The 57,671-nt window shown below is 46.7% G+C and carries 53 protein-coding genes and 3 pseudogenes (2 of these 56 cut by a window edge); 31 read left to right on the plus strand and 25 right to left on the minus strand.

Annotated elements, in window-relative coordinates:
- Positions 1-111, minus strand: the beginning of a protein-coding gene (locus C2745_RS00940) for a hypothetical protein (protein WP_251368341.1). Its footprint begins 423 nt before the window's first position; the window shows 111 of its 534 coding nt (coding positions 1-111); it begins with the start codon at positions 109-111; its stop codon lies beyond the left edge, outside the window.
- Positions 112-135: 24 nt separating this feature from the next.
- Between C2745_RS00940 and secA the strand changes: the two genes are divergently transcribed.
- The 6 genes from secA (at position 136) to C2745_RS00970 (ending at position 8,283) form a co-directional block, all read left to right on the plus strand.
- On the plus strand, positions 136-2,901 hold the full coding sequence (gene secA / locus C2745_RS00945; RefSeq protein WP_215384488.1) for a preprotein translocase subunit SecA: 2,766 nt from the start codon (positions 136-138) through the stop codon (positions 2,899-2,901).
- Positions 2,902-3,068: 167 nt separating this feature from the next.
- Entirely contained in the window at positions 3,069-3,527 is a 459-nt protein-coding gene (locus tag C2745_RS00950) for a (2Fe-2S)-binding protein (protein WP_215384489.1), read from the plus strand.
- A gap of 14 nt (positions 3,528-3,541) precedes the next feature.
- Positions 3,542-5,665: a molybdopterin cofactor-binding domain-containing protein gene (locus tag C2745_RS00955; RefSeq protein WP_215384490.1), complete on the plus strand. Its 2,124-nt coding sequence runs from the start codon at positions 3,542-3,544 to the stop codon at positions 5,663-5,665.
- An 81-nt stretch (positions 5,666-5,746) separates the two neighbouring features.
- Positions 5,747-6,982 carry a bifunctional glutamate N-acetyltransferase/amino-acid acetyltransferase ArgJ gene (gene argJ / locus C2745_RS00960; protein WP_215384491.1) on the plus strand — a complete coding sequence of 412 codons (1,236 nt, stop codon included), beginning with the start codon at positions 5,747-5,749 and terminating at the stop codon, positions 6,980-6,982.
- 14 nt (positions 6,983-6,996) lie between these two features.
- Entirely contained in the window at positions 6,997-7,854 is an 858-nt protein-coding gene (locus C2745_RS00965; RefSeq protein WP_215384492.1) for an ATP-binding protein, read from the plus strand.
- A 12-nt stretch (positions 7,855-7,866) separates the two neighbouring features.
- Positions 7,867-8,283, plus strand: a complete 417-nt coding sequence (locus C2745_RS00970) for an NUDIX domain-containing protein (protein WP_215384493.1) — start codon at positions 7,867-7,869, stop codon at positions 8,281-8,283.
- Here C2745_RS00970 and zapD read toward each other — a convergent pair.
- Genes zapD through C2745_RS01000 form a run of 6 tightly spaced genes read right to left on the minus strand, consistent with a single transcriptional unit; the run spans position 8,280 to position 13,587 of the window.
- Positions 8,280-8,990 (minus strand): cell division protein ZapD, encoded by a 711-nt coding sequence (zapD, locus tag C2745_RS00975; RefSeq protein WP_251368342.1) that lies wholly within the window; start codon positions 8,988-8,990, stop codon positions 8,280-8,282. The genes C2745_RS00970 and zapD overlap by 4 nt on opposite strands.
- A 53-nt stretch (positions 8,991-9,043) precedes the next feature.
- Entirely contained in the window at positions 9,044-9,667 is a 624-nt protein-coding gene (gene coaE / locus C2745_RS00980) for a dephospho-CoA kinase (RefSeq protein ID WP_371743000.1), read from the minus strand.
- Positions 9,668-9,684: 17 nt separating this feature from the next.
- Positions 9,685-10,185 (minus strand): A24 family peptidase, encoded by a 501-nt coding sequence (locus C2745_RS00985; protein WP_215384496.1) that lies wholly within the window; start codon positions 10,183-10,185, stop codon positions 9,685-9,687.
- Positions 10,185-11,225, minus strand: coding sequence for a type II secretion system F family protein (locus tag C2745_RS00990; RefSeq protein WP_251368343.1), 1,041 nt, complete (start codon positions 11,223-11,225; stop codon positions 10,185-10,187). The genes C2745_RS00985 and C2745_RS00990 overlap by 1 nt, the downstream gene beginning before the upstream one ends.
- Positions 11,222-12,301: a GspE/PulE family protein gene (locus C2745_RS00995; RefSeq protein WP_215384498.1), complete on the minus strand. Its 1,080-nt coding sequence runs from the start codon at positions 12,299-12,301 to the stop codon at positions 11,222-11,224. The genes C2745_RS00990 and C2745_RS00995 overlap by 4 nt, the downstream gene beginning before the upstream one ends.
- On the minus strand, positions 12,298-13,587 hold the full coding sequence (locus C2745_RS01000) for an HlyC/CorC family transporter (protein ID WP_215384499.1): 1,290 nt from the start codon (positions 13,585-13,587) through the stop codon (positions 12,298-12,300). The genes C2745_RS00995 and C2745_RS01000 overlap by 4 nt, the downstream gene beginning before the upstream one ends.
- 119 nt (positions 13,588-13,706) lie before the next feature.
- Between C2745_RS01000 and C2745_RS01005 the strand changes: the two genes are divergently transcribed.
- Positions 13,707-14,219 (plus strand): methylated-DNA--[protein]-cysteine S-methyltransferase, encoded by a 513-nt coding sequence (locus C2745_RS01005; RefSeq protein ID WP_215384500.1) that lies wholly within the window; start codon positions 13,707-13,709, stop codon positions 14,217-14,219.
- Between the two features lie 9 nt (positions 14,220-14,228).
- Here C2745_RS01005 and C2745_RS01010 read toward each other — a convergent pair whose 3' ends face one another.
- A complete protein-coding gene (locus C2745_RS01010; protein WP_215384501.1) occupies positions 14,229-15,191 on the minus strand; it encodes a squalene/phytoene synthase family protein in 963 nt (320 codons plus the stop codon).
- A 107-nt stretch (positions 15,192-15,298) separates the two neighbouring features.
- Between C2745_RS01010 and C2745_RS01015 the strand changes: the two genes are divergently transcribed.
- Together C2745_RS01015 and C2745_RS01020 are read left to right on the plus strand one after the other, a co-directional pair.
- Positions 15,299-16,714 (plus strand): sodium:solute symporter family protein, encoded by a 1,416-nt coding sequence (locus C2745_RS01015; RefSeq protein ID WP_215384502.1) that lies wholly within the window; start codon positions 15,299-15,301, stop codon positions 16,712-16,714.
- A gap of 100 nt (positions 16,715-16,814) precedes the next feature.
- Entirely contained in the window at positions 16,815-17,834 is a 1,020-nt protein-coding gene (locus C2745_RS01020) for a 2-dehydropantoate 2-reductase (RefSeq protein ID WP_215384503.1), read from the plus strand.
- Positions 17,835-17,910: 76 nt separating this feature from the next.
- Here the strand turns inward: C2745_RS01020 and C2745_RS01025 are convergent, their stop codons facing one another.
- On the minus strand, positions 17,911-18,678 hold the full coding sequence (locus C2745_RS01025) for a fumarylacetoacetate hydrolase family protein (protein WP_215384504.1): 768 nt from the start codon (positions 18,676-18,678) through the stop codon (positions 17,911-17,913).
- Positions 18,679-18,734: 56 nt separating this feature from the next.
- Between C2745_RS01025 and C2745_RS01030 the strand changes: the two genes are divergently transcribed.
- On the plus strand, positions 18,735-19,670 hold the full coding sequence (locus tag C2745_RS01030) for a reductase (protein ID WP_215384505.1): 936 nt from the start codon (positions 18,735-18,737) through the stop codon (positions 19,668-19,670).
- Here C2745_RS01030 and C2745_RS01035 read toward each other — a convergent pair.
- Complete coding sequence (locus tag C2745_RS01035) at positions 19,667-20,671, minus strand: polyprenyl synthetase family protein (protein WP_215384506.1); 1,005 nt, start codon at positions 20,669-20,671, stop codon at positions 19,667-19,669. The genes C2745_RS01030 and C2745_RS01035 overlap by 4 nt on opposite strands.
- Positions 20,672-20,746: 75 nt before the next feature.
- On the opposite strand from C2745_RS01035, the gene rplU reads away from it, so the two are divergent.
- From rplU to proB, 4 genes and pseudogenes are all read left to right on the plus strand, one after another.
- Positions 20,747-21,058 carry a 50S ribosomal protein L21 gene (gene rplU, locus C2745_RS01040; RefSeq protein ID WP_011902040.1) on the plus strand — a complete coding sequence of 104 codons (312 nt, stop codon included), beginning with the start codon at positions 20,747-20,749 and terminating at the stop codon, positions 21,056-21,058.
- Between the two features lie 20 nt (positions 21,059-21,078).
- Complete coding sequence (gene rpmA, locus C2745_RS01045; protein WP_011902041.1) at positions 21,079-21,339, plus strand: 50S ribosomal protein L27; 261 nt, start codon at positions 21,079-21,081, stop codon at positions 21,337-21,339.
- A gap of 87 nt (positions 21,340-21,426) precedes the next feature.
- On the plus strand, positions 21,427-22,515 hold the full coding sequence (obgE, locus tag C2745_RS01050; RefSeq protein WP_215384507.1) for a GTPase ObgE: 1,089 nt from the start codon (positions 21,427-21,429) through the stop codon (positions 22,513-22,515).
- Positions 22,516-22,542: 27 nt separating this feature from the next.
- Positions 22,543-23,322 (plus strand): annotated as a pseudogene (gene proB / locus C2745_RS01055) (glutamate 5-kinase); the annotation flags it as partial.
- A 34-nt stretch (positions 23,323-23,356) separates the two neighbouring features.
- On the opposite strand, the gene C2745_RS01060 reads toward proB, so the two are convergent.
- Together C2745_RS01060 and C2745_RS01065 are read right to left on the minus strand one after the other, a co-directional pair.
- Positions 23,357-23,920 (minus strand): CNP1-like family protein, encoded by a 564-nt coding sequence (locus tag C2745_RS01060; protein ID WP_215384509.1) that lies wholly within the window; start codon positions 23,918-23,920, stop codon positions 23,357-23,359.
- Positions 23,913-24,515, minus strand: a complete 603-nt coding sequence (locus C2745_RS01065; RefSeq protein WP_128113052.1) for an RNA pyrophosphohydrolase — start codon at positions 24,513-24,515, stop codon at positions 23,913-23,915. The genes C2745_RS01060 and C2745_RS01065 overlap by 8 nt, the downstream gene beginning before the upstream one ends.
- Before the next feature lie 48 nt (positions 24,516-24,563).
- Between C2745_RS01065 and C2745_RS01070 the strand changes: the two genes are divergently transcribed.
- Complete coding sequence (locus C2745_RS01070; RefSeq protein ID WP_215384510.1) at positions 24,564-26,306, plus strand: proline--tRNA ligase; 1,743 nt, start codon at positions 24,564-24,566, stop codon at positions 26,304-26,306.
- On the opposite strand, the gene ffh is transcribed toward C2745_RS01070, so the two are convergent.
- Positions 26,307-27,689: a signal recognition particle protein gene (ffh, locus tag C2745_RS01075; protein WP_215384511.1), complete on the minus strand. Its 1,383-nt coding sequence runs from the start codon at positions 27,687-27,689 to the stop codon at positions 26,307-26,309. It lies immediately after the preceding gene.
- A gap of 20 nt (positions 27,690-27,709) precedes the next feature.
- Here ffh and C2745_RS01080 point away from each other — a divergent pair, with 20 nt between their 5' ends.
- From C2745_RS01080 to C2745_RS01100, 5 genes and pseudogenes are all read left to right on the plus strand, one after another.
- Positions 27,710-28,558: an inner membrane protein YpjD gene (locus C2745_RS01080; RefSeq protein WP_215384512.1), complete on the plus strand. Its 849-nt coding sequence runs from the start codon at positions 27,710-27,712 to the stop codon at positions 28,556-28,558.
- Positions 28,559-28,561: 3 nt separating this feature from the next.
- Positions 28,562-29,380: a 1,6-anhydro-N-acetylmuramyl-L-alanine amidase AmpD gene (gene ampD / locus C2745_RS01085; RefSeq protein ID WP_251368344.1), complete on the plus strand. Its 819-nt coding sequence runs from the start codon at positions 28,562-28,564 to the stop codon at positions 29,378-29,380.
- A 274-nt stretch (positions 29,381-29,654) separates the two neighbouring features.
- The gene (locus tag C2745_RS01090) at positions 29,655-32,636 is read left to right on the plus strand and encodes a ribonucleoside-diphosphate reductase subunit alpha (protein WP_215384513.1); all 2,982 of its coding nucleotides are present in this window, start codon (positions 29,655-29,657) and stop codon (positions 32,634-32,636) included.
- A gap of 44 nt (positions 32,637-32,680) precedes the next feature.
- Complete coding sequence (locus C2745_RS01095) at positions 32,681-33,865, plus strand: ribonucleotide-diphosphate reductase subunit beta (protein WP_215384514.1); 1,185 nt, start codon at positions 32,681-32,683, stop codon at positions 33,863-33,865.
- 332 nt (positions 33,866-34,197) lie between these two features.
- Positions 34,198-34,637 (plus strand): annotated as a pseudogene (locus tag C2745_RS01100) (histone H1-like repetitive region-containing protein).
- A gap of 86 nt (positions 34,638-34,723) precedes the next feature.
- Here the strand turns inward: C2745_RS01100 and C2745_RS01105 are convergent.
- The 7 genes and pseudogenes from C2745_RS01105 to C2745_RS01130 all read right to left on the minus strand — a co-directional run bounded on the left by C2745_RS01105 (position 34,724) and on the right by C2745_RS01130 (position 40,436).
- Positions 34,724-35,683: a carbohydrate kinase family protein gene (locus tag C2745_RS01105; RefSeq protein ID WP_215384515.1), complete on the minus strand. Its 960-nt coding sequence runs from the start codon at positions 35,681-35,683 to the stop codon at positions 34,724-34,726.
- A 63-nt stretch (positions 35,684-35,746) separates the two neighbouring features.
- Positions 35,747-36,265 carry a DUF3426 domain-containing protein gene (locus tag C2745_RS09650; protein ID WP_251368414.1) on the minus strand — a complete coding sequence of 173 codons (519 nt, stop codon included), beginning with the start codon at positions 36,263-36,265 and terminating at the stop codon, positions 35,747-35,749.
- A gap of 81 nt (positions 36,266-36,346) precedes the next feature.
- Positions 36,347-37,267: pseudogene (gene prmA, locus C2745_RS09655) on the minus strand (50S ribosomal protein L11 methyltransferase); the annotation flags it as partial.
- A 16-nt stretch (positions 37,268-37,283) separates the two neighbouring features.
- Entirely contained in the window at positions 37,284-38,648 is a 1,365-nt protein-coding gene (gene accC, locus C2745_RS01115; RefSeq protein WP_215384517.1) for an acetyl-CoA carboxylase biotin carboxylase subunit, read from the minus strand.
- 47 nt (positions 38,649-38,695) lie between these two features.
- Complete coding sequence (gene accB / locus C2745_RS01120) at positions 38,696-39,163, minus strand: acetyl-CoA carboxylase biotin carboxyl carrier protein (RefSeq protein ID WP_215384518.1); 468 nt, start codon at positions 39,161-39,163, stop codon at positions 38,696-38,698.
- Between the two features lie 36 nt (positions 39,164-39,199).
- The gene (gene aroQ, locus C2745_RS01125) at positions 39,200-39,649 is read right to left on the minus strand and encodes a type II 3-dehydroquinate dehydratase (RefSeq protein ID WP_215384519.1); all 450 of its coding nucleotides are present in this window, start codon (positions 39,647-39,649) and stop codon (positions 39,200-39,202) included.
- A gap of 259 nt (positions 39,650-39,908) precedes the next feature.
- Positions 39,909-40,436, minus strand: a complete 528-nt coding sequence (locus tag C2745_RS01130) for a TlpA disulfide reductase family protein (protein WP_215384520.1) — start codon at positions 40,434-40,436, stop codon at positions 39,909-39,911.
- 26 nt (positions 40,437-40,462) lie between these two features.
- Here C2745_RS01130 and mpl point away from each other — a divergent pair, with 26 nt between their 5' ends.
- Genes mpl through mtgA form a run of 6 tightly spaced genes read left to right on the plus strand, consistent with a single transcriptional unit; the run spans position 40,463 to position 47,275 of the window.
- On the plus strand, positions 40,463-41,860 hold the full coding sequence (gene mpl / locus C2745_RS01135; RefSeq protein WP_215384521.1) for a UDP-N-acetylmuramate:L-alanyl-gamma-D-glutamyl-meso-diaminopimelate ligase: 1,398 nt from the start codon (positions 40,463-40,465) through the stop codon (positions 41,858-41,860).
- Between the two features lie 48 nt (positions 41,861-41,908).
- A complete protein-coding gene (fabG, locus tag C2745_RS01140) occupies positions 41,909-42,643 on the plus strand; it encodes a 3-oxoacyl-ACP reductase FabG (protein WP_215384522.1) in 735 nt (244 codons plus the stop codon).
- A gap of 2 nt (positions 42,644-42,645) precedes the next feature.
- On the plus strand, positions 42,646-44,703 hold the full coding sequence (locus tag C2745_RS01145; protein ID WP_215384523.1) for a ribonuclease catalytic domain-containing protein: 2,058 nt from the start codon (positions 42,646-42,648) through the stop codon (positions 44,701-44,703).
- Complete coding sequence (locus tag C2745_RS01150; protein ID WP_215384524.1) at positions 44,687-45,574, plus strand: cell envelope integrity protein TolA; 888 nt, start codon at positions 44,687-44,689, stop codon at positions 45,572-45,574. The genes C2745_RS01145 and C2745_RS01150 overlap by 17 nt, the downstream gene beginning before the upstream one ends.
- 27 nt (positions 45,575-45,601) lie before the next feature.
- Entirely contained in the window at positions 45,602-46,507 is a 906-nt protein-coding gene (gene aroE / locus C2745_RS01155; protein ID WP_215384525.1) for a shikimate dehydrogenase, read from the plus strand.
- Positions 46,508-46,516: 9 nt separating this feature from the next.
- Positions 46,517-47,275: a monofunctional biosynthetic peptidoglycan transglycosylase gene (gene mtgA / locus C2745_RS01160; RefSeq protein WP_215384526.1), complete on the plus strand. Its 759-nt coding sequence runs from the start codon at positions 46,517-46,519 to the stop codon at positions 47,273-47,275.
- A 20-nt stretch (positions 47,276-47,295) separates the two neighbouring features.
- Here mtgA and pyrF read toward each other — a convergent pair whose 3' ends face one another.
- Positions 47,296-48,141, minus strand: coding sequence for an orotidine-5'-phosphate decarboxylase (gene pyrF, locus C2745_RS01165; protein WP_215384527.1), 846 nt, complete (start codon positions 48,139-48,141; stop codon positions 47,296-47,298).
- Positions 48,142-48,214: 73 nt separating this feature from the next.
- Here pyrF and corA point away from each other — a divergent pair, with 73 nt between their 5' ends.
- Positions 48,215-49,180: a magnesium/cobalt transporter CorA gene (gene corA, locus C2745_RS01170; protein ID WP_215384528.1), complete on the plus strand. Its 966-nt coding sequence runs from the start codon at positions 48,215-48,217 to the stop codon at positions 49,178-49,180.
- A 15-nt stretch (positions 49,181-49,195) separates the two neighbouring features.
- Here corA and C2745_RS01175 read toward each other — a convergent pair whose 3' ends face one another.
- From C2745_RS01175 to thiL, 3 genes are read right to left on the minus strand one after another with little or no spacing between them, the layout of a single operon-like run.
- Positions 49,196-49,690 carry a CinA family protein gene (locus C2745_RS01175; RefSeq protein ID WP_215384529.1) on the minus strand — a complete coding sequence of 165 codons (495 nt, stop codon included), beginning with the start codon at positions 49,688-49,690 and terminating at the stop codon, positions 49,196-49,198.
- Positions 49,691-49,703: 13 nt separating this feature from the next.
- Positions 49,704-50,258 carry a phosphatidylglycerophosphatase A gene (locus tag C2745_RS01180; protein WP_215384530.1) on the minus strand — a complete coding sequence of 185 codons (555 nt, stop codon included), beginning with the start codon at positions 50,256-50,258 and terminating at the stop codon, positions 49,704-49,706.
- Complete coding sequence (gene thiL, locus C2745_RS01185; protein WP_215384531.1) at positions 50,255-51,283, minus strand: thiamine-phosphate kinase; 1,029 nt, start codon at positions 51,281-51,283, stop codon at positions 50,255-50,257. Before thiL ends, C2745_RS01180 begins: the two co-directional genes overlap by 4 nt.
- A gap of 80 nt (positions 51,284-51,363) precedes the next feature.
- Between thiL and C2745_RS01190 the strand changes: the two genes are divergently transcribed.
- Both C2745_RS01190 and C2745_RS01195 read left to right on the plus strand, forming a co-directional pair.
- On the plus strand, positions 51,364-53,685 hold the full coding sequence (locus C2745_RS01190) for an NADP-dependent malic enzyme (RefSeq protein ID WP_215384532.1): 2,322 nt from the start codon (positions 51,364-51,366) through the stop codon (positions 53,683-53,685).
- Positions 53,686-53,813: 128 nt separating this feature from the next.
- Positions 53,814-54,434, plus strand: coding sequence for a barstar family protein (locus C2745_RS01195; RefSeq protein WP_215384533.1), 621 nt, complete (start codon positions 53,814-53,816; stop codon positions 54,432-54,434).
- A 33-nt stretch (positions 54,435-54,467) separates the two neighbouring features.
- Here the strand turns inward: C2745_RS01195 and C2745_RS01200 are convergent, their stop codons facing one another.
- A complete protein-coding gene (locus tag C2745_RS01200; RefSeq protein WP_215384534.1) occupies positions 54,468-55,229 on the minus strand; it encodes a 16S rRNA (uracil(1498)-N(3))-methyltransferase in 762 nt (253 codons plus the stop codon).
- Between the two features lie 44 nt (positions 55,230-55,273).
- Between C2745_RS01200 and tkt the strand changes: the two genes are divergently transcribed.
- On the plus strand, positions 55,274-57,268 hold the full coding sequence (gene tkt / locus C2745_RS01205; protein WP_215385551.1) for a transketolase: 1,995 nt from the start codon (positions 55,274-55,276) through the stop codon (positions 57,266-57,268).
- 34 nt (positions 57,269-57,302) lie between these two features.
- A protein-coding gene (gene gap, locus C2745_RS01210; RefSeq protein WP_215384535.1) for a type I glyceraldehyde-3-phosphate dehydrogenase crosses the window boundary here: on the plus strand, positions 57,303-57,671 show its 5' end (the start). The gene runs 660 nt beyond the window's last position; only the first 369 of its 1,029 coding nucleotides appear in the window; its start codon is at positions 57,303-57,305; its stop codon lies off the right edge, out of view.

Consider the following 57,671-nt stretch of genomic DNA (forward strand, 5'->3'; position numbering starts at 1 on the left):
CCCTAGACCTTCAGATTCCCGCAGGTAATCTAGCCATTCATGGGCTGCATGCTTGCGGGTGGGTTTAGGGCTAAAGTTCATAAAAAATGGGGTTGCGGGTGATAAACTCAAGGACTTAATTTTCTTCAATATCCCATGGTAATCGGTCTTCTTAAAACCCTGGTCGGCAGTCGTAACGACCGCCTCTTAAAACAGTATCGCAAAGTCGTTGCCAAGGTTGGCGCTTTTGAGGCTAGCCTGCAATCTTTGGATGACGCTGCGCTTGCAGCCAAAACGGCTGAATTTAAGTCCCGTTTGGCTGCTGGAGAGTCTTTAGACGACATCACTGCTGAAGCATTTGCAGTAGTTCGTGAGGCCAGCACTCGCGTCATGAAGATGCGTCACTTTGATGCACAGATATTGGGTGGCTTAGCTTTACATCAAGGCAAGATTGCTGAAATGGGCACCGGCGAAGGTAAGACCTTAACGGCTACTCTTCCTGTTTACCTCAACGCATTAACCGGCAAAGGTGTGCATGTTGTAACGGTAAACGATTACTTGGCACAGCGTGATGCTGAGTGGATGTCGAAGTTATATAACTTCCTGGGTATGAAGGTTGGCATCAATTTATCCCAGATGGATCATGCAACCAAACAAGAAGCGTATGCTGCCGATATTACTTACGGCACGAATAACGAATTTGGTTTTGATTATCTGCGTGACAATATGGTCCAAGATTTGGGTCAACGTGTTCAGCGCGGATTAGCTTACGCAATCGTGGACGAAGTCGACTCGATTTTGATTGATGAGGCGCGTACGCCATTGATCATTTCTGGTCAGGCCGAAGATCACACTGATCTCTATATCAAAATTAATGCGTTGCCTGCTCACTTAGATCGCCAAATTGGCGAAGAAAAAGCAGATGGCACAGGCGTTGAGAAGCCTGGAGATTACTGGGTTGATGAGAAATCACAGCAAGTCTATTTAACTGAGCAAGGGCATGACAAAGCTGAAGCCGTACTGGTTCAGTTGGGTGCTTTAAATGACGGTGCTTCTTTGTATGCCCCGCAAAACATTACCTTAATGCATCATGTGTACGCAGCATTGCGCGCACACACTTTGTATAACCGTGATCAGCACTATGTTGTTCAAAATAATGAAGTAATTATTGTTGATGAGTTCACTGGTCGTTTGATGCAGGGGCGTCGTTGGTCTGATGGCCTGCACCAAGCAGTAGAAGCTAAAGAAGGTGTTCCGATTCAGAATGAGAATCAAACCTTAGCTACCATCACTTTCCAGAACTACTTCCGTATGTACGGCAAGTTGTCAGGCATGACGGGAACTGCAGATACTGAAGCCTACGAATTCAAGGAAATTTATAACCTTGAAACTGTAGTGATTCCTCCCAATAGAATCAGTCAGCGCAAAGATCGTCAGGATCAGATTTTTAAATCTTCGCGCGAGCGTTACGATGCGGTTATTAAAGATATTGAAGATTGTTATCAACGCGGTCAACCAGTGTTGGTTGGTACAACCTCGATTGAAAACTCTGAATTAATTGCTGGCTTACTTGATAAGCGTAAGCTGCCACACCAAGTGCTAAACGCTAAACAGCATGCACGTGAAGCCGAAATTATTGCGCAAGCAGGCCGTCCAAAAATGATTACGATCGCCACGAATATGGCTGGCCGCGGAACTGATATTGTGCTCGGCGGTAACGTTGGCAAACAGTCTTCTTTGATTGAAGCTGACGATTCACTTTCTTCTGCAGAAAAAGCAAGCAAGATTAAGAATCTCCAAGACGAGTGGCAAAGTATTCATGATGAAGTCTTAGCTGCAGGTGGTTTACACATCATCGGTACTGAGCGCCATGAGAGTCGTCGTATTGATAACCAGTTACGAGGCCGATCTGGTCGCCAGGGTGATCCAGGATCTTCCCGTTTTTATCTTTCTTTAGATGATTCGCTTTTGCGCATTTTTGCGGGTGACCGTTTGCGCGCTGTGATGGAGCGCCTAAAGATGCCAGATGGCGAGCCAATCGAAGCTGGCATGGTGACCCGCTCTATTGAATCTGCGCAGCGTAAGGTTGAAGGTCGTAACTTTGATATTCGCAAGCAATTGCTGGAATATGACGACGTCGCAAATGATCAACGTAAAGAAACTTATCGCTTAAGAAACGAAGTTCTTGAGAGTAAAGATATTGGCGATCTGATTGCGAACTTGCGTGAAGATGTTTTGCGTTCCGTGTGCGATTTTTATGTGCCTAGTGAATCCATGGAAGAGCAGTGGGATTTAGCTGGTCTTGAAAATGTCCTGGCGAGCGAATGGGGTCTTACTGTAGATCTGAGAAATTGGGTTGAGGCGGCAGATACCGTTGAAGACACTGAGATTGTGGATCGAGTTCTCCAGGCAGCAAAAGATGCTTATGACGCCAAAGTTGATTTATGTGGTCGTGAGTCATTTGCAGGTTTTGAGCGCTCTGTTTTGCTATATAGCTTAGATAGCCATTGGCGCGAACATTTGGCAGCTTTGGATCATTTGCGCCAAGGTATTCATTTGCGTGGTTATGCCCAGAAAGATCCTAAGCAGGAATACCGTCGTGAGGCTTTCGAGCTTTATGGTGAGTTGCTAGGCATTATTAAAAACGATGTTGTAAAAAACATCATGACCGTACAAATCAGAAGTGCTAGTGAATTAGATCAAGCATCTGAATCCATGAACGATGATTTGGCAAAGCTTTCTGATGTTCAGTATCAACATGCTGATCCTGAGCAAGAGGTTGCCGGTTCAACAGGTGATCGTGGTGCTGCGATTGACATTCAGCCAGCACCGGTTCGAACTGGTCCTAAGGTTGGACGTAATGATCCATGCACCTGTGGAAGCGGCAAGAAGTATAAGAACTGCTGCGGCGCATTGGCTTAAAACCTAACTTACCAATTATTTTTAATGGCTCGGATTTATCCGGGCCATTTTTCTTGGTGAAATCCCTAATCTTTTAATTCGGCGAGCATTTGTCTTATCTGTCATTATTTGTAAATGATCAAATAAGCTGCATTTCTTTTCGTTATTAAATTCACTAAGGGGGCGTCATGGCCGTATCTTTTACTCTCAATGGCAAAGCGGTTAATTTTGAAGGGGATCCAGAAACCCCAATTCTTTGGGTACTGCGAGACCATTTAGATGTCACCAGTCCAAAGTACGGCTGTGGCGCTGGATTATGTGGCGCCTGTACTGTGCACCTTGAGGGTGCTGCAATTCGCTCCTGCTCAACTCCAGTTTCAGCTGCCGCTGGTAAGAAAGTGACCAGCCTAGAGGGTTTATCGGCCAAGGTCGGCAAAGCGCTACAAGACGCTTGGATTGAATTTGATGTCCCTCAATGCGGTTACTGCCAGACTGGTCAGATGATGTCTGCAGCAGATTTGTTAGCAAAGAAAAAACAGCCAAGTAGTGATGACATTAAAAATGCTATGAGCGGCAATATTTGTCGCTGCGGCACTTATTCCCGTATTGAAAAAGCAGTAAAACGCGCTGCCGATAAATTGGCTTAAGAGGGGCATTAAATATGAAAAATCAATCTATAAAAAATTTAGGCCGTCGTCAATTTATTCAGCAAGGGACTGCTTTAACTGGTGCTCTAGTTATTGGCATGCATATTCCTATAGCAAGCGAGGCTGCTGTCGGTGATGCTGGTAAGCCTGCTTTAGCAAATGCTTGGATCCAAATTGCACCGAATAATAAAATTACTTTAATATGCGCTCGTTCAGAGATGGGGCAGGACGTTTACACCTCATTACCAGCATTACTTGCTGAGGAATTAAATTTACCTTTATCCATGATTCAGGTTGAGATTGCAGGAGTTGCACCGGTTTATATCAATGCCATGTTAGGTGGACAAATTACGGGCGGCTCAACATCGGTACGTGAAGCATTTGATAAATTAAGAACCGCTGGCGCCGCAACTCGTGCGGTGCTCGTTCAGGCTGCTGCGCAGCGTTGGAACGTAGCAGTCGCTGACTGCAAGGCGATGAATGGCAAGGTTATCCACTCTAGTGGTAAGTCAGCAACGTATGGTGAGTTGGCTGCTGATGCTGCTAAGTTACCACTGCCAGAAAAGCCAGCATTGAAATCGCCGGCTAACTTTATGGTGATTGGCAAAGAAACAATGCGCCGTTTGGATACTCCTGCCAAGGTGGCTGGCAAGGCGGTATATGGGATTGATGTAAAGATCCCGGGAATGGCAATTGCATCTTTGGCGCAGTGCCCTGTAATTGGTGGCACGCCAACCTCGTTCGATCCTTCGGTGGCGATGAAGGTTTCTGGCGTCATCAAGGTGGTGCAAATTTCCGATGGCGTTGCGGTGTTGGCAAAAGACTTTTATGCCGCGCGCAAGGGTAGGGATGCGCTAAAAATTACTTGGAATGAAGGCCCTAACGCAGGTTTAAATAACGCGGTAGTTCGCAAAGCGCTTGAAGCAGGCTTATCTAAAAAAGGCGCCGTTGTTAAAACGTCTGGAGATGTGAATGCAGTTGTTGCCGGCGGTAAAAGTATTAGCGCAGATTATTTCTTGCCATATTTAGCGCATTCCACTATGGAGCCGGTCAACTGCTCTGCAGATGTATCTAATGGTAAATGCAGAATCATTGGACCTATTCAGTTTCAGCAGGGCGGTCAAGCTGTTGCTGCCGCAGCTGCGGGTGTGAAGCCTGAAGACGTCACAATTGAAACCACTTTCTTAGGTGGCGGGTTTGGTCGCAAGCTTGAGCTGGATTTTATTCGTCAGGCTGCAGAAATTTCTAAGGCAGCGGGTATGCCAGTCAAGATGCTCTGGACTAAAGAAGACGACATCACACATGATTTCTATCGTCCAATGAGCATTCATCGTATGGAGGGTGTGATTGGTGCTAATGGCCAGCTTGCAACAATGAAGGCGAAGATGGTTTCGCAATCAGTGACAGCACGCGCTTTCCCAGGTTTTGTGAAGGATGGTTTTGATCCTTTTATGGTCGAGGGCTCTGGTAACTTAACCTACGACATTCCTAACATAGAAATGACTAATGTCATTGAGGGTGCAGGTATTCGAGTTGGGTATTGGCGTTCGGTGAGTAATGCGTTAAATGCCTTTGCAGTCGAGAGTTTTATAGATGAAGCTGCAAAAGCTGCAGGCAAGGATCCTGTTGCTTATCGTATGGCAGCATTAGCTAAACATCCTAGAGCAAAGGCAGTGCTTGAGGCTGCTGTGAAGAAGTCTGGTTATACCGCTGGCAGTAAACGTTTTGGTGTCGCCCAGATGGAATGTTATGACACTTATTCAGCATGTATTTTGGAGTTAGATAGTGCTGCACCAGAAACCAAGGTGAAGAAGATTACGTTTGTGTCGGACTGTGGAATCGCAGTTCACCCAGATCAGGCACGCGCACAACTAATGGGTGGTGTTATTTATGGGTTAAGTGCTGCCTTGAACAACGCTATTACTATTGAAAATGGTCGTGTGCAGCAGAACAACTTTAATAATTATCCAAGTTTGCGTCAAAACCAGGTTCCAGTGATTGAAGTGCATTTGATCCCAAGCCAAGAAAAGCCCGGAGGTTTGGGTGAGGTTGGTGTGCCATTGGTGGCGCCAGCTTTGGTTAATGCAATTGCTGCTGCTACTGGTAAGCGCATTAGGGAATTGCCTGTAAAAGCCTGAAGGTAGCATTCTGAGAATCAAACAAAGCGCGCCAGATTCTGGCGCGCTTTGTTTTTGGGTCTCATCTACAATTGTCAGACTATGACTGTTAACCTACCCCTCCCCCTAAAAGCCGACCTCAAGCCAGTTAAAGGTTTCGAGATGGGTATCGCCGAAGCTGGAATTAAGAAGGCTAACCGCAAAGATTTGTTGGTGATGACGCTTGCTCCCGGATCTCAGGTCGCTGGCGTCTTTACTTTGAACCGCTTTTGCGCGGCTCCAGTGCAGGTCTGTCGTGAGCATTTGGCTCAAGAAGGGTGCAAGGGTGAGATCCGAGCCTTGGTGGTGAATACCGGCAATGCCAATGCAGGAACTGGTGAGCAGGGAATGAAGCATGCCCTGGAAACTTGCGCTGCGCTAGCAAAAGACCTCAAGATTAATCCAGAGCAGATCTTGCCATTTTCTACGGGCGTCATTCTGGAGCCCTTGCCAATTGAAAAGATTATTAGTGCGCTGCCAAAAGCGGTGAGCAATTTGGGTGAAGACAACTGGTTTGATGCTGCAGAAGCCATCATGACTACTGATACTCAACCCAAAGCCACTTCAGCGACCGTTCAAACACCAGAAGGTTTAGTGACTATTACTGGTATTTGTAAAGGTGCCGGAATGATTCATCCCAATATGGCAACCATGCTGGGATTTATTGCCACTGATGCAGGATTTGCGTCAGGGCTATTGGGTGAGCTCACACGCGAAATTGCAGACCTTTCTTTTAATGCCATCACTATTGATGGGGATACATCAACGAACGACTCGTTCATCATCATGGCCACAGGGAAGTCAGCCGTAAAAATCCAATCTGTCAATGATGCCAGTTACAAAATTGTGCGTGATGCTTTAGTTGCTTTGGCCAGAAAACTCGCGCAAATGATTGTGCGTGATGGTGAAGGTGCAACTAAGTTCATGACGATTGAAGTGGTAGGCGGCAAGACTTCTGAGGAGTGTCGCTTGGTTGCTAAGGCGGTTGCGCACTCCCCGTTAGTGAAAACAGCCTTCTTTGCCAGCGATCCTAATCTAGGCCGAATCCTTGCTGCTATTGGCTATGCGGGCATTGCAGATCTAGATGTCAATCGTGTTCAGATGTGGCTCGGAGATGTTTGGGTTGCTAAAGATGGTGGGCGTAATCCGAGCTATCAAGAGGCGGATGGCCAGAGAGTAATGCAGGCCCCAGAAATTACTATCAAGATTGATTTAGGACGTGGTAATGCGAGTCAGACGATGTGGACTTGTGATCTTTCCCATGATTACGTTTCTATTAATGCTGACTATCGCTCTTAAAAGGCCCGCAGATCATGAATGAAAAACTAGAGCAGCTTTTAAGTCATCTTGAGACGTTTTTACCTAAGCCATTAACCGATGAGCAGTGGGAGTCTTCTACTGCATTTAGATGGCGTCGTCGCGATAGTATTTTTGGTAGCATTGGATTCTTGCAGCCAGTAAAGCATGTATCCGACATTACCTTTGAAGATTTGCAAAATATTGACCGTCAGCGAGATGCGATTCGCGACAACACAAAAAACTTTATTCAAAAGAAGCCCGCCAATAATATTTTGTTGACTGGTGCTAGGGGCACTGGAAAATCCTCTTTGATTAAAGCGAGTTTGCATGAATTCGCTAGCCAGGGATTGCGTTTGGTTGAGGTTGAAAAAGAGCATTTAGCCGATTTGGCTGATATCACCGATCTTTTGGCCGAGCGGCCAGAGCGCTTCATTGTATTTTGTGATGACCTTTCCTTTGAAGACGGGGAGTCTGGCTATAAATCAATGAAATCTGCCTTAGATGGCTCTGTTTCGGCTCAGGTCGACAATATTTTGATTTATGCCACTTCCAATAGGCGCCATTTATTGCCTGAGTATATGAAGGACAACGAGGGCTATGTTCATAGTGATGATGGAGAAATTCATCCTGGTGAAGTAGTTGAGGAAAAAATTTCCTTATCTGAGCGTTTTGGATTGTGGCTATCTTTTTATCCGCCCAAGCAAGATGAATATCTTGCCATCGTTGCACATTGGCTTACGCATTTTGGTTTGACTGCGGCGCAAATTGAAGCTGCTCGTTCAGAAGCTTTGGTTTGGGCTTTAGAGCGTGGCTCACGTTCAGGCCGCGTTGCTTGGCAATTTGCAAAACACTGGGCTGGCTCACAAGCTTGATGATGTTTCTTTATGAGTGAAATCAATCGACCCATTACTGTCGTTGCCGCAGGAATATTGATTGATTCTGAAGGGCGCTATCTTTTGGGTCAAAGGCCTGAAGGTAAACCATACGCCGGCTATTGGGAGGTTCCTGGCGGCAAAGTAGAAAAAGGGGAAACCGTTTTTCAAGCGCTCCAACGTGAACTTCAAGAAGAGCTTGGAATTGATATTCGCTCTAGCGAGGAATTAACCGTCCTTGAGCATGATTATCCACATGCATATGTACGACTTTATGTCAGCATTATTAGAGAGTGGACTGGTACCCCAAGGGGTTGTGAGGGACAGGCGCTTTCTTGGGAACTCATCACATCAGATTCGCCTAGCGTAGAACCTTTGTTACCGGCTGCTTGGCCAATGCTGGAGTGCCTTAGAAGGTCTATAGCTTAAAGCTGGCAAAGCGTTAGCTTGAATGGCACATCGGCATTCACAAGCTGCGCTTTTTTATCACGGTCGGACTTTAAGAAGCGTACTGAGAGCAGGTATTTATTGGCGCTGATCTCGGAAAATAACGTGTCGTCTTCAACAGCAATACGCATCAGTTGATACACCTTGCCCGATGGAGCTTGCTGAAAAGATCCATTGTGAGCTACAACATCTTTCGCTTCACCGGATTGACGTAAGAGTCTTAAAAATAATTGGCAAGCTTCATGCCATGGCAAAAGTGGCTTAACGTAGTTTTCTAAAAGATCTCGACGTTCACTTGACGGACTATTTTTCCATGCGTGATAACTTGGAAGATCAATTGGGCTTGTGCCACCAGGAATATTTAAACGTGTACGAATTCCATTAAGCCATTCACTTTCGGTGATAGCAGAATTTGGTCTTCCAGCAGAGTGATTGATGCTGCTTGCAACACTATCAATTTCACTGAGAATCTGGGACAGTGCTTCTTGATCTACTTTTTGTGATGACTTAAGGCCATTCAAAGCGTACTTCTGACGCTCAAATTCTTTTAGCAGTAAGGATTTGATATCGCCACGTGCACCAATGTCACCAAGATCAAACAAAATAGCAATCGCATTGTGATGAAGCTCTGGATCATCTGAGCGTGTGAAGTGATTGAAACGGGCGAACAAATACTCCAGCCGAAGCATGCTTCGAACTAATTCGTTGAAGGGGTATTCGTAAACAATCACAAGCCCATATTCTATGACGAACTGAGTTTGTTTTTCTGAATCTGTAGGATTTTTTGGTGCAGGTCTTGGACTTCGACCTCTAGGGTTGCAAGACTGCCCTGATTTTCAATGACAACATCTGCTTGAGAAAGGCGTTCTTCTCGGCTGGCTTGGGCCTGGAGGATCTGTTCCACCTCTTCCCTGGGTAAATTGCTGCGGCGCATTACGCGTTCAATTTGGGTTTCTTTAGGGCAATCAACCACCACCAGGTAGTCAACGATTCCCCTCCAGCTATTGGACTCAATTAAGAGTGGCACCACAAAAACCAAGTAGGGTGCACCAGCTTGGGCTAGTTTGTTGGCTTCCCTAATCGTTTCTTGTCGAATTAAGGGGTGGGTAATTTGTTCAAGGGCTTGGCGGGACTCTGGATTGGCAAAAACCAGCGTGCGCATTTTGCTTCTGTTTAAAGCTCCGGTAGAGTCAATGAATTCAGGGCCAAACCGTTCCAAAATCGCGGGTATTGCAGCCCCTCCCGGGGAAGTGACTTGGTGGGCTATTAAGTCGGTATCGATAATGCCTGCGCCGAATTTACCCAATAGGTCGCTGACAGCAGTTTTTCCTGAGCCAATTCCACCCGTTAATCCAACGAGGAGAATCCGCTCCTTCAAGGCGCTTAAATCGGATTGCTGAGTAATAGGTTCTGGAGAATCTGTGGCCATAACAACTCCATGATGCCAGCAAATGCAAGGAATGGCCCAAAAGGAAATGCTCTTTGATAGCCTTGTTTATTCCAACAAAGCCAAATAAAGCCACCCACCAGGCCAGCTATTGACGCTATGAATAAGACGCCCGGTAGCGTCAGCCATCCAAACCAGGCGCCCAGAGCTCCCAATAGTTTGGCGTCCCCCATTCCAATGCCATCTCGATTTTTGGAGAGTCGGTATAGATAATTAATCAGCCAAAGAAAGGTGTAGCCAAGGATGGCGCCAAGAGCCGCGCTTTGTAAGTTTGCAAATGGATGACCAGCAAGCGCATTGAAGCAGAGTCCGCAAATTGCCAGGGGGATAGTAATGACATCTGGCAATCTAAAGGATCGCAGATCAATATAGGCCAGGTACACCAAGACTGCGATGAGTAAAGCGCGGACCAGATCTGGTGTGACTAAGTTACTCATTAAACAATTTGACCTAAATTAAAAATGGGAAGGTACAGGATGACTACTAGACTACCAATAATAATTCCCACAAAAATAATTAGGAATGGTTCTAGACTTTGACTGAGTGTATTTAAGCGATTGCTTAATTGCGATCCCAGGGTTTGAGCGCGTTGCCCTAGCATTTGGGTAAGAGATCCGCTTTCCGAGGCAATGTGCAGTAGCTGCAAGGTTTCAATGTCAAACAATAAGTGCTTGGGATCAGCCCGTTTTAGAGCATCACCCAAAGGCCAGCCTTGCGTGAGCTGTTTAAATACCTCAGCGCTTAAATCATGGCTAAGCCAGTGGTTAGAAGATTGGGCCGTCACGCGCAACGCATCGGGCAATGGCAGCCCTGATCGCAGCAAGTGTCCGAGTGTCCGGCACCAGTAGGTCAAAGTGGCTAGTCGCAATAGCTGCCCCACAATCGGTATACAAAAGCTGAGTTGATCACACCTCTTTTGTAAGCGAGGACTTTTTAACCATGCCATGCTAAAGAGCGCAACAAGTCCAATGAGGGAAATCCCAATTTCTATATAGAAATTTTCGATCCATGAGGAGGTTTGAATCAGCGCCTGTGTTGGCGCCGGCAGTTCTGCTTGAAAGTGCGCAAAAACATCTTTAAATACAGGGACTACCCACACCATCATGACAATAATGAGAAGAAATGAGCTCATTAAGGTAATGATGGGGTAACTCAATGCCTGTTGTAACTTTCGGCGCAATTCAATTTGTGCTTCGAGCTGTTGGGAAATGGTCGTCAGGGCCAGGGGAATGTCACCTGTACGCTCACTGACGCGAATGAGATTGATAAATTCTGCAGAGAACTGCTCCTGTCTTAGTTGCAGACTATGTGAAAGGCTATTACCTTTTTTGAGTTGTGAGTGCACATCCATTAGGCAGGCGCGCCAATGTTTTGGAGCGCAAGAATGCATGAGTTCAATGGCATTCAGAAGAGCCAAGCCTGCTGAGAGTAGAGATAAGAGTTGCTGAGCGAAATGCAGTTGATCTTGCTTGTTCATTGCCATGTTCCTAATTCAGCCTCTAGACTCTCTTGGCTAATGAGGCCCTGACTAACATATTCCATGCCTGCATCGCGCATAAATAGATGAGCGGAGTCAGGGTTCAGTATTTGCGACTTATTGAATACTTCATGAACTCCTACTCGGCCTACCTTGCCATGCCCTTTGCATGCAAGGCATGCTGGATTTATGGGTGTCAGGATGCCGTGACATCGTGTACATGTTCTGCGTACCAATCGTTGAGAGCTTGCGCAAAGCAGGCATGATTCAATCGTCTCATAATCAATCCCCAAACTCTTGAGGCGAGCAAGAGCGCCATGTGCATTACGGGTGTGTAAGGTGCTTAAAACAAGGTGGCCTGTTTGTGCTGCTTGAGTGGCAAGCTGCGCAGTTGCGGCATCACGAATTTCTCCAATCATGATCACATCAGGATCTTGCCTTAAGAGGGCGCGAATGATCACCGGGAAGTCTAGTCCTGCGCGAGGGTGGTAGGCCACCTGGTTGACGCCAGGTAAACGAATCTCAATAGGATCTTCTATGGAGCACAGATTGCGATGGCTTTGATTTAATGCGCTCAAACAGCAATACAGCGTCCGGGTTTTTCCGCTTCCCGTGGGGCCAGTAACGAGAATGAGGCCATTTGTCTGTTGTAGTGCGCTTTGGAAGATTTCTAGTTGTGTTGGCAGTAGCCCAATTTGATCTAGCGCCAAATCTTCAGCTTGGCTTGGCAAGATTCGAATAACTGCTTTTTCTCCGTGAAGCGTCGGAATAATTGAGACTCTGCAGTCGATATTCGGTCTAGTGAAATCATGGCCAATATAAAGGCGACCATCTTGCGGAAGACGTTTCTCTGCAATATCTAAGCGCGCAAGAATTTTGATACGGGTGATTAATCGCTCATGCAGATCTATAGGGTAATGCGCTTGGACTTGAAGTTCGCCATCCACTCGGATACGAACTAATGTTTCTTGAGTTCTTGCCTCAATATGAATATCACTCGCTCCAGAGTTAAGTGCATTAACTGCGATTTCAAACCAGGTGCGAACGATAAGTGAGTCATCTTGGGATTGACTCAATCTTGCTCTGCGGTGAGATTAGGTCGATAGAGTTTGATGGTCTTTACGCCTTGTTCATCAAACTGCACAATTTCCATAACGATGCCAGCAATTCGAACGCTGACGTCATGATCTGGAATCGCCTCCAGCTTTTCAAGAATGAGACCATTCAGAGTGCGAGGTCCATCTAGGGGTAAGTTCAAATTGAGTAAGCGATTGAGATCCCGCAAAGATGCTCCACCGCTAGCAAGATAGGTGCCATCTGCCAGCCAGTGTGGGTCGGTAGATAAATTGGAGAAGGATGTGGTGAACTCACCAATGAGCTCTTCCACAATATCCTCGAAAGTCACCAGCCCAAGCACTTCCCCATACTCATTTACGACCAGGCTTAAGCGCTGCTGGTTATCTTGGAAGAATTGCATCTGCTGCAGAACAGGTGTGCCGCTGGGAATGAAGTACGGCTCATTTAGCAAGGACTTAAAGTCTTCATGCTTTAAATCTGTATCACCAAGTAATGACAAAGCCTTCTTAACCGACAAAATCCCCACAATGCGCTCAGAATCGCCATCGCATACCGGCAATTTATTGTGGTAACAGGTTTCTAGTTGTTGGACTACTTCATCGATCGGTCTAGAAAGATCTAAGACTTCAATCTTTGACCTGGGAGTCATCACATCATCAACGGTAATATTTTCCAGGTTAAATAGGTTGAGCAAAATATTACGGTGATGATTGGAGACAAATCGATTTGATTCAAGCACCAAGCTTCGTAACTCCTCTTGACTCATTGCCCTGCTGTCCGAGGAGGACTGAAGGCCAGAGATTTTCATAAGCCCAGAAACAAAGCTATTGATAAACCACAACAAAGGCTTGAGCAAAAATGTCAGAGGCAAGATCAGCCAACCAACACGAGAGGCAATCTTTTCAGGAAAAGCTGCACCAATGACTTTCGGTGTGATTTCGCTAAAGATGATGATCAGAAGGGCTACAACTAATGTAGCAATTGACAGAACCAGGCCGCTATCGCCAAAGATATGTAAAGCAATGCCCGTTACTAAGATAGGCAATACAGTATTAATCAGATTATTTGAAATCAGCAGAACTGACAAAAGCGAGTCAATTCTTTTCAGCAATCTTTCGGCCAATCCTGCGCCTGCATTACCGCCCTTAGCCATTGCGCGTAGGCGATGGCGATTTGATGAAAGCATGCTTGTTTCAGCCATGGAAAAAAAGCCAGAAAGTGCGAGCAAAAAGATGACTAGGGCAACCTGAGCAATAAAGGGCCAATCATCAAAAAAAGTGTCCATCGGGGCTGCCTGCAAAAAGTAAGGATGAATCAATATAGCAAAGTGGCATTTCACTAGCTATAGCTGGGGTAGAAATAGGCGTCATCACAACTGTTTATTTGTGTGAGAATTACACATCTATGGCAGCTTCCCTAAAATCCCTTTCTGTTGATGGCGCTCAATACTGTGTGATTGAAGCCCCTTTTGGGCGCTTAGGAATATTGACTGAGATGGTGGATGCCAGTTTGATGTTATCCAAAATTGATTATTTACCGACCTCAACCGCATTGATTACCCCTCAAAACCAATTGGCTAAGGAGGTTGCAAAACAATGTCGGGCCTATTTCAAGAATCCCGCATACCAATTTGATTTGCCATTAAAGCCAGCCGGTACGATTCATCAGCAAAAGGTTTGGAGTCAAATTCAGAAAATTCCAGTTGGGAGTACTTCAACCTATGGAGAGCTTGCCAAGAAGATTAAAAGCGGGCCGCGCGCGGTGGGGACGGCTTGCGGCGCCAACCCTTACCCACTGATCTCACCTTGTCATCGGGTAATTGCTGCACAGGGCATTGGTGGCTTTATGAAGAAAAATGCGCCAGGGCTTTATCGTCAAATTAAGGTTTGGCTATTAAGGCACGAGGGCGCAATTTAGACGCAAATATTATTTTCTGAGGACACCTGAAAATAAATAAAAGAACGCTTTCATCAGTGCATCACTCATCACTGCAACCTTGGTGAAGCTGTAAAAAGCCATGACTGTGCTGCGAGAAAGTTTCACCTCATCCTTGTGGCTAAATTGAGTTCGCTCAGCAATCTTTGAAAGCGTCATTACTGCTAGGCCAAAAGCCAGGAAGCAGAAACGCCTCATGCCTAACTCTGTTTTAGGGATTAGTAGGATGTAGCGTAGGGAATCTTGAAGTTTTTGATAGGCAATATTCAGTAATTGCGTTTGGCTAATGTCAGCCGGCTTCCAGGAAACGCCGCGCGCTCTATCTTCGGGGGAGTCCTTCAGAATATTGGTCATCTGCAGTGCCTGACCAAAAGCAATGGCTAAAGTTTCTTGGTTTTGAATGTGCTTGGCAAAGGCTTGCGAGTGATTGCTAAAGATGGTTGTTAACAACTCCCCGACAACGCCCGCAACCACATAGCAATACTCTTCAAATTCGGGAAGATCTTTAAGACCTTCTTTAGTTTGTTTGCCATGAAAGTGGGACATACCTTCGGACATGATCGATACACAGCGACTGACTGCTTGTTGATCGGTGCTGCTGCACGTGTGCAGGATGCGCAATACAGTAGGGGTGTGGGCAATCAGGTCTAGTTCATCTTGATTGCCATAATTTTTTAGCGCCTCAAGGCAGGGCTCTACAAAAGAGCTGACCGGGACTTTTTCAAGTACCGCTTGTAAAAACAAAGCTGAGAGGTTTTGTTTGACTTGCGGGCTGAGGTCTGCAGCGTCTTCAATCGTGTCGACAATTCGACAAAGCAAATAAGTGTTGCCTACTACTTTCTCAATAGCTGGCGGTAAAAGTGGAATGGTCAATGCAAAGGTGCGCGATACCGAACCCAAAATAGCCTTTTGATAGGCCAGATCAGTGCTTGGGTTATTTGATGAGGATTCCACCCTTGGATTATGTCAGACCATGACGCTCCAAATTGGCACTTTTGACCATACTGAGAAAAGTGCCAAGGTCATATAATTTCACCAATTTCCTTTAGGAGAAATCAGGCGTGCTCATTTGGTTCGTCATTATTTACTGGGTTATATCTGTAGGCATTGGCCTGTGGGCTGCCCTGCGTGTAAAAAATACCGCTGACTTTGCTGCGGCTGGCCATAGCCTGCCCTTGCCGATAGTTACCGCCACTGTCTTTGCCACCTGGTTTGGTTCCGAAACTGTATTGGGTATTCCGGCAACTTTTCTGAAAGAGGGTTTGGGGGGTGTTGTGTCAGATCCATTTGGATCTTCGATGTGCCTAATATTGGTAGGCCTATTTTTTGCGCGTCATTTATATAACCGCCGCATGCTCACAATCGGAGATTTTTTCCGAGAAAAATATGGGCGCACCGTTGAAGTTTTGGTAACTCTTTGTATTGTGGTTTCTTATCTTGGTTGGGTTGCTGCGCAAATTAAGGCTCTAGGTTTAGTGTTTAACGTGGTTTCAGAAGGCAGCATTTCTCAGGCAGGCGGCATGCTGATTGGCGCCGGTAGCGTATTAATCTACACCTTGTTTGGCGGCATGTGGTCAGTGGCGATTACCGACTTCATTCAGATGATCATTATCGTGATCGGCATGTTGTATATCGGTGGTGAGATGACTGTGCAGACTGGCGGCATCGGTGTGGTGCTTGAGCATGCGGCTGCAGCAGGCCAGTTCAGTAACTTCTGGCCTGATATGAATCTTGCCTCCATCTTAGGATTTGTCGCTGCGCTTTGCACCATGATGTTGGGGTCCATTCCCCAACAAGATGTATTCCAGCGGATTACTTCTTCTAAGAACGTGAACATTGCGGTTCAAGCTGCCATTCTGGGTGGCGTACTGTATTTCATTTTTGCTTTTGTGCCGATGTATTTGGCTTACTCAGCTACTTTGATTAGTCCAGATCTAGTGAAGCAATATCTGGATACAGATCCGCAAATGATTTTGCCAAAGTTGATTCTCAATCATGCCCCAATCATTGCTCAGGTCATGTTTTTTGGTGCCCTACTCTCAGCTATTAAGAGTTGTGCCAGCGCAACTTTGCTAGCCCCATCGGTAACGTTTGCAGAAAACATTGTGAGAGGTTTTTTTAAACACCTTTCGGATCGCGACCTACTCAAAATTATGCGCATTACCGTTTTATGTTTTGCAGTTGTAACGACATTTTTTGCGGTGAACTCCGAGCTCTCTATTTTTAAGATGGTGGAAAGCGCATACAAGGTAACCTTGGTTGCTGCGTTTGTACCCTTAGCTTTTGGTGTGTATTGGTCGAAAGCAAATTCATTGGGTGGTCTACTTGCAGTGGTGGGGGGTCTGACTATCTGGATTAGCTGCGAGATCCTTGCGCCTAACGCTATATTGCCGCCCCAGTTGGCAGGCTTGTTTGCCAGCATTGCGGGAATGATTTTGGGAAGTCTGGTGCCCAAAGATGCTTTGAAGGCCGTATAAAGAAAAAGTTGCCTAAAAATTAGGCAACAATAATTGCTGCAGCGCAAAAATCCAATTAAAATACAAGTAATTCAAAATTTTTAGTTCTTATGGAGTTCCTATGAAAATCTGTGTCATTGGTGGAGGCGGCGCAATTGGCGGCTATCTGGCTGTTATGTTGGCAAGGGCAGGCAATGACGTCACTGTTGTAGCGCGCGGCGCTACTTTGGCGGCGATCAAAGAGCGTGGCTTGGCGTTGATCATGGACGATCAACCTGAGCCATTAGTGGCGCAAGTAAAGGCAGTAGAAAAAATTCGTGATGCTGAAACTCCGGATGTAGTGATCCTGGCAGTAAAGGCGCATCAAGTTGAGCCGATCATTGATGACCTGGCTGCGATCATGGGCCCAGAAACGATTTTGATCCCAATGCAAAACGGTATTCCTTGGTGGTATTTCCAAAAGCTGGGCGGCGAGTATCAAGATCACTCAGTGGAAACAGTGGATGCCGGTGGTGTTGCTAAGAATGCAATTAATCCAAACAATATTATTGGTTGCGTAGTCTATCCGGCGACCTTTACACAAGCCCCTGGCGTGATTCGTCACGTTGAGGGTAATCGCTTCCCGTTGGGCGAGCTTGATGGCAAGACAACTGAGCGTATTCAGAAGATGTCTGAAATGATGGGCGCAGCTGGATTTAAGTCACCAATTCTGGACGACATCCGCTCAGAAATCTGGCTCAAGCTTTGGGGCAACATGACATTCAACCCAATCAGCTCATTGACGCATGGCACCCTAGAAGGCATTTGCCAATATCCATTGACCAAAGAATTAGCTCGCAACATGATGGCTGAAGCTCAGACAATTGCCGAGAAGTTGGGTGTCACTTTCCGCGTGGATATTGAGCGTCGTATCGCTGGCGCTGAAAAAGTGGGCAAGCACAAAACATCTATGCTGCAAGATTTAGAGGCTGGCCGTAGCTTGGAGATTGATGCATTGTTGGGTTCAGTTATTGAGCTTGGCAAGATTACTCAAACGCCAACACCTTGTTTAAATACTGTATTTGCTTTGACAAAATACTTGGATGAAAACGTTCAAGTCTCTAAAGGTAGCTTGGCATTGCCATCAGTCAGCGGCTACTAAGCAATACGGCATTACGCGTAATAAAAAACCCTTGCTACTCACCATAGCAAGGGTTTTTGTTTTAACGGGAAGCGACTTATTCGAAGCGATTGTCTAAGCGACCAACCCCATCAATAATGATGCTGACATTGCTGCCTGGTTTCATGGAGCCAACGCCTACCGAGGTGCCACAGGCAATGATGTCGCCAGCTTCTAGAGGGACATCCTGAGAAATCAGACTGACTAGCTTTGCAGGCGAGAAAATCATATCCGCAACAGGATAGTTTTGACGCTCTTGATCATTGAGGATGGTTTTGATAGTGAGCTTACTCGGATCAACATCAGTGGTGATGTATGGACCAAATACACCAAAGGTATTAAAGCTCTTGGAGCGGGTCCATTGCGCATAACCAGGATCACGATTGAGAATCTCAATCGCAGTGACGTCGTTAATGCAGGTGTAACCAAAAATGGCTTTAGCAGCTTCCGCTTCATCCACTTCATGACAACGTTTGCCAATCACAATTCCCAACTCGCCTTCATAAACTACTTTGCCTGAATAAGACTTTGGCGTACGAATAACTTGGTTGGCTGCAAGAAAAGAGTTGTTTCCTTTGAGGAAGTACAAGGGCTCTGCGGGTACCGCATGCTCAAGCTTGGTAACTAGAGCATGGAAGTTATCTACCATCGCAACCATTTTGGATGGCGTACACGGAATGTCGATGGTGACATCACTCAAATTGAGGGTTTGCCCAGTCGCTTTAGGCCCATTGAATAAATCACCCTCGTACACTGCAATTTGATCGCCATGTACTTGCCCTAAACCACTTTTTCCTTGGTGTTGAAATCTAAGCCATTGAGCCATAATGAGTTCCTATGAAGTTTAATATTTGATATGCAATATCTTACAGGGATGTGTTGATGTCTCAGGCTTCTGAACTTATCTTTGCACCAGAATTGGACCAGCCAGTTCGCTATATTGAGCGCACGCGTAACTACTACTTAGGTTTGGGGTATGACAACCCTTATATCTGGGCACACTTCATTGATATTCCATTTACTCCGCTTGCAAAACCGTTAAATCAATCTGTCCTGGGCCTTATTACAACTGCAGTTCCTTATGATCCCGCAAATGGACCTCAGGGTCCGGGCGCACCTTACAACGCAGCGGCAAAGTTTTATCAGCCGTATCAGAGGCGCGTGAAGGATGATGTCGATCTGCGCATCGCCCATGTGGGAGTTGATCGAAAGAATGCCAACATGGAAGACAGCAACTGCTGGTTTCCGTTGGCGGCAGCAAAAAGAGCAGTCGCATCAGGAAGAATCCACGAGCTATCACCACATTTTTACGGTGTGCCCACCAATCGTAGTCAGCGACACACTCTAGAAATAGATGCGCCCATCATTTTGGAGATGCTGAAAGCGGACAAAGTAGACGTTGCGATGTTGATTCCTAATTGCCCGATTTGCCATCAAAGCCAGAGCCTTTTAGCGCGCTATCTGGAGGCAGCAGGCATACCTACAGTGGTGATGGGTGCGGCCAAAGATATTGTGGAGTACTGTGGCGTTCCGAGATTTTTGTTTAGTGATTTTCCCTTAGGAAATGCCGCTGCAAAACCTCATGACGTGAAGTCCCAGGATGTAAATATGGAATTGGCTCTAAGCCTATTGGAATCTGCCCCTGCAGCACGCACAACAGTTCAGTCGCCTATGGTGTGGTCGGCTGATCCAGCATGGAAATTGGATTATTCCAATTTAGAAAGATTGTCTGCGCAAGAGATTTCTCGCTTGAGAGAAGAGGCTGAAAAGGCCAGGATTACTGCGCGTGAGCTTAGACTTAAAAGCGTAGGCGGTTAAGTTTGTCTTGCGAGGGAATATTCGCAAAGAGCATGTAGTGCAGCGGTAGCCTCATTGGCAGGAAAGCTTGTTAGACATTTCAGCGCGAGATCCGCTTCACGCTTTGCTGCTGCTTGCGTGTAATCGAGTGCGCCTGAACTTTGTACGGCACTCAGAATTTGTGCAAACACATCATCGGGTAGATCTTGATTTTGTTCGATGGCGGCGCGAACTAATAATCGCTCTTCGTTACTACCATTTTCTAATAAGTAAATTAGCGGTAGCGTAGGCTTGCCTTCGCGCAAATCATCCCCAGCATTTTTCCCCATCTGAGCGGCATTGGCTGTGTAGTCCAAGAGGTCGTCCATCAGCTGAAATGCGGTGCCAATATGACGGCCGAATGCTGCAGCTTGTTCGCGCTGAGTATCTGAGGCGTTGGCCAAGATGGCGCCAAGCTCCGTCGAAGCTTCGAATAATTTGGCGGTTTTGTAGCGAATGACTTGGAGGTAACTTGCTTCATCTACTTCTGGGTCATTCATATTGAGAAGCTGCAAAACTTCACCTTCGGCGATGGTGTTGGTGGCATCCGACAGAATTTGCATGACGCGAAGGTCATCAGGACCCACCATCATCTGAAATGCCCTGGAGTACAGAAAGTCTCCAACCAGGACGCTGGCTGCATTGCCAAAAGCTGCATTGGCTGTTTCGCGACCCCTTCTGAGGGTGGATTCATCAACAACATCATCATGAAGCAAGGTGGCTGTATGGATAAATTCGACAACAGCAGCCATTTCCAGGGTGTGTGGGGTGTCTTTTCCGTTGGCTAGAGCCTTGGCTACCAGCATTAACAGGGCTGGTCTAACCCGTTTTCCGCCCGCCTGGATGATATATGTGGAAATTTGGTCAATTAGGGCGACTTTTGAGGCTAAACGCTGGCGAATAACCTCATCTAAGGCCTTGAAATCTAAGGCAATTGGGGCCAGGATCTGGCTTAAGTCATTGGTTTTGACAGTGCTCGTCATGCAAGATATAATAATGGGCTTAGCTGGTCCAGGGTGGATTAGCTTAAATGTAGATATTAATTGAGGTTTCAAACCATGTACGCGGTCATAAAAACCGGTGGCAAACAGTATAAAGTTGCTGCAGGCGAAAAATTGAAAATAGAACAGATACCAGCGGAAATCGGCAGCGAAATCACTCTTGACCAGGTCCTCGCCGTTGGCGAAGGCGCTTCACTGAAGTTAGGTGATCCATTGGTTAATGGTGCAGCTGTGATGGCCACTGTCGTCTCCCAAGGACGTCACGATAAAGTGACAATCTTTAAGATGCGCCGTCGCAAGCATTATCAAAAGCACCAAGGCCATCGTCAAAATTTCACTGAAATTTTGATCAATACGATTAAAGCCTAATTCCAGAGTAGGAGAAAGATATGGCACAGAAAAAAGGCGGCGGCTCAACACGAAATGGCCGCGACTCAGAATCGAAACGCTTAGGCGTTAAGGTATTTGGCGGCGAGCACATTAATGCTGGCAGCATCATCATTCGTCAACGTGGCACACGTGTTCATCCAGGTGCTAACGTTGGTATTGGTAAAGATCACACTTTATTCGCCTTAATTGACGGACAAGTGGAATTCGGCGTTAAGGGTGCTTTGAAGAAGGCCCAAGTTTCAGTCTTGCCTCGTTCATAAGGCGCCTGACTGAGACACGTTTGATTCAGATTTATTCCGAATTTAACTCTTAGGAACGGGCCTCGCTAAGCGAGGCCTTTTTTATTTATGAAATTTATAGACGAAGCGCGTATTGAAGTGATTGCTGGCCAAGGTGGCGCCGGAAGCGCCTCTATGCGCCGCGAAAAGTTTATTGAATTTGGCGGCCCTGATGGCGGCGATGGCGGCAAGGGTGGAAGCGTATGGGCGACAGCTGATCGCAACATCAACACTTTGATCGATTATCGCTACGCAAAAACACACACCGCTAAAAATGGTGAACCAGGGCGTGGTGCTGACTGCTATGGTCGCGCTGGTGATGATATTGAATTGCGTATGCCAGTGGGCACCATCATTTCTGATTACGAAACTGGTGAGCCAATTGCTGACTTAACAACTCATGGCGAGCGTCTTTGCTTAGCGCAGGGCGGTGTTGGTGGCTGGGGCAATATTCACTTCAAGAGTAGTACGAATCGTGCGCCACGCCAAAAGACAAACGGTAAAGAGGGTGAGCGTCGTAAGTTAAAGCTGGAATTAAAAGTATTAGCCGATGTTGGTTTATTAGGCATGCCTAACGCAGGTAAATCCACTTTAATTACTGCAGTTTCTAACGCGCGTCCAAAGATTGCTGACTATCCATTTACAACTTTGCATCCTAATTTGGGTGTGGTGCGTGTTGGTAACGAGCGTAGTTTTGTAATTGCGGATATTCCAGGTTTGATTGAGGGCGCTGCGGAAGGTGCTGGCTTAGGTCACCGTTTCTTGCGTCACTTGCAACGTACTGGGGTGCTTTTGCACTTAGTAGATATTGCGCCGTTTGATGAAAACGTAGATCCGGTTGCGGATGCCAATGCTATCGTCAACGAATTGCGCAAATACGATGAAGCTTTGGTAGAGAAGCCACGTTGGTTGGTTTTAAACAAGGTCGACATGATCCCTGAAGAGGATCGCAAAAAAGCAGTTGCTGACTTTGTGAAAAAATTTAAGTGGAAGGGTCCTGTATTTGAGATCTCCGCTTTGACAGGTTTGGGTTGCGACAAGTTGTGCTATTCCTTACAAGACTATTTGGACTCTGTGCGCAAAGATCGTGATGATGCTGAAGAGCGTGCTCAAGACCCACGTTATCAAGACCAGACTCAAAACAAAACCCCTGATTAAATTACTTGTTTAATATTTTCTGCTGTTATGAACGCCAAAAAAACTAAACGGATTGTTGTCAAAGTAGGCTCTAGCCTTGTAACCAATAATGGTGAAGGCTTGGATCATGCTGCGATCGCAATGTGGGCTGAGCAAATGGCAGATCTCTTAAAGGCTGGCCATGAGGTGTTGATGGTGAGCTCAGGAGCAATTGCTGAAGGAATGCAGCGTTTGGGTTGGACTAAGCGCCCACAGGAGATTCATCAGTTGCAGGCAGCTGCTGCAGTAGGGCAGATGGGTTTAGTGCAGGTTTACGAAAGTTGTTTTGCGCGCTTTAACTTACGTAGCGCACAGATTTTATTGACCAATGCCGATTTGGCAAACGCCGAGCGCAATGCCAATGCAAAAGCCACTTTAGATACTCTGTTAAAACTGGGCGTTGTTCCAATTATTAATGAGAACGACACGGTTGTTACCGACGAAATCAAGTTTGGCGATAACGATAGTCTCGCAGCGTTGGTGAGCAATTTAATTCAGGCAGATCTGTTAATCATTTTGACCGATCAGGGTGGCTTATTTACGGCTGACCCACGCCAAAATCCTGCTGCAACCCTATTGACTGAGGCAATTGCTGGCGACCCTGCTTTAGAAAAAATGGCTGGCGGCGCAGCAAGCGAACTCAGTAAAGGTGGGATGCTGACTAAAGTATTGGCTGCCAAAATTGCAGTGCAAACCGGAGCCTCTACGGTGATTGCATCTGGACGTGAGCCACAAGTGCTGACTCGTCTTTTGAGCGGCGAAAAAATCGGTACCCGCTTAAACCCTAGATAAAGGTAGATTCAATAAACGCCGCTTTAAGCGTTTATTGAACTCCAAATGAATTGGTTGGCTTAGTTCCGCCAGTGAAGTCTCTTGGATTGAGCGATTGAAGTATTGCTCGAATACTTTTTTCTTGACTATTGAAGTTACAAAAAGCCCCTTGCGCTAATGCTGCTTGATAGCGGTTAGGTACATTGCTTTGAATTGCCCTCCAACTCGAGAGTGGATTTTCTTTCCAAGAGTCGTTTTCAAGTGTTCCGTAAAGACGCCATTGGAAAGAGTCACAACGAATACCTTCGTATTGAGCCTGTTGACCTCCGCTGGGATTAGTCATCACCACAATGTAGCGGGTAACGCCATCAGCCCCAATCAGAATTGAGTCAGTGTCGACTGCAAACTTAAAAATTGTGTGCTGAGAAACATAGAAGGGGGCAAGCGTTGCTTTATTCGGTGGGTTGAGGGGCATTGTGGTTACCCCTTCTTTAAATACCATGGGTGCAAACGGATCTAAGCCACTTTGCAGTGGATCTCCAGCGCATCCTATCAGCAAGCTTGCAGCAGTTATGCCAATCGCATAGGAACGCATTTGTCGCAAAGCATTATTCATTTTCTTTATCCGATTTTTCAGAAGATTTATGGGTATCTTCATTTCCAGCATAAAAAGACTGAAATAGATCTAGCGGTGAGCCCCATGCCAGTTGTTGCATACGTATGCCACGAGTCAGGTAACGTGCTAGCTCAGAGAGAGCTAATTGATAAACCTCGCGTTTGAAACCGATTACAGCATCCAATTGAATCCAAAAGGGGACCCAACGCCAGGCATCGAATTCGGGGTGCTCAGAAGCGCGCAATTGAATATCGCTATCAAGCCCCACTAGGCGCAATAGAAACCAAATCTGTTTTTGTCCTCGATAGGCTGCTCGATGGACGCGGGTGGAGTTTTGACGGCGCAGGTATTCCTCAGGGACGTCGTAGCGAAGCCAATCCCTGGTGCGTCCAATAATCTGGACATGCTCCGGCAGTAAGCCAACCTCCTCTTGCAATTCGCGGTACATAGCCTGTTCAGGGCTTTCACCATGCTGAATCCCACCCTGTGGGAACTGCCACGAATGCTGCCCAACGCGTTTTCCCCAGAAAACCTCGTTACGGCTGTTGAGGAGGACAATGCCGACATTGGGGCGATACCCTTCACGGTCAAGCATGATCGTGCCTCAAATCCTTTAAAATCAATGATTTGATTATATCCATACATGAAAGCATCACAATCATTTCTCGCCACGCTAAAAGAAGCCCCCTCCGACGCTGAGGTGGTTTCGCACAAACTCATGGTGCGTGCTGGTTTAATTCGTAAGCTCAGTGCTGGCGTTTATAACTATTTGCCTTTGGGTTTGAAAGTCATTCGCAAGGTGGAAAACATCATTCGCGAAGAAATGAATCGTGCGGGCGCTATTGAATTGCTGATGCCGATGATTCAGCCGGCTGAATTGTGGCAAGAAACTGGCCGTTGGGAAAAGATGGGCCCTGAACTACTGCGTATCAAAGATCGCCATGATCGCGATTTCTTGATCCAACCCACTTCCGAAGAGGTGGTAACAGATTTGGCTCGTAATGAGATTAAGAGTTACAAGCAGCTGCCTGTCAACTTCTATCAAATTCAAACAAAGTTCCGTGATGAGCGTCGCCCTCGTTTTGGCATCATGCGTGGTCGCGAGTTCAGCATGAAAGATGCTTACTCATTTGATCGTGACACCGAGGGCTTGAAGAAGTCTTACCAGACGATGTTTGATGCCTACACACGTATCTTTAAGCGTATGGGGCTTCAATTCCGCGCTGTGACTGCGGACAACGGCGCTATTGGCGGTTCTGGTAGCCAAGAGTTTCATGTGATTGCTGATACCGGCGAAGATGCGATTGTGTATTGCCCAAGTTCTGATTACGCAGCTAACCTAGAAGCCGCAGAATCATTGGCCTTGATCGCTAGCCGTGCCGCAGCATCTGCTGCAATGACCAAGGTGCCAACACCTGAGAAAACCAACTGCGCAGATGTTGCTAAGTTCTTAAACATTCCACTTGAATCTACCGTGAAGTCATTATTGTTTGCGGCTGATCAAGAAAAAGGACCGGCAAAACTCTTTATGTTGTTGGTACGTGGTGATCATGAACTGAATGAAGTTAAAGCTAGCAAAATCCCTGGCATGGCTGAATCTCGTTTTGCTACTGAAGCTGAAATCAAGCATGCATGTAACGCACCTGCTGGTTACCTAGGTCCTGTTGGCATTAGTGCCGATGTGACTGTAGTGGCTGATCGCACTGTTGCCAACATGGCAGATTTTGTTTGTGGCGCAAACGATGCTGGTCATCACTTAACCGGCGTGAACTGGGGACGTGATTTACCTGAGCCATTGGTTCTGGATATTCGTAATGCGGTAATTGGCGACCCTTCACCAGATGGTAAGGGTGTGGTTGATATCTGCCGCGGCATTGAAGTGGGTCATGTATTTCAATTGGGCACACGTTATTCAGAGGCGATGGGCTGTACTTATCTAGATCAACAGGGCAAAGCGCAGCCCATGGTGATGGGTTGTTACGGTATCGGTGTTACGCGTTTGCTAGGCGCCGCAATCGAGCAGGGCCATGATGAGAAGGGCATTATTTGGCCTATCTCCATGGCGCCGTTTGAAGTGGTGATTTGTCCTATGGGATACGAAAAGTCAGAAGCGGTTAAGGCTGCATGCGATCAATTGCATGATGAACTCATAGCAGCTGGTATTGATGTCATTTTGGATGATCGCAATGAGCGTCCAGGAGCGATGTTTGCTGACTGGGAGCTAATTGGCGCGCCATTCCGCGTGGTGATTGGTGATCGCGGCTTGGCAGATTCGCAAGTGGAGTTTAAGGGCCGCATTGATGCTGAGTCTCAGAACATTCCGCTTAGTGATGTCAAAGCAAAAGTGATTGCTGCAGTTCAAGCAGCCAAACAATTAGTCAGTTAATTATTTTTTAAAGAGTCCGCCAATACCCTTGGCGGCTCCTTTGGCAGCCATGGTGGCCATCGTGCGCGCCATTTTTCCGCCCTTGAATTGCTTCATCATGGTTTGCATTTGTTCAAATTGAGCGAGTAGGCGATTGACTTCTTGCACTTCAACGCCAGCACCAGCAGCAATACGACGTTTACGGCTAGCCTTTAGTAATTCAGGTTTGGTGCGCTCACGCGGCGTCATGCTGTCAATAATTCCGCGCATACGTGTCGTTTGCTTATCTGCATTGCTCAGATTGGTTTTCGATGCTGCTTGAGCAACCTGGCTTGGTAGCTTATCCATCAAGCTGGCCATTCCACCCATTTTCTGCATCTGCATCAGTTGATCACGAAAATCTTCAAGATCAAATCCACCTTTAGAGATCTTGCTGGCTAATTTTTCTGCTTTAGCAACGTCAACGTGTTGTTGAGCTTGTTCAACCAGAGCCAAAATATCGCCCATACCCAGGATGCGATTTGCCATACGCTCAGCATCAAAGGCTTCCAGGCCATCCATCTTTTCGGCCACGCCGATAAATTTGAGTGGTACACCGGTAACTTGGCGCACTGATAATGCGGCACCACCCCGTGAGTCGCCATCTAACTTGGTGAGAATCACACCAGTTAATGGCAGCGCTTCGTGGAAGGCCTTGGCGGTATTAACGGCATCTTGGCCGAGCATGGCATCGACCACGAATAAGGTTTCTATTGGGTTGAGGCTTGCATGCAAAGTTTTAATTTCTTGCATGAGCGCTTCATCAATACCTAAACGACCTGCCGTATCGACTAGAACCACATCAAAGTAATGACGACGTGCCCAATCTAAAGCAGCCAGCGCAATATCATTCGGTTTTTGATTAATGTTGCTTGGGAAAAATTCAGCGCCAACTTGTTTGGTGACAGTCTCTAATTGTTCAATAGCCGCAGGACGGTATACGTCACAAGAAACAGTCAGTACTTTCTTTTTCTTCTTTTCTTGTAGCCACTTGGCAAGCTTGCCTACAGAGGTAGTTTTACCGGCGCCTTGTAAGCCAGCCATCAAGATAACCGCAGGCGGTTGGGTTGCTAAATTGAGCTCGCCGCTTTGATTGGTGTCGCCCATCATTACTTGAGCGAGCTCTCTTTGCACCACGCCAACTAGCGCTTGACCAGGGCTGAGGCTGCCAACAACCTCTTCTCCAAGCGCCTTAAACTTAATTTGTTCGAGTAAAGACTTCACAACCGGAAGCGCTACGTCAGCCTCTAGTAGGGCTAAACGGATCTCCCGTAACATTTCTGCGGTATTGGCTTCAGTGAGGCGGGCTTGGCCCCGCATTGTTTTAACAACGCGAGATAGGCGGTCGGTGAGGTTTTCTAGCATTTATCGATTAGACTTTCCAGATGGATATTTTAGGTTACTCAAGTTATGGATGGCTCCCATCCGCACTTTATTTAGCTCTTTTGCTCATTTTGAGCCTGAGACCCAAAGAGGGCTTGGAGTCTTCGCTCTCTACCGCCTTGATTCAAGGGGCTATTTTTGGGATTTTGGTCGTCCACGGAATTCAATTGCATGACTCTGTTTTTACGTCTGAGGGCTTTGTTTTTGGCTTTGCTCAGGATTTGTCCTTGATTGCTTGGGTTGGCTTGGCTTTTTACTGGTTCCAGTCTTGGTTTTTACCCATCTCAAGCCTGCGTTGGATGGCTTTGGTATTCGCCTTAATTTGCTCCTTGCTGCCATGTATTTTTCCAGGAACGCTTCTGTCGCCGAAAGCAGTTTCAGATCCCTGGTTTAAGGGGCACTTTGTTGTTGCAACAGTTTCAGTGGGGCTACTCAGTTTGGCAGCAATGCATGCAATGTTAATGAGCATTCAAGATCGCGCTCTACATCGTCGCTTGGCAATCGTCCCAAATAGTCGTGCCGCACATTGGCTGGAGGATTTGCCGCCACTGATGACAATGGAAAGCCTGTTATTTAACTTGCTATACGTTGGATTTGCGCTGCTTAGTCTGACAGTTTTTTCTGGATTATTGTTTTCTCAAACCCTCTTTGGCAAACCGCTCGTGTTTGACCACAAGACTATTTTTGCTCTCGTCTCTTGGTTCTTATTCGCCGGTTTACTCATAGCGCGTTGGAGAGTTGGTCTGCGCGGTAGAACGGCAATACGTTGGGTGTTAAGTGCATACACAGCACTTTTGCTAGCGTATGTGGGTAGCCGTTTTGTGGTGGAAGTGATTCTTCAGCGGACATGACCCTTGTTTAAGTGGCTTCTCTTAATTGCGGGCGCGAGCCTTTTTTACCTTTGGTTTAAAGGAAAAAAACAGACAAAGCTCGATCAGCAAAATACCACCAAAGCCAATGCTGATAAGGCTTCTAAGGTCGCTGAACCTGAGGTAATGGTGCAATGTCAATATTGCAAAGTGCATTTACCCAAATCTGATGCAATTACTCATGACGGTCGGTTTTATTGTTGCCAAGAACACTTCAATGAATTAGATGAGCAAGGTTGGATTGGGTTTGCCAATTGGCGCGCTTCACCGAATCAAGATGTCAGACCAGAAAATCTTCAACCGGACTTAGTGGTGATTCATCACATTAGTCTTCCACCTGGCGATTTTAGAAACCAAAGGTCTAGTCAGCACATTGTTGACTTTTTTCAAAATAAGCTCGACCCCAAAGGTCACCCGTATTTTGTAGAAATTGCCGATCAAAAAGTATCAAGCCATTTTTTAATTACACGCTCGGGCGAGTTGGTGCAATTTGTAGCAACCCACAACAAGGCTTGGCATGCTGGCATTTCTTCATTTTTGGGGAGAGAGAAGTGCAATGACTTCTCTATTGGCATTGAGCTAGAGGGTGATGGCGATACTCCATTTGAAGAAGCTCAGTATCAAACTCTTACCAAGTTGGTTGAAAAATTGGTCGAGGCCTATCCAAATGTGCAGTTTTCTGGACATAGTGATATTGCTCCCGGTCGGAAAACAGATCCTGGAATTTATTTTGACTGGAAAAAGTTCCAAAAAGAGACAGTAGTCTCTCCTGAAAAATTGCCCTTCGGACTCATTTCTAGATAGTCTATTTTTTGTATGTGAGCGTACGCTTACTTTTACAGCCTTTGCCTAAAAAGGGCTAAAAATTCCGCACCAAAATGACCCCTAAATTGGTGGAAAACTTAGTAAAAATACTGATAAATATTTGTCATAAATACCTTACCAAATAAGCAATATTTCCCTATACTTAGTGCCTAACGCGCTTCAGAACACTAGATGTAGTGTTTGATTTCCGCAATACCCCATTGTTTTTTAACGATATTTTGTCCAAATAACTATATATAGACGCAGGAGCAACATGACATACGCAAACCCACAGACAGCAGGCCAACCTTCTGGTGCGATTAATCCAGGAGTGAGTCCTACAGGGGCAATAAATCAAGCCCCTTCCGCCGGCTTTGTAGCTGGTGGTGTTGGTGGCACCCAGGCAACCCAATTGTCTGATTACAAAATTATTCGCCGTAATGGTTCCGTTGTGGCTTTTGAGCCATCCAAAATCGCGATTGCTGTAACAAAAGCATTTTTGGCTGTTAATGGTGGTCAAGGCGCAGCTTCTGCTCGTGTTCGTGAGCAGGTTGAGCAATTGACTCATTCCGTTGTGCGCGCTTTGTTGCGCAGTCGTCCAAATGGCGGAACTTTCCACATTGAAGATATTCAAGACCAGGTTGAGTTGGCCTTGATGCGTAGTGGTGAGCATAACGTTGCTCGTGCTTATGTTCTTTATCGTGAAAAGCGCAATCAAGAGCGTGCAGCACAGCAAGAAGTTTCTCAAGATACTCAAGCTGCAAGCCAGGCTGGTGAATCCGGCATCAAAGTAACTGATAACGGCGTTGAGAAGTGGCTTGATATGGCTGCTTTGCGCACTGTGATTGAGGCGGCATGCGAAGGTTTGGGCACCCATATTGATGCAACACCGATCATCACCGAGACTATCAAGAATTTGTACGATGGCGTACCAATGGCGCAAGTGTATGACTCCGCTATTTTGGCTTCCCGCACTTTGATTGAAAAAGATCCTGCTTATAGCCAAGTGACAGCACGTATCTTGATGCACGTGATTCGTAAAGAAATCTTGGGCAAAGAAGTATTGCAAGGTGACATGCAAGCTGAGTACAGCACTTACTTTGCGAAGTACATCAACGAAGGTATTTCTGCGGAGTTGTTGGATCCACGTATGCGTGAATTTGACTTGCCGCGCCTAGCTGCAGCTTTGAATGCTAGCCGTGACTTGCAGTTCAATTACCTCGGTCTACAAACTTTGTATGACCGCTATTTCTTGCACATTGAAGACCGTCGTATTGAAATGCCACAGGCTTTCTTCATGCGTGTTGCAATGGGCTTGTCTTTGAATGAGTTGGATCGTGAGCGTCGTGCAATCGAGTTCTATGAAATCCTCTCTACATTTGATTTCATGTCTAGCACCCCAACATTGTTTAACTCAGCAACTACACGTCCACAGCTCTCAAGCTGCTACTTGACGACAGTTGAAGATGACCTTGATGGCATCTATGAAGCGTTGAAAGAAAACGCGTTGTTGTCTAAGTTTGCAGGTGGCTTAGGTAACGACTGGACTAACGTTCGTGCATTGGGAAGTCATATCAAAGGCACTAACGGAAAATCTCAAGGTGTTGTTCCTTTCTTGAAAGTAGTGAACGACACAGCAGTTGCTGTTAACCAAGGCGGTAAGCGTAAGGGTGCGGTTTGTGCCTACTTGGAAACATGGCACTTAGATATTGAAGAGTTCTTGGAATTGCGCAAGAACACTGGCGACGATCGTCGTCGTACTCATGACATGAACACTTCTAACTGGATTCCTGACTTGTTCATGAAACGTGTAATGGAAAATGGTGAATGGACATTGTTCTCACCATCCAATACCCCTGATTTACATGACAAGTTTGGCAAGGCTTTTGAAGAGGCATACGTTGCCTACGAGCAAAAGGCTGATCGTGGTGAGTTGAAGCCATTCCGCAGAATTCCAGCGCAGCAACTGTGGCGCAAGATGCTCGGTATGTTGTTCGAAACTGGTCACCCATGGATTACTTTCAAAGATCCTTGCAACATCCGTAGCCCACAACAGCATATTGGCGTAGTTCACTCATCCAACTTATGTACTGAGATCACTCTCAATACGAATGAGGACGAAATTGCAGTTTGTAACTTGGGTTCTGTGAACTTAACTGCTCACATGACTACAGATGCCAATGGCAAGATGATTTTGGATCACGAGAAGCTCCAAAGAACTGTTCGTACAGCAATGCGTATGTTGGATAACGTTATCGACATCAACTACTACGCTGTTGCTAAAGCGCGTAATTCAAACTTGAAGCACCGTCCAGTCGGTATGGGCATCATGGGCTTCCAGGATTGCTTGCATATGCAACGTATTCCTTACGCTAGTGATGAGGCTGTGAAGTTTGCTGACTCCTCAATGGAAGCAGTTTGCTACTACGCTTATCAAGCGTCGAACGAACTAGCTGAAGAGCGTGGCGTTTACAGCACCTATAAAGGTTCTTTATGGGATCGCGGCATCCTCCCACAGGATTCAGTAGCCCTCTTGGCAGCTGAGCGTGGCGGTTATTTGGAAGTAGATAGCTCATCCACAATGGATTGGACTGGATTGCGTGCTCGCATTAAGCAACACGGTATGCGTAACTCCAATTGCGTAGCTATTGCACCAACAGCAACGATTTCTAACATTATTGGCGTGTCCGCTTGTATCGAGCCAACATTCCAGAACTTGTTCGTGAAATCCAACCTTTCTGGTGAATTCACTGTAGTAAATGAGTATTTGGTGCGTGATTTGAAAGATCGCGGCTTGTGGGATGAAGTAATGATTGCCGATTTAAAGTACTTTGACGGCACCTTATCCAAGATTGATCGCATTCCTCAAGACTTGCGTGATTTGTACGCGACTGCGTTTGAAGTGGAGCCAAGCTGGTTGGTTGAGGCTGCTTCCCGTCGTCAGAAGTGGATTGACCAAGCTCAGTCATTGAACATCTACATGGGTGGCGCTTCCGGCAAGAAATTGGATGACACCTACAAGTTGGCGTGGTTGCGTGGTCTGAAGACAACGTATTACCTCCGCACAATGGCTGCAACCCACGTTGAGAAATCAACCGTTGCTAGCGGTCAGTTGAACTCAGTGTCTAGTGGTGGTGGCGTCAATGGTACCGACGCAGCTGCTGCAGGTGCAGCCGGTGGAGTTGAAGCGGATGGCCCAGTTTGCACAATGCGCCCAGGCGACGCTGGTTTCGAAGAATGTGAAGCATGCCAATAAGCCATTCGCTTATTGGCCATAAATAGAATAATTAGGAGAGAGTTATGTTGAATTGGGAAGAGGAAGTTGCTCCAGCACTAGCGAAAGCTGGTCTTGCACCGCAGCCGGTTGCAGTGGAGCCACAACGTCCACAGCCAGATCAAGTGGCAATCGCGCCACAAACCGCAGCACCTACACCAGTAGCGGCTGCCAATTTATCTGGCGGCGCATCTTTGCGTGTAAATGCTGCTGATAAGCGCGTAATTAATGCCAAGACCGACGTTAATCAGTTGGTTCCATTTAAATATAAGTGGGCTTGGGAGAAGTATTTGGCTGGTTGTGCAAACCACTGGATGCCGCAAGAGATCAATATGAACCGCGATATCGCGCTTTGGAAAGATCCAAATGGCCTGACAGAAGACGAGCGTCGCATTATTAAGCGCAACCTTGGTTTCTTTACTACGGCTGATTCTTTGGCTGCAAACAATATTGTTTTGGGTACTTATCGCCACATTACCGCTCCAGAATGCCGCCAATACCTATTGCGTCAGGCTTTTGAAGAGGCAATTCATACCCATGCCTACCAATATATTGTGGAATCTTTAGGTTTAGATCAGTCCGAAATCTTCAATGCGTACCATGAGATTGACTCAATTCGCGCTAAAGATGAGTTCTTGATTCCTTATATTGATGTACTGACCAACCCAAATTTCAAGACTGGCACATTAGAAGCTGACCAAACATTGCTCCGTTCGCTGATTGTTTTTGCTTGCGTAATGGAAGGTTTGTTCTTTTATGTTGGTTTTACGCAAATACTTGCAATGGGTCGTCAAAACAAAATGACGGGTGCTGCTGAGCAGTATCAATACATCCTTCGCGACGAGTCTATGCACTGCAATTTCGGCATCGATTTAATTAACCAAATCAAGCTGGAGAACCCGCAGTTATGGACTTCCGCGTTCAAAGACGAGATCAAATCTATCTTCGAAAAAGCGGTCGAATTAGAGTACCGTTATGCCGAAGATACGATGCCTCGAGGAGTGCTCGGATTGAACGCTCCGATGTTCAAAGGGTACCTAAGATACATTTGTAATCGCAGATGTTTGCAAATAGGACTTGACGCGATGTTCCCAAATGAAGAGAATCCATTTCCATGGATGTCAGAAATGATTGATCTGAAAAAAGAACGAAACTTTTTTGAGACACGCGTTATTGAGTATCAAACCGGTGGTGCGCTGAGTTGGGAGTAGTAAAGCAGTAATACAGCGTACAACTGGCTAAATAGGAGATTAGACGGTTGGATAGTTTAAGAAGTCAGCAAAACAAGACTCAAATCCGAAAACCCTTGCTCAAGGGTGCCTGGGCTATTCTCTCTATTTTTTCCAGCACATTTAAGAAGCCGTTGTCCTTCGGGGCCACGGCTTTTTTTCCAAGATTCATTAGCGTGCAGCACTTAGTATCAAGCCGCGCGCCGATGAATGGCTCGCTCGTCAGATCCAATTGGTTGCAAAACCAGGCGGAAATGAGTGGTCGGGTCTTCTTAATGTAGTTTGTACTAATCCTCACGTGAAGGAGCATTACTATGGCAACTGCCAAGAAAAAACCTGCTGCAAAGAAACCAGCTGCTAAGAAAAAAGTAGCTGCTAAGAAGCCTGCTGCTAAAAAAGTAGCTAAAAAGAAGCCTGCTGCTAAGAAAAAAGTAGCTGCTAAGAAGCCTGCTGCTAAAAAAGTAGCTAAAAAGCGTCCTGCTGCTAAAAAAGCTGCTGCTAAAAAGCCAGCTGCTAAAAAAGTAGCTAAGAAGAAGCCTGCTGCGAAGAAAAAAGCTGCTGCTAAGAAGCCTGCTGCTAAAAAAGCTGCAAAAAAAGTAGCTAAAAAACGCGTAGCAAAAAAAAAGTAAGTAAGCCTGCTGCGAAGAAAGCGGGCTCTGCTGTAAAAAAGCCCGCGGCTAAGAAAGCTGCACCAGCGACTAGTGCGTTGAATCCTGCCGCTGCTTGGCCCTTCCCAACTGGCACACGTCCTTAATCAGACGGGTGTTACTAGAAGGGGTCTCTCACGAGACCCCTTTTTTTATTTCCTAAATTTGAATGGCTCGAGTTTGAGCCCAGGACTTAAAAGCTAAAGCCAAATGCGGTTTTAAACTGCTCAGCGATCTGATCTTTGCTTAATTGGTGATTTTGTGGTCCTTGATGGGTAATCTTGATAGAGCCCATGAGACTGGCGAGACGACCGGTAGCCTCCCAATCCATACCGTTTTCAAGTCCAAACAGCAATCCACCGCGAAATGCATCACCACAACCAGTTGGATCAACTACTTTTGCAGCTGGGACCGGTGGAATCGCAATACATTTGCCGTCTACGTAGATATCAGCTCCTTCAGCACCTTTGGTGACAATGAGTGCCTTTACGCGCTCAGCTACTTTTGCAAGACTTAATCCAGTGCGCTGCGAAAGCATCTCACCCTCATAGTCATTTACCGCTAAGTAGCTTGCAATATCAATCAACTCTAGAAGTTCTGGGCCATTGAACATTGGTAACCCTTGGCCTGGATCGAAGATAAATGGAATATTTGCATCTGCCAGCTGATGGCAGTGCTCCCACATCCCTTGGCGGCCATCCGGGGCAACAATTCCAAATTTAGCCGCACCTTTGGCATTTTTGCTGCGCTCGGCTACCACTTCCGAAACCTGGTTTAGGTGAGATTCACCCATCGCGCCTGGATGAAAGGCGGTAATTTGATTATTCGCTTGATCCGTGGTGATCATGGCTTGAGCTGTAAATGCTTTATCAATTTGGCGTATATGGCTCGCATCGATTTGAAGTTGCTTCAGACGATCCATATACGGGGCTGCATCACCGCCAACGGTTGCCATGATGATTGGGTCGCCACCTAAAAGTTTGAGGTTGTAGGCAATATTGCCCGCACAACCGCCGAATTCGCGGCGCATGGTGGGTACCAAAAAGGCCACATTCAGGATATGAATCTGCTCGGGCAGGATTTGATCGGCAAATTTGCCTTCAAAGTTCATGATGGTGTCGTAGGCGATAGAGCCGCAGATCAAGCTGGCCATAAATTACTTTCTGTAAGGTAAAAATTGAATCATTAATGGATTAAAGCGATAAATTGGATGAGGTTATTGAGGGTAAAACGCGCGCACTCGATAGCCTGCAGCATTTTGCGGCAAAGAAATCGGCAAATCGGTTTGAATAAGATCCCCGGAGGGCGCGCCTACTCGCAAATAATCTGGATGTGCATCTTGCCAAGCAGTCGGCAACCATTCTTTTGGAGAAAATTGCACTGTTTTAATTTCAGATTCTTCTGCATCCGTTAAAGAAACTTCCAAATTTGGCAATAAAACTGCAATTGCAAGACGATTTTGTATTTCAACTTGCAAGATAGATTGATTTGCAAGGTTTTTAAGGCCCTCTCGCGCGTTTTCAGGCGATAGTGTGGCTGAAGTTATTTTCCACGCAGCAAAATCGCTCACAGGGCGATTTAGACATCCCAGTGCGCGACAAAGTTTTTCATCAACTCGCTGTAAAAGAGAAAATGCACCGACAGAAATAGAATTTGATGTGCCATCAATGCGTGGAGCTAAAGCTGGGAGTAAAGAATTTCTGGATAGGTGCTCTCCAAAAAGCAGTAAGAGCAAAAATAAACCAGCGAGAAGGGCTAGCTTAAGACTTTTTTTTTGAGCAGGTACAGCGGAGGTGGTTTTTTTGCCTGAATCTAGAGTGCCGTGCAGGCAAACCCAGCCTTCACTTTCTTTCCAGACCGACAGCTTGAGCCATTGACTGTAGGTAGCGATCACTTCTTCTGCTTGACGAGCAAGGACGCCAGATAAAACAATTTGACCGCCTGGACGCATCTTATTTACCAATGCTGGGGCTAGAACCTGCAATGGATTGGCCAAAATGTTGGCCATCACGATGTCATATTTGGTTTCTGCAGCGAGTTCAGGCGCACCTTCATTTGGAAGTACGAATGTAATTGTGGTGTTGTTGATTTCTGCGTTGCTGCGGGCGGCAACCATCGCTTGCGGGTCGATATCTGTGCCAACAACCGAATTACAACCCAATTTAGCGGCAGCAATAGCTAAGATGCCTGAACCGCAGCCGTAATCTAAAAGGCTCTGGTTTTTTAAGTTGCTATGTTCTTCTAGCCAAAGGAGGCACAAGTGTGTGGTGGGATGGCTGCCTGTACCAAATGCAAGTCCTGGATCAACGGCGAGACAAATTGCATCGGGGTCAGTGGGTGCATCGTGCCAAGAAGGCACCACCCAAATGCGTTTACCGATTTGAATTGGCGCAAATTGACTTTGTGTTAGCCGCACCCAATCTTGCTCTTCAACTGTCTTTTCTTGCGGGGCGCTTAGATAAAAGCCTGCATCTTTGAGTGAAGAAAGCAATTCTGGAATAAATTCTGCGCTGCCAGAAGCATCAATATCAGGATTAAAGAGCGCTGTAACGGCAGATCTGTCCCATGCCTGCACTTCCGGTGATAACCCCGGCTCTCCATACAGCGGATTCTCATCGTATCCGCCGGCTGCATCATCCTCTACAGTGACTGAGAGGGCGCCCAGCTCCAAAAGTGCATCACCCAAAGGCTCTGCAATTTCGGCAGATACCGTGAAAACGAGTTCACGGTAGGACATGGATTACGCGCATGAATTAAGACTTTCCGCGACTTGCAGCTTGCTCTTCTAAGCGATGCTCCAGGTAGTGAATACTGGTGCCGCCTTCCATAAAATTCGGGTCGAGCATTAATTCGCGGTGGAGTGGCACGTTTGTTGTGATGCCGTCAATCACCATCTCGGAGAGGGCAATTTGCATACGACGAATCGCTTGTTCGCGAGTATTGCCATAAGAAATCAGTTTGCCAATCATGGAGTCATAGTTCGAGGGAACTACGTAACCACTATAGGCGTGCGAATCAACGCGAATTCCAGGGCCTCCTGGCATGTGGAATGAACCAATGCGGCCAGGACTAGGAGTGAACTTGAAAGGATCTTCAGCGTTAAGACGGCATTCGATCGCATGACCACGGAAAACAATATCTTTTTGGCGGTAACTGAGTTTTAGGCCAGCAGCAATACGAATTTGTTCTTGAACAATATCAACGCCGGTGATCATTTCGGTTACTGGATGCTCAACCTGAACGCGAGTATTCATCTCAATGAAGAAGAATTCACCGTTTTCATAGAGGAATTCAAAGGTTCCAGCGCCGCGATAACCTATCTTGCGGCACGCTTCAGCGCAACGCTCGCCAATTTTGGCGATCAAGCGACGATCAATGCCTGGAGCCGGAGCTTCTTCAATCACTTTTTGGTGGCGACGTTGCATTGAGCAATCGCGCTCGCCCAGCCAAATGGCATTGCCATGAGTGTCAGCCAAAATTTGAATCTCTACGTGACGAGGTTTCTCTAGAAACTTCTCCATATAGACTTCTGGATTACCAAAGGCGCGCCCCGCTTCTTCGCGAGTCATATTCACAGCGTTAATGAGGTGTGCTTCGGTATGAACAACACGCATACCGCGACCGCCACCACCGCCAGCAGCTTTGATGATGACTGGGTAGCCCACTTTTTTAGCGGTTGCAATAATTTCTTTTGGATTATCTGGCAAAGCACCTTCGGATCCAGGCACGCAGGGCACACCTGCTTTAATCATGGCGCGTTTTGCAGAAACTTTGTCGCCCATTAAGCGGATAGAAGCCGCTGTAGGGCCAATAAACGCAAAGCCAGACTTCTCAACGCGTTCAGCAAAGTCAGCATTCTCTGAAAGAAAGCCATAACCGGGGTGAATCGCTTCTGCATCCGTTACTTCGGCTGCAGAAATAATAGCGGGCATATTGAGATAGCTCAGTGGAGAAGGTGCTGGACCGATACAAACAGCTTCATCGGCAAGCTTCACATACTTAGCTTCTTTGTCTGCGGTGGAATAGACCACCACAGTTTTAATTCCCAACTCGCGGCATGCGCGTTGGATGCGGAGAGCAATTTCTCCCCGATTGGCAATCAGAATCTTATCGAACATGTCGGCTCTGAGTTAGGTAAAAAGGATTATTAGGGAGCTTTAAAGAATTAAGCAATGATGAAAAGTGGTTGGTCAAATTCAACACCCTGACCGTTTTCACACAAAATTTCTTTAATTACGCCAGCTTGTTCAGATTCGATTTCATTAAGTAACTTCATGGCCTCAATGATGCAAAGTGTTTGACCTACCTTCACGGTGTCACCAACGTTCACAAAATTAGGTGACTCTGGATTTGGTGCGCGGTAGAAAGTACCCACCATTGGGGAGCGTGCAACAAAACCAGTTTCTGCAGCAGGCGCTTCTGGCGCTGGAGCAGCCGCGGGTGCAGGCGCGGCTGCAGGAGCAGCTTGCATTGCTTGAGTTGGTGCTGGATTGGCATAAACCATTTGGCCGACTGGTGCTGGAGATCCTGCGTTAACAATACGTACGCGATCTTCACCTTCATTTACCTCTAATTCAGAGATGCCTGATTCAGAAACTAGGTCGATCAAGGTTTTTAGTTTTCTCAGATCCATGTGAGTGCTTCCTCTCTTGTGATTCTTTAAATAGTTTTATTTTTGTAAACGAGTAATCGCTGCTTGAAGTGCCAATTCATAGCCAATCGCGCCTAAGCCGCAAATCACGCCAGTAGCGATATCTGACAGATAGGAGTGCTTGCGGAACTCTTCGCGTTGGTGAATATTGGATAAATGCACTTCAGTAAAGGGAATGGCAACCCCAGCCAAAACGTCACGCAAGGCAACGCTGGTGTGGGTGAATGCTCCAGGATTGATGATGATGAAATCCACTCCATCCTGTTTGGCTTTTTGAATGCGGTCAATTAACTCGCCTTCATGATTACTTTGATAGGTGTCCAAATCTACAGATTGGGCTTTTGCTAGGTCCGCTAGCTTTCTATGAATATCTTCGAGGGTAGTTTTTCCGTAAACCTCAGGTTCACGAGTTCCCAGTAGATTGAGGTTTGGGCCCTGAATTACGAGAATTGAAGCTTTTTTCGACATAGATCCCTATTTTTAGAGGCAGTTAGGTGTTAATTGCTTAATTAGGCTTTTAGCCACCGGTACGGCTTAGTGCATCTTTGGTGCTTCGCTTGCTATGGGGGAAGTATACCTTTATGAAGGGCGCAGGCGATGAAATTTTTGCCCAGAAACTCGAAAATTTGCAGCTTTTAAAGACAAATAATGAAAATTATTCAATCTATTGCTTAATAAATAAGCAATAGTTAAAAAAACATTTGCTCGTAAAATTCTTTAAAAATTCTTATAAAGCTGATTTTATAGCTTTTCTGAGCTCATCTTCGTTTATCTTCCCTAATTTTGTATATACAGCCTTGCCTCTAGGGTTGATGATGACGGTATAAGGAAGTGCCCCTTGGGTATTGCCCATCTGTTTAGATAGATTGCTGCCCTCTAGTCCGCCGATAACGATGGGATAGGAAACTGGGGTATTTTTCAGGAATTCACGAATATTAGATGGTGAATCGATACCGATGCCTACAAATAAGACATTTTGCTGTAAATTTTCTTGCTGTAGTTGATCTAATGCTGGCATTTCCTCAACGCAGGGAGGGCACCAAGAGGCCCAAAAGTTCACTACCAGGACTTTTCCTTGCCATTCGCTGGTATTGACTACTTTTCCATCCGGCGATTGCCATGGGTTGGCAAAAAAGGCTTTTACAGAGGAGTCGCTAGCAAGACCTGTTTTGGAAATCCATTGGGAGGTGAGGGCGCCACCAAGGAGTGCCAAGAGGCCTACTCCACAGGTGATGATCCATTGTCTTCGGTTCATTCTCACTCCTTCGCTAAAATTCGCTAATGCATATACATATCTTGGGCATTTGCGGTACTTTCATGGGCGGCATTGCCGCAATCGCTCGGCAAGCCGGACATCGGGTAACTGGTTGTGATGCTAACGTCTATCCACCAATGAGCACGCAGCTTGAAGCTCAAGGTATCGAGTTGATTGAGGGATTTTCGCCGGATCAATTATTGCAGTTTGCCTCAATGCCGGATTTATTTGTTATTGGCAATGTGGTTTCTCGCGGCAACCCACTCATGGAGGCCATTCTCAATCAAGGCTTGCCTTATATCTCTGGGCCACAGTGGTTGGGTGAACAAGTTTTATATGGCAGACATGTTCTCGCTGTTGCGGGCACGCATGGCAAAACAACTACGTCTGCCATGCTCACTTGGATTTTAGAATTCAATGGCTATAAGCCAGGATATTTAATCGGTGGCGTACCGCTGAATTTCACGGTCTCGGCTCGCTTGGGCGAGAGTAAATATTTTGTTATTGAGGCTGATGAATACGACACAGCATTTTTTGACAAGCGCAGTAAGTTTGTTCACTACAGACCGCGTACCGCTTTATTAAATAATCTAGAGTTTGATCATGCCGATATATTTGCTGATCTTGCTGCGATCGAGACGCAGTTTCATCATTTAGTGCGCACTGTTCCGGGCGATGGCCTACTAGTGGTTAATGGCGAAGAGCCAGCGCTAGAGCGCGTGATTACACGTGGCGCCTGGGCTCCCGTAGAGCGCTTCGGCCAAGAGCTAACAAATGAATGGTCGTTGATTTCTCAAGAGGGTGATGGTTTTATTGTTCGTAAGTCCGGCAAAGAAGTTGCAACCGTAAATTGGGCTTTTGATTCAGGTGTTATGGGTAGGCACAATCAACTCAATGCGCTGGCTGCTATAGCATCGGCAAATCACATCGGAATTTCTCCTGCAGATTCTGCGCGTGCTTTGGCGGAGTTTAAAAATGTGAAGCGGCGACTTGAAACGATTGGCGTTGCTAACGAAGTAACTGTTTATGACGACTTTGCGCATCACCCCACTGCAATTACAACGACTGTAGATGGTTTACGTCGCCGCGTAGGCAAGGCTCGTATCTTAGCGGTGTTAGAGCCTCGTTCAAACACAATGAAACTAGGTGTTATGAAAGCGCAGTTACCAGGTAGTCTTGAGCAGGCGGATAAGGTTTTTGCCTACGGTGCCAATACTGGTAAAGAGTCTTTGGGTTGGGATCTGGCAGAGGTGCTATCCCCGCTAAACACAAAAGAGCAGGGTAAGGCTCACGCCTTTGATGATCTTGAGGCGTTGGCCAAAGCTGTTGCTCAAGAGGCGCGCCCTGGCGATCATATTTTGGTAATGAGTAATGGTGGTTTTGGTGGGGTGCACCAAAAGATATTGAAAGCGCTTGCGGTCTAAAGCTGATTCCTTGAAATAACAATAAATAACAAATACTGAAAGTAAATCATGGGCGATAGATTAAAAGACAAAGTGGCAATCATTACGGGCGCTGCAAAAGGCATTGGTTTTGCAACTGCTCAGCGCTTTGCACAAGAGGGTGCGAAAGTAATCATTGCCGATATGAATCTTGAGGCCGTTAACGCAGCTGCAGCCCAGATTCCTCATTCTGAAGCATGTGTAATGAATGTAACTGATCGGGCTAGTATTCAGGCGGCGGTAGATCGAGTAATGCAACAGCATGGACGAATTGATATTTTGATTAATAACGCTGGAATTACTCAAGACGCGCGTTTAATCAAGATGACTGAAGCGCAATTTGACACGGTGATTGATGTCAATTTAAAAGGCGTATTTAATTGCACGCAATTGATCGTGCCGCATATGCTCGAAGCTGGCGTTGGCGCCATTGTGAATGCCTCAAGTGTTGTAGGTCTCTATGGAAACTTTGGCCAAACCAACTATTCAGCCACTAAATTCGGCGTCATTGGTTTTACAAAAACATGGGCGCGTGAGCTAGGTCCAAAAGGTATTCGTGTGAATGCGGTATGCCCAGGCTTTATTGCTACCGAGATGGTGAAAGCCATGCCGGAAAACGTTTTAAAAGATATTGAAAGGCGCAGCTGGCTGGGGCGCCTAGGCACACCAGAAGAGATGGCAAATGTGTATTTGTTCCTGGCAAGCGATGAAGCAAGTTACGTCAATGGTGTTGCTTTAGAGGCTAGCGGCGGGATTTCTCTCTAAGCATGAACCTTTTATATGAAGAGGGTGGCGACATTAAGATCGCCACGGTTCAGTCGGCTACTGGGGCTGGTGATGCTGAATCTTGGCAGGCGACGAGTCTTTCGGGAAAGAAGATCAAGCTTAAAGCTAAAGAGGTTTGGTTGCGCTTTGAAAAGCCTGATGCGCAAGGAGTTATGGACGAGGCAACTGCCTTGTCAAAAGATATTGATTTGCAATTGCTTTGGGATTGCGCGCCGGATGAAGAGTTTGGTTTGGTGGATGTTTGTTTGGAATACTTTGGTGCCCAACCCACTATTCCGCAACAAGCCTCCCTGGCGATTGCGCTTCAAGGGGCGCCTGTATTTTTTCGCCGCAAGGGGCGCGGTCGCTTTCAGCGTGCACCACTTGAGCAACTTCAAGCTGGCTTGGCTGCGCTAGAGCGTAAACAAAAAGAATTAGAGCAACAGTCTGTTTGGCAACAAGAATTAATCGCGGGAACTTTTCCCGAGGCGCTGAGGTCTTCTGCAAAACAGCTGCTTTTCTCACCGGACAAAAATACCTCTGCCTATAAAGCCCTAATGGCGGCATGTACGGAGAGTGGGGAATCTCCTGCTCAATTAATGATTCGTTGCGGCGCAATTGATTCGCCTTTGGCCTACCACCAAGGCATGTTTTTAAAAGCGCACTTTCCGAATGGCGCTCAACATAGTCAGGGTATTGCGATTGATCGGGCAGCCTACGATGCAGCAGTGGCTGAACTCCCGCTGGCGCAAGTACAAGCTTTTTCTATTGACGACTCTGGAACAACCGAGATTGATGATGCTTTATCAGTTACCGAATTAGCAGAAGGTGGGCATCGCATCGGCGTCCATATTGCTGCTCCTGGTTTGGCGATTGCAAAAGACGACCCCTTGGATCAGCTTGCTCGTAGCCGCATGTCTACCGTGTATTTCCCGGGCGACAAAATTACGATGTTGCCTGATTCGGTGATTGAACAGTTTTCATTGGATGCGGGCGTACCTCGCCCTGCCTTATCCATCTATGTTGATATTGATGGCGATGGGTTGGTGGATAGAAGTACTCTGCAAATGCGTGCTGAGCTGGTGCCGATGGCAGCAAATTTGCGTTTAGAAGATCTCGAGCATCTGGTGAGCGAAGACAGTTTGGTTGACGTAGGTGCTAGCTATCCTTATCGTCAAGAGCTATCGATCCTATGGAAGGCAGCTAAACACCTGCACGCAGGTCGACAAGAAAAGCGGGTGGCTAATGGGCTGCGCGCTGAGCAGTTGGGTCTGATTGACCCCAATGCATTGGCGAGAGATTTTCACTTTCAAATAAAAGATGTTGATGGCATACAGCGCGTAGAGATTATTCCTCGTCAACGCGGATCTATTTTGGACACGATTGTTGCGGAGTGGATGATTTTCTGTAATAGCGCTTCGGGACAACTCTTAGCTGACCATGGTTTACCAGGTTTATTTAGAACTCAGAAGGGCTGGGGCCCATTGCGCACCCGTATGCAAACTACCCCAGGACCACATGAAGGTTTGGGGTTAGATTATTACGCTTGGTGCACATCTCCTTTGCGTCGATATTCTGATTTAGTAAATCAATGGCAGCTGATTGCATTGGCGAAGCATGGTGTGACGGCCAAAATGGTGGCTCCATTCCCGCCGCGCGATGCAACCCTCATGGGAATTGCGGCGGATTTTGAGTCTTGCTATCAGGCTTATGGTGAATACCAAGATAGGTTAGAAAAGTTCTGGTGCTTGCGTTGGGTAGCGCAAGATGGTGAATCCAAAACCGTTCAAGTGCGCCACTTAAAAGAGGGTATGTCTAGAGTTGAATTGGTTCCGCTGCATTTGCCAGTTCCTGAGCTAGCAAATCATCCGCGCATGACGCGTGCAGAAGTAGTGATTGCGGACGTAGATTTATTGCAATTAAGTGCTGCAGTGCGAGTTCTCGAAATCGAGACCAAGCAAGACGATCCAGCGGCACAAGAGGTGCAAGAAGCAAAAGAAAATACAGAAGTAGTAGATGAGGTTCCTAACAATCCTGAAAAAGATGCTGGCGCCGCTTAAATCCTTGGATCTGCCATATCCACAGGGCTTGCGGCGTGCAGCAGCCTATTTGCGGGCTGCATGGCATCGTCACCCTTTTTGGTTTGCACTTTGCGTTTCACTTCTCCTGCATATTGTTTTCCTCTCCTTTCGTTGGGGCATTGGGGAAATTCAAAATCGTAGACTCAATACACCTTTAAGCGTGGTGTTAGTCAACGCTAGCAATAAAACGCCGCCACAAAAAGCCAATAAATTAGCGCAAGCAGATTTGCAAGGCGGCGGTAAGACAGAAAGCCAAGATGCTAGTGCGCTACATCGCGCTCGCCTTGGTGCAGAAGCCCGCTTAGAGGTATTGGAAAAGCAGCAGAAGCAAATGTTAGCCAAGCTAGATGAGCAACGCGCTCGCTCCGGCGGCCGCAAGAGTGGTGATGAGCAAAAAATGGTTCAGCAGCTCAATTCTCTCGAAGCAGAATTGGCTAAACGCCTACAAGTCGATGGTAGAGAGCCACGTCGAAAAATATTGACGGGAGCCAATACAAAGGCTGTCAGCTTTGCACACTATTACGATGCCATGCGTCAAAAGATTGAGGCCTATGGCAGCGCCTTCTTTCCACGGGCAAACGGTCGACCTTTATATGGCAGTCTTGTGATTGTGGTTAGTGTCGATGCTCAAGGCCGAATCACCAGTAATGCTCAGGGTAAAGACGGTCTTTCGATTGGTCGAAGCTCAGGCAACCCCGAGTTAGATCGCCAGGCACTAGCCATTGTTCGTGCCTCAGCTCCTTTTGGACCATTTCCGTCGGAGATGCGCAATCAAATTGATGTCTTGGATTGGGTTTCCACTTTTGAATTCACTCGGGACGGAATTGACCGTCTTGAATTGCGTCGATAAGCCAAATTCGCTTATTCTCTAGTCATCATGACAGCACCTCATTCCGCCGACTTACATACTGACCCAAGACTATTTTCTGGTTTGGATGTCTATGCGGTCGCTGGCAACCCAATCTCTCACAGTAAGTCTCCTGTAATTCATCAGCGGTTTGCGGAGCAGGCGGGGCAGCGGATGCACTATGGACGTTTGCAGCCTGAAATCAATTCTTTTGCGATAGCAGCCAAGACATTTTTTGATGCGGGTGGCAAGGGTATGAATGTCACGGTGCCATTCAAGCTGGATGCGCAAGCGCTTGCAGATGTATTAACTGCTCGCGCGAGATTAGCGGGTGCGGTAAATACTCTATGGATTCAAGATGGCAAGATCTATGGAGACAACACCGATGGCGCTGGCTTAGTGCGTGATCTATTGGCTCAAGGCATTGAACTCCATAGCGCTCGCATACTCTTGTTGGGTGCTGGTGGCGCTGCACGTGGCGTCATTGGGCCTCTCTTGGAGCAATCGCCAAAATGTTTGGTGATTGCCAATCGTTCAAATGCAAAAGCTGATGAGTTGGTAAAGTTGTTTGCCGACATTGCGGCTAAGCATGAGGTTGCGCTGGAGTCTCGCGCATTAGCAGATTTAGAAAGCCCTACCATCACTCAGTATCCATTTGATCTTGTGATTAATGCTACCGCTGCCGGTCTTTCGGACGAGTCGCCTCTCAGTGCTAAAGCGGTAGTTAATATTTTTGTACCAAGTTCATTTGCTTATGACATGGTTTATGGCAAAACAACGGCATTTATGCAGCAAGCTTTGCAGCGAGGTGCTCGTGTCAGTGATGGCTTGGGCATGTTGGTAGAGCAGGCTGCTGATGCTTTCTTGCTATGGCGCGGATCTGATCTTGCTTCCGCTATTGACCCACGCGCTGTCTTAGCTAAGCTGCGTAGCTAAAGCTCCGTTATGCGTTGGCTTGCTTATTTAGTCAAATGCCTTCTTTGTGGTTTTCTGGCAATGCAGGCTTATTTTGCAATTCAGATTGCATTGTGGATTTCTTTAGACCCCAGCAGTACAGCGTTTCAGAGGGCTGAACGTTGGCGTTTATGTAGTTGGCATTGGTCTTGTCCAGTGCAATCGAAATGGGTGCCCTACGACAAGATTTCTAATAATCTCAAGCGCGCTGTCTTAGTCAGTGAAGATGATATTTTTTTTCAGCACAAGGGCGTGCGGTTTGAGGACATGCAAAAGGCCTGGCAGCGGAATCAACAGCAGAATCAACAGCAAAATACACAATCGGGCAGGCAATCCAAAGTAGCATTGCGAGGCGGTTCAACCATCACGCAGCAACTGGCAAAAAATTTATTTTTATCTTCTGAGCAAAATTATTTGCGCAAGGGTCAGGAGTTGATCATCACTGGTCTGCTGGAGCTGATTCTGTCTAAGCAGCGACTATATGAAATTTATCTCAACTCAGTAGAGTGGGGCGAAGGTATTTTTGGTATTGGTGCTGCCGGTCAACACTATTACGCCACTACACCGGGTTCCCTGGATCGCGAGCAGGCTGTAGCACTGGCTTCTGCCTTGCCGGCCCCGAAGTGTTTTGATAAGCCACAGTATTGCCGTCGTGGGAGCATTAATTATTCTGCCCGCCAAGAATTTATTATGGAGAATATGGATAAAGTCGCATTAGCACCTTATCCCAAGCCCGGCTCAGGTAAGTAAAGACAACAAGTTCTCCGGGATTACTTGCTTGCAGCGGCCCGCAAGGAATCTCGTGTGCTCTGGGCAACAGCTCTTGCAGCTTGAGCAAAATCATTTCCTGAGCTTGCGTACAAAATCGCTCTTGAAGAATTAATGATCATGCCTGTGCCAGGTTTTCCGGCGATGGTGCCTGCTTTGACGGTCGCATCAATGTCGCCGCCTTGAGCGCCGATACCTGGAATTAATAAGGGCATCTCACCAACAATGGCACGCACCTTGGCAATTTCCTCGGGGAAGGTTGCACCCACCACCAGACTAATTTGGCCTGAACTGTTCCATTGCTCGGCCGCTAGTTTTGCCACATGTAAATACAGGGGCTCGCCATTGGGGGCAATGTTTAGGAATTGCAAATCAGATCCACCTGGGTTGGAGGTACGGCATAGAACAATGACGCCTTTGCCAGCATGCTTTAGGTAGGGCTCAATCGTGTCAAACCCCATATAGGGATTCACGGTGACGGCATCGGCGCCATAGCGCTCAAAGGCCTCTAAGGCGTAATGGTCGGCTGTACTGCCGATATCTCCGCGTTTGGAGTCCAATATGACCGGAATATGTGGGTACTGATCTTTGAGATGTTTGATGAGCTTTTCAAGCTGGGCCTCTGCCCTTTGGGAGGCAAAGTAAGCGAACTGAGGCTTAAAGGCACAAACCAAATCCGCGGTGGCATCAGCGATTTCGCGGCAGAACTCATAGATCCCCTCTGGTTTCCCTTGGAGGGGTGGGGGTAAACGCTTTGGATCGGGGTCAAAACCAACGCACAGCATGCTGCCTTGGGAAGCCCATGCAGACTGGAGTTGCTGGTTAAAGGTATTTGAGCGAGAGTTCATTGGATTTGGCTTATTTTAGTGAAACTGTCATGTTCTATAGGATAAACTAGCGCACATTCCTTAGGAGTTCACCATGATCAACTTGTTCGTCCTGCAAAATGGCCGCCTCTCTCAAGAGCAAGTCGAAGATCGCAATGAATTGTTGCAATATGCCAATCCTATCTGGATCGACGTAGTTGATCCAGAGGAAGAAGAGCTCATTTGGATTAAAGAGGCTTTTGGGGTGCTTTTGCCTGAGTTGGATGACTTGGGCGACTTAGAAGCATCTGCCCGCTACTTTGAGGCGGATGATGGCCACCTCCACATTCGTACCGATTTCTTGTTGGATGAAGAAGAAACCTCTCGCAACGTGCGGGTAGCGTTTGTTCTCACCAAGCAAGTCTTGTTTTCCATTCATGATGAAGATCTGCCAGTGTTCCGCTTGGTGCGTTTGCGTGCGCGTCTGCGCCCTGGTTCAGTTAGTAATGCAAAAGATGTTTTGCTTGATTTGTATTCAACTGACGCCGAGTACTCTGCAGATGCTTTGGAGGAAGTCTACGAAAATCTAGAGCAAGCTGGTAAGCGTGTTCTACAAGATGACATTAATGATGCGGATGCAGAGCAAGTTCTCGAAACCATCGCTAAAGAAGAAGATACCAACGGACGTATTCGTCGTAATGTGATGGATACCCGCAGAGCCTTATCTTTCCTGATGCGCAGCAAGTTACTGTCTGATGAGCAGCAAGAGGAAGCACGCCAGATTTTGCGCGACATCGACTCTTTAGAAAACCATACTGCGTTCTTATTCGACAAGATTAACTTCTTGATGGATGCTACCGTCGGTTTTATTAATTTGAACCAATCCAAGATTATTAAGATTTTCTCGGTGGTATCTGTTGCCTTAATGCCGCCTACATTGCTCGCAAGTATTTGGGGTATGAACTACAAACATATGCCAGAGCTAGATGCGACTTGGGGCTACCCAATGGCCATTGGCGCGATGATTGTTTCAGCGATTATTCCTTTGTTTTATTTCTATCACAAAGGTTGGATGAAGTAATTTTGCTGGTGGCGCTTAGTTTCTGAGGAGCGCAATGAATTCAGCAAGTGCGTAATCTTTCGCTTGTTCTCGAACGGCCGCGCGATCGCCATCAAAATGCATTGTTTTGCTGATCACGCGATTTTCGGTGGAGCTACTTTGAATAGTCCATCCAAAACAAACTGTGCCGACGGGTTTTTCCACTGACCCACCAGATGGGCCTGCAATGCCGGTAATGGAAATAGCCACATTTGCGCCTGAGGCTTGCAAAGCGCCTTCTGCCATAGCCTTTGCCACTTGCTCGCTGACAGCCCCAAAGGTATCAATGAGTTCAGCAGGGACGCCCAAGCATTCGGTCTTCGCATCATTGCTATAGGTAACGTAGCCACGCTCAAACCATTCGCTAGAACCCGCTAAATCCGTCAGTGTTGCAGACACCAATCCTCCTGTGCAGGATTCAGCCAGAGCAATTTTCCAGCTTTTAGCTAGCAACATGCTGGCTAAGGTTTTAGTGGAATCGGTAGAGTTCATGAGTTTTTGCACTTTACTTAAGAAAGGCCTGTATCAACGCAATGATTAGGAGGGTGAAAAAAGCCGCTGCTAAGTCATCAATCACAATGCCAAATCCACGCCAAATAATTTGAGGTAAGTTGGATGCGTGATTGTTGTTCTCTATATCTTTAAAGTGCCGATCAATCATTCCAATGGGGCCTGGCTTTACGGCATCAAAGAATCGAAATAATCCAAATGCAATTGCCTGCATCCAAATATTGGTTGGCATGATGAATATCAGCACCAGCCAGAACGCAACAATCTCATCCCAAACAATTCCACCAAAATCTTTTTTACCCAACTCCTCGCTGACCTGACCACAAACCCAGCATCCAAGCAAAATCCCGCCACCAATAATCCAAAGAAAGTCTTCGGTAGATAGAAAATATTCGCCAATCAGAAAGGCGGCCCACGCCCATAGGGTGCCGGCAGTCCCTGGCGCAACGGGGCTGAGGCCGCTGCCAAAACCGAAGGCAATCGTACGGCTTGCAGTTTGGAATACCCATTTAAAGCCAGGCTTCACTAGAGTTGTTTCAGTATTGGTCATGGCGCAAAGTGATCGAAGGATTTTATAAGTGATGCAGCCTCTTCGGGGTTTAATAATTTCCCGTTGCTACCAATGACATGAATTTTTGCCTCGGTATTTTCTTTGGGAAGAATTTTCCCGATGAGAGTGAGCGGAAGATTAAGTGTTTTGCTGAGTTGAAGAATGGTATCGCGCTGTTCTGTTGCTGCTGTAAAGCAAATTTCGTAATCATCGCCGCCACATGCCGCAAATTGATTTTGAATGTGGATGCTTTGCTTTTGCAAAGTCGCAGACTTTGGTAAGTCTTTCAAATAAATCTCAGCGTCTACCTGAGATTGACCAAGAATGTGCTTGAGGTCGCCCAGCAAACCATCCGATACATCAAGTGCTGCGCTAGCTAGCTCTCTTAATTTTGTTCCCAGTTCAATGCGGGGGCTTGGTTGATGCATGCGAGATTCGACTTGTTTTAAGTCGCCAATCGATAAATCGATTTCATGACGCAGTGCAGCAAGAGTGAGTCTGGCATCACCGACCGTTCCTGACACCCAAACATCATCGCCTGGTCTTGCCCCTGATCGACGAATGGCTTTTCCGGTGGGGATGCTGCCAAATGCAGTGATGGAAATGGTGAGTGGTCCCGCAGTGGTGTCACCCCCAATTAAAGCGCAGGAATACTGTTGCGCGACCTGAAAAAGACCTTTAGAAAAAGCCTCAAGCCAGGCAGAGTCAATTTTTGGCAATGCAATTGAGAGTGTGAATCCCAAAGGGGTTGCACCCATGGCTGCTAGGTCTGAAAGGTTGACTGCTAAGGCTTTGCGGGCTATTTGCTCTGGATCGGTATCTGCAAAAAAGTGCCTGCCTGCAACCAGCATATCGCTGGTAATAGCAATTTCTTCACCCGCTACCGGTTTGATTAGGGCGCAATCATCTCCGATGCCTAATGCAATCGTTTGAGCATGATTTGAGCCCATAGCATCCGCACCCGTTTTAAAAAAACGTTGGATTAGGTCAAATTCCCCTAAAGGCGACTTAGATTCAGAATGCATGTCTCATTTTATGGCTGTTAGGACTTGGACTTCCGACAGGAATAGAATTGAAGTCTTAATTGGCCTTACTGAGTCGGGAAATGAGCAAAGAAAATAATAAAGAGCAACAAATCGCAGCCCTAAGAGAAGCTGCCCTTCAGTACCACGAGTTTCCAACTCCGGGCAAGATTGAAATTGCCCCCACTAAGCAACTTACCAATCAACGAGATCTCGCACTGGCATATACGCCTGGTGTAGCTGCACCTTGTGAAGAGATCGTTAAAGATCCAGCGAATGCTTTCAAATACACGGCGCGTGGAAATTTGGTTGGTGTGATTACCAACGGTACCGCTGTACTCGGTTTAGGAAATATTGGACCACTGGCTAGTAAGCCTGTGATGGAAGGTAAAGCTGTTCTCTTTAAGAAATTTGCAGGCATCGATGTATTCGACATCGAAGTTAATGAAAACGATCCTGACAAATTGGTAGAAATCATTGCTGCTTTAGAGCCCACTTTTGGCGGGATTAATTTAGAAGACATTAAGGCACCTGACTGTTTCGTAGTCGAGCGTAAGTTACAAGCACGCATGAAGATTCCGGTCTTCCATGATGACCAACACGGTACTGCGATTGTGGTTGCGGCCGCCATCCTCAATGGACTCAAGGTGGTTGGTAAAAAGGTTGAAGAAGTGAAGTTGGTTACATCTGGCGCAGGCGCGGCGGCATTGGCCTGTTTGGATTTGTTGGTTGACTTGGGTATTCAACGTAAAAATATTTGGGTTACTGATTTGGCAGGCGTTGCTTACAAGGGCCGCAAGGAGTTGATGGATCCAGAGAAGGAGCCATTCTGCCAAGACACTGATCTTCGTACGCTTGATCAAGCAATTGAAGGTGCCGATATTTTCTTAGGCCTTTCTGCTGGCGGTGTGCTCAAGCAAGATATGGTGAAGAAGATGGCGCCGAAGCCATTGGTTTATGCCTTGGCAAACCCAACCCCAGAAATTCTGCCTGAAGAAGTAAAAGCAGTTCGCCCAGACGCAGTGATGGCAACGGGTCGTACTGATTACCCAAATCAAGTAAATAACGTTTTGTGCTTCCCATTCATCTTCCGCGGTGCGTTGGATGTGGGTGCCACAACGATTACTCGCGGCATGGAGGTCGCAGCGGTAAAGGCTGTGGCAGAGTTGGCGCAAGCAGAGCAGAGCGAAGTTGTAGCTTCTGTTTATGGCATAGAGAACCTCTCTTTTGGTCCAGAGTATTTAATTCCAAAACCATTTGATCCGCGCCTCATTACAGTTATTGCTCCTGCAGTGGCTAAGGCTGCGATGGATGATGGAGTAGCTTCTCGTCCGATTAAAGATTTCGACGCTTACCGCAATCAATTGCAGCAATTCGTGTACCACTCCGGTACTTTGATGAAGCCACTCTTTAGTATTGCTAAACGTGTTCCAGCAAATCAAAAACGGATTGTGTTTGCTGAAGGTGAAGATGAGCGTGTATTGCGTGCAGTACAAATCATCATTGATGAGCACCTTGCTACACCTATTCTGATTGGTCGTCCAGCTGTGATCGAGCATCGCATTGAGAAGTTTGGCTTGCGCATGAAGTCTGGGGATGACTTTGAAGTAGTGAATCCAGAGAATGACTCACGCTTCCGCGACTTCTGGCAAACCTACCTTGCGCTTACTGAGCGTAAGGGCGTTACACAATCGTTTGCGAAATTAGAAGTGCGCCGCCGTAATAGTTTGATTGGAAGCCTTCTGATTAAAAAGGGTATGGCCGACGGCATGATTTCAGGTACGGTTGGTAATATCGCCACCCATTTGAAGTATGTTGATGAAGTGATTGGACAGGAGCCAGGCGCTAATGTGTACGGCGCAATGTCAGGTTTGATTTTGCCGGGTCGCCAAGTATTCTTGGTGGATACGCATATCAATGTTGACCCAACTGCTTGTGAATTAGCTGAGCTCACTTTGATGGCTGCTAGTGAGATGCGCAAGCTAGGACTTGCTCCTAAGGTCGCATTGCTTTCTCATTCTAATTTTGGCTCAAGCAACGCTCCATCTGCAGTCAAAATGCGTGAAGTGTTAGCTTTGCTGCAAAAAGCGGATCCAACGCTGGAAGTAGATGGCGAGATGCATGGGGATAGCGCTTTGGATGAAACGATTCGTGCTGGCACCGTAACCTCATCACCATTAAAAGGCGATGCCAACTTGTTAGTTTTGCCAAATATCGACGCTGCAAACATTTCTTACAATTTGCTAAAAACAGCGGCGGGCAACGGAATCGCAATTGGCCCATTGTTATTGGGTGTTGCTAAGCCAATTCATATTCTGACTCCGGCAGCTACTGTTCGCCGAATTGTGAATGTGACCACTTTGGCGGTTGTTGAGGCAGCTAGCAACGCAAGAGGTATTACCTAAGTACTTATAATTTATGTAAGTTAGTGATAACTTACATAAATTATTTCTATATAAATCAGTGTGTTACATAAAATGCACTGTATTTGGGCTTGATTTGATGGCGTGTTACGGGTAACCTAGCACCCATCATGAATAATCGCTCTGAAAACACCAATACAGCCAGCTTCGAAGAACATAGCCGCGCTGAAAGTTGGGACAGCAATGATCGACTTGAAACCGAATCGTCAGCTGCCAATGTTTATGCCCAGGGCGGTTTATCTCGTTTACAAACCTATGCAGCAAATCAAGTTTCGGGGAAAAAAGTGACAGCTTCTTGGCGTGCCGCTTTGGCCGTTCGTGATGCCGGACCGCCGGCAATGTTGCGCAGTGTGCGCCCTAATATTGTGCAATCCATTCGTGCTTTTCGTACTCCAGATTTACAGGAGGCGGCTACTGAACTTGGTCAACATTTCATTTACGCAAATTGCGCAAATGCAATGACTAAAGGTGAAGTTTTGGAGTCCATTGCGATTGCCTACTCATTTACTAAGCAGCAAGCTAAAAACTTTGATCCTTTGTTAGATGCTTTGACAACAACGGTTGATAAGTCTGGCCCACAACCTGGATTTGTAGTGGTCCTCGAAGGCTTGCCTTGCACTCAAAAATTTGACAAAGAAGCGCGTGAGACATTGTTAGATGTGTTCCGTGATGCAGTTGATTTTTGGGCTGAGCGCCGCACACCGTATCGCGTCTTCTACTCTTTCGCTTAATCGCGAAAGTCTTTGCAGCTCCCCAAATCGCCTCTATTTGAGGCGATTTTGCATTTCAGGGTTCCATACGCTGTGAACGGCTGTAATAGCCACTACACCAGCCGTTTCAGTTCTGAGTACCCGCTCACCCAATGAGACCAATTGATAGCCAGCAGCCTCTGCCTGAGCCTCTTCCTCTGGAGAATGGCCACCCTCAGGCCCGATCATCAAGACAATATCTTGAGGCTCATTTTCAATCAGCACTGAGTACATGCTTTTAGTGGCATCAGGACTAAGTAAAAGTTTGAGTTTGGGTTTTGGAGTTGCTTTTAAGTACGCCTCAAATGTTTGAATAGTCTCTAGGCTGGCAAATACAGTGCGGTCGCATTGTTCGCACGCCGCTTGAATGATTCCTTCCCAGTGCGCAAGGCGCTTTTGGGCGCGCTCCTGGTCGCTAGTGCGGGTAAGCTTAAGAATAGAGCGCTCACATTGCATGGGAGCAATCGCCTGGGCCCCAGTTTCGACAGCTTTTTCAACAATCCAGTCCATTTTGTCGCCGCCAGCCAAACCTTGAGCCAGGGTAATGGCGTAAGGGGTCTCGCGATGGGTATCTGTGCGGATCTCAGTGAGCTGAACTTGCCCTGTTTTTCCACTCAAGGAAAGGAGCTCCCCCTTGGCTATTTGGCCTTTCCCATCAAAAACAGGGAAGAATTCCCCGATTTGGATGCGGCGTACACGCAAATGGTGGGCAACCTCTGGGGTGAGGGCAGTTGGCTTTTGGGATTCCCATGGTCCGGGAAGATAAAATTGAGGCATTACTGAAATATAGCCAATTTATTTTCCTCGAGACCACTTTTACGATGTCAAACCTTCAAATTCGTATGGCCAATGCCATTCGCGCCTTATCCATGGATGCAGTTCAACAGGCGAATTCAGGTCACCCTGGTATGCCGATGGGTATGGCAGATATTGCTGTCGGTCTTTGGAATGAGCATTTAAAACATAACCCTACTGATCCACATTGGATTGATCGCGATCGTTTTGTTTTGTCGAATGGTCATGGATCAATGTTGTTGTATTCACTCTTGCATCTTTCTGGCTACGACTTGCCAATTGAAGAGTTAAAAAATTTCCGTCAATTGCATAGCAAAACTCCAGGTCATCCTGAGTATGGAATTACACCTGGAGTGGAAACAACCACTGGACCACTCGGTCAGGGAATTTCGAATGCAGTAGGTATGGCATTGGCCGAAAAATTATTAGCCGAAGAATTTAATCGTCCTGGTCACAACATCGTTGATCACTACACCTATGTATTTTTGGGTGACGGTTGTTTGATGGAGGGCATTAGCCATGAAGTGTGTTCGTTGGCTGGCACACTCAAGTTAAATAAGCTCATTGCGCTGTGGGATGACAATGGCATCTCGATTGATGGCAAAGTAGTTTCTTGGTTTAACGAAGATACCCCGAAGCGCTTTGAAGCTTATGGCTGGAATGTCATTCGTGCCGTGGATGGCCACGATGCTGAGGCTGTATCTGCGGCTATTGCAAAGGCTAAAAAGAGCGATAAGCCAACCCTGATTTGCTGCAAAACTGCAATTGGTCAAGGTTCGCCGAATATGGCTGGCAGCGATAAAGTGCACGGTTCACCTTTGGGCGCGGCTGAAATTGCAGCGACTCGTGTGGCGCTGAATTGGCCATATGCTCCATTTGAAATTCCCAAAGATATTTATGCCGCGTGGGATTTTAAAAAGCGTGGTCAAGCTGCTGAGCATGAGTGGAATAAAGAATTCCAAAAATATAAAAATAAATTTCCAGAGCTCGCTTCTGAATTGCAGCGTCGTATGGCAGGTGAATTATCAAATGATTTTTCATCCACCCTCAATGCGTACTTGAAAACTTGTCAGTCAAAAGCAGAGACGATTGCAACTCGTAAAGCAAGTCAAAATGCGATTGAAGCTTTAGCACCAGCTTTGCCAGAATTCATGGGCGGCTCTGCTGACCTCACAGGATCAAATCTCACCAATTGGTCTAGCTGTAAACCTGTACGCGCTGATCAGTGGGGCAATCATATTAATTACGGCGTGCGCGAATTTGGTATGAGCGCCATCATGAACGGCATTGCCTTGCATGGTGGATATATTCCGTTTGGCGGCACCTTCTTAACCTTCTCGGACTATAGTCGCAACGCCTTGCGTATGGCTGCCTTGATGAAGTTACGTAGCATCTTTGTCTTTACCCACGACTCGATTGGCTTGGGTGAAGACGGCCCAACCCATCAATCCGTTGAGCATGTGGCTAGCTTGCGCCTCATTCCTAATTTGATGGTTTGGCGCCCTTGTGACACAACCGAGAGCGCGGTGGCTTGGGGCGCGGCAATTGAGCGTAAGAATGGCCCTAGCGCCTTAATCTTTAGCCGTCAGAATTGCCCATTTGTATCTCGCACTCCTGCGCAAATTAAAGATATTGCTCGTGGCGGCTATGTGTTGCGCGATCCGAAATCCGGAAAGATTGATGCGGTCATTATTGCGACTGGCTCTGAAATTGCTCTGGCACTACAAACTGCCGAACGTCTTGAGAAAGAAGGTTTGGGCATTCGCGTTGTTTCAATACCTTCAACTACCGTCTTTGATCAGCAAGATGCTGCGTACAAAGCAAAGGTGTTGCCAGCCAATATTCCGCGTATTGCAGTTGAAGCTGGTGTAAGTGATTTCTGGTGGAAGTATGGCTGTGCAGCAGTTCACGGTGTTGATACATTTGGTGAGTCAGCACCAGCACCAGTGTTGTACGAATATTTTGGTTTAACAGTCGATCAAATTGCAAAGACTGTTAAGCAATGCGTCGCAAAGAAATAAGCGAAATAAATTCAATATTAGCAAGGGGAAATAAATGACAATTCGTGTCGCAATTAATGGTTATGGACGTATTGGTCGCATGGTATTGCGCGCCCTATATGAAGATCGGGTCAACGGTAAGCCACGTCGTGACATCAAGATCGTTGCAATTAATGCAATGGGTGATATCGCGATCAATGCCCATTTAACCCAGTACGACTCTGCCCACGGCCGCTTCCCTGCTGAGGTTTCTGTTGATGGCGATTGCATGGTTGTGAATGGTGATCGCATCAAGATGTTCTGTACTCGCAATCCAGCAGAAACACCATGGGGTGAGTTGGGTGTTGATCTGGTTTTAGAGTGCACAGGTAAATTTACCTCTAAAGAAAAAGCCATGATTCACATTGAGCAGGGCGCAAAGAAA

This window comes from Polynucleobacter sp. AP-Kolm-20A-A1 (assembly GCF_018688315.1).
GTDB lineage: Bacteria > Pseudomonadota > Gammaproteobacteria > Burkholderiales > Burkholderiaceae > Polynucleobacter.

Bases quoted from the DNA above. Each gene is read 5' to 3' on its own strand.
- secA (WP_215384488.1), top strand. From the start codon at position 136: ATGGTAATCGGTCTTCTTAAAACCCTGGTCGGCAGTCGTAACGACCGC.
- C2745_RS00950 (WP_215384489.1), top strand. From the start codon at position 3,069: ATGGCCGTATCTTTTACTCTCAATGGCAAAGCGGTTAATTTTGAAGGG.
- C2745_RS00955 (WP_215384490.1), top strand. From the start codon at position 3,542: ATGAAAAATCAATCTATAAAAAATTTAGGCCGTCGTCAATTTATTCAG.
- argJ (WP_215384491.1), top strand. From the start codon at position 5,747: ATGACTGTTAACCTACCCCTCCCCCTAAAAGCCGACCTCAAGCCAGTT.
- C2745_RS00965 (WP_215384492.1), top strand. From the start codon at position 6,997: ATGAATGAAAAACTAGAGCAGCTTTTAAGTCATCTTGAGACGTTTTTA.
- C2745_RS00970 (WP_215384493.1), top strand. From the start codon at position 7,867: ATGAGTGAAATCAATCGACCCATTACTGTCGTTGCCGCAGGAATATTG.
- zapD (WP_251368342.1), bottom strand. From the start codon at position 8,990: ATGCTTCGGCTGGAGTATTTGTTCGCCCGTTTCAATCACTTCACACGC.
- C2745_RS00985 (WP_215384496.1), bottom strand. From the start codon at position 10,185: ATGAGTAACTTAGTCACACCAGATCTGGTCCGCGCTTTACTCATCGCA.
- C2745_RS00990 (WP_251368343.1), bottom strand. From the start codon at position 11,225: ATGAACAAGCAAGATCAACTGCATTTCGCTCAGCAACTCTTATCTCTA.
- C2745_RS01000 (WP_215384499.1), bottom strand. From the start codon at position 13,587: ATGGACACTTTTTTTGATGATTGGCCCTTTATTGCTCAGGTTGCCCTA.
- C2745_RS01005 (WP_215384500.1), top strand. From the start codon at position 13,707: ATGGCAGCTTCCCTAAAATCCCTTTCTGTTGATGGCGCTCAATACTGT.
- C2745_RS01020 (WP_215384503.1), top strand. From the start codon at position 16,815: ATGAAAATCTGTGTCATTGGTGGAGGCGGCGCAATTGGCGGCTATCTG.
- C2745_RS01025 (WP_215384504.1), bottom strand. From the start codon at position 18,678: ATGGCTCAATGGCTTAGATTTCAACACCAAGGAAAAAGTGGTTTAGGG.
- C2745_RS01030 (WP_215384505.1), top strand. From the start codon at position 18,735: ATGTCTCAGGCTTCTGAACTTATCTTTGCACCAGAATTGGACCAGCCA.
- C2745_RS01035 (WP_215384506.1), bottom strand. From the start codon at position 20,671: ATGACGAGCACTGTCAAAACCAATGACTTAAGCCAGATCCTGGCCCCA.
- rplU (WP_011902040.1), top strand. From the start codon at position 20,747: ATGTACGCGGTCATAAAAACCGGTGGCAAACAGTATAAAGTTGCTGCA.
- rpmA (WP_011902041.1), top strand. From the start codon at position 21,079: ATGGCACAGAAAAAAGGCGGCGGCTCAACACGAAATGGCCGCGACTCA.
- obgE (WP_215384507.1), top strand. From the start codon at position 21,427: ATGAAATTTATAGACGAAGCGCGTATTGAAGTGATTGCTGGCCAAGGT.
- C2745_RS01060 (WP_215384509.1), bottom strand. From the start codon at position 23,920: ATGAATAATGCTTTGCGACAAATGCGTTCCTATGCGATTGGCATAACT.
- C2745_RS01065 (WP_128113052.1), bottom strand. From the start codon at position 24,515: ATGCTTGACCGTGAAGGGTATCGCCCCAATGTCGGCATTGTCCTCCTC.
- C2745_RS01070 (WP_215384510.1), top strand. From the start codon at position 24,564: ATGAAAGCATCACAATCATTTCTCGCCACGCTAAAAGAAGCCCCCTCC.
- ffh (WP_215384511.1), bottom strand. From the start codon at position 27,689: ATGCTAGAAAACCTCACCGACCGCCTATCTCGCGTTGTTAAAACAATG.
- C2745_RS01080 (WP_215384512.1), top strand. From the start codon at position 27,710: ATGGATATTTTAGGTTACTCAAGTTATGGATGGCTCCCATCCGCACTT.
- C2745_RS01090 (WP_215384513.1), top strand. From the start codon at position 29,655: ATGACATACGCAAACCCACAGACAGCAGGCCAACCTTCTGGTGCGATT.
- C2745_RS01095 (WP_215384514.1), top strand. From the start codon at position 32,681: ATGTTGAATTGGGAAGAGGAAGTTGCTCCAGCACTAGCGAAAGCTGGT.
- C2745_RS01105 (WP_215384515.1), bottom strand. From the start codon at position 35,683: ATGGCCAGCTTGATCTGCGGCTCTATCGCCTACGACACCATCATGAAC.
- accC (WP_215384517.1), bottom strand. From the start codon at position 38,648: ATGTTCGATAAGATTCTGATTGCCAATCGGGGAGAAATTGCTCTCCGC.
- accB (WP_215384518.1), bottom strand. From the start codon at position 39,163: ATGGATCTGAGAAAACTAAAAACCTTGATCGACCTAGTTTCTGAATCA.
- aroQ (WP_215384519.1), bottom strand. From the start codon at position 39,649: ATGTCGAAAAAAGCTTCAATTCTCGTAATTCAGGGCCCAAACCTCAAT.
- C2745_RS01130 (WP_215384520.1), bottom strand. From the start codon at position 40,436: ATGAACCGAAGACAATGGATCATCACCTGTGGAGTAGGCCTCTTGGCA.
- mpl (WP_215384521.1), top strand. From the start codon at position 40,463: ATGCATATACATATCTTGGGCATTTGCGGTACTTTCATGGGCGGCATT.
- fabG (WP_215384522.1), top strand. From the start codon at position 41,909: ATGGGCGATAGATTAAAAGACAAAGTGGCAATCATTACGGGCGCTGCA.
- C2745_RS01145 (WP_215384523.1), top strand. From the start codon at position 42,646: ATGAACCTTTTATATGAAGAGGGTGGCGACATTAAGATCGCCACGGTT.
- C2745_RS01150 (WP_215384524.1), top strand. From the start codon at position 44,687: ATGCTGGCGCCGCTTAAATCCTTGGATCTGCCATATCCACAGGGCTTG.
- aroE (WP_215384525.1), top strand. From the start codon at position 45,602: ATGACAGCACCTCATTCCGCCGACTTACATACTGACCCAAGACTATTT.
- mtgA (WP_215384526.1), top strand. From the start codon at position 46,517: ATGCGTTGGCTTGCTTATTTAGTCAAATGCCTTCTTTGTGGTTTTCTG.
- pyrF (WP_215384527.1), bottom strand. From the start codon at position 48,141: ATGAACTCTCGCTCAAATACCTTTAACCAGCAACTCCAGTCTGCATGG.
- corA (WP_215384528.1), top strand. From the start codon at position 48,215: ATGATCAACTTGTTCGTCCTGCAAAATGGCCGCCTCTCTCAAGAGCAA.
- C2745_RS01175 (WP_215384529.1), bottom strand. From the start codon at position 49,690: ATGAACTCTACCGATTCCACTAAAACCTTAGCCAGCATGTTGCTAGCT.
- C2745_RS01180 (WP_215384530.1), bottom strand. From the start codon at position 50,258: ATGACCAATACTGAAACAACTCTAGTGAAGCCTGGCTTTAAATGGGTA.
- thiL (WP_215384531.1), bottom strand. From the start codon at position 51,283: ATGCATTCTGAATCTAAGTCGCCTTTAGGGGAATTTGACCTAATCCAA.
- C2745_RS01190 (WP_215384532.1), top strand. From the start codon at position 51,364: ATGAGCAAAGAAAATAATAAAGAGCAACAAATCGCAGCCCTAAGAGAA.
- C2745_RS01195 (WP_215384533.1), top strand. From the start codon at position 53,814: ATGAATAATCGCTCTGAAAACACCAATACAGCCAGCTTCGAAGAACAT.
- C2745_RS01200 (WP_215384534.1), bottom strand. From the start codon at position 55,229: ATGCCTCAATTTTATCTTCCCGGACCATGGGAATCCCAAAAGCCAACT.
- tkt (WP_215385551.1), top strand. From the start codon at position 55,274: ATGTCAAACCTTCAAATTCGTATGGCCAATGCCATTCGCGCCTTATCC.